54 protein-coding genes (1 of these 54 running past the window's edge) are annotated in these 55,190 nt (G+C 69.6%); 29 read left to right on the top strand and 25 right to left on the bottom strand.

Going from position 1 to position 55,190, the window contains the following annotated elements; translation table 11 throughout:
• A protein-coding gene (locus EDC36_RS10365) for an Rrf2 family transcriptional regulator (RefSeq protein WP_132963186.1) crosses the window boundary here: on the bottom strand, positions 1-282 show its 5' portion. It extends 201 nt beyond the left edge of the window; only the first 282 of its 483 coding nucleotides appear in the window; the start codon lies at positions 280-282; the stop codon falls past the left edge of the window.
• Between the two features lie 107 nt (positions 283-389).
• Here EDC36_RS10365 and ytfE point away from each other — a divergent pair, with 107 nt between their 5' ends.
• Positions 390-1,061, top strand: a complete 672-nt coding sequence (gene ytfE / locus EDC36_RS10360) for an iron-sulfur cluster repair protein YtfE (RefSeq protein ID WP_132963185.1) — start codon at positions 390-392, stop codon at positions 1,059-1,061.
• A gap of 26 nt (positions 1,062-1,087) precedes the next feature.
• On the opposite strand, the gene EDC36_RS10355 is transcribed toward ytfE, so the two are convergent.
• The 7 genes from EDC36_RS10355 to EDC36_RS10325 form a co-directional block, all read right to left on the bottom strand.
• Positions 1,088-1,651, bottom strand: a complete 564-nt coding sequence (locus EDC36_RS10355; protein WP_165902856.1) for a hemerythrin domain-containing protein — start codon at positions 1,649-1,651, stop codon at positions 1,088-1,090.
• 16 nt (positions 1,652-1,667) lie between these two features.
• On the bottom strand, positions 1,668-2,051 hold the full coding sequence (locus tag EDC36_RS10350; RefSeq protein ID WP_132963240.1) for an NnrS family protein: 384 nt from the start codon (positions 2,049-2,051) through the stop codon (positions 1,668-1,670).
• Between the two features lie 88 nt (positions 2,052-2,139).
• Positions 2,140-2,682 (bottom strand): TPM domain-containing protein, encoded by a 543-nt coding sequence (locus EDC36_RS10345; protein ID WP_132963183.1) that lies wholly within the window; start codon positions 2,680-2,682, stop codon positions 2,140-2,142.
• Between the two features lie 5 nt (positions 2,683-2,687).
• Positions 2,688-3,599, bottom strand: coding sequence for a TPM domain-containing protein (locus tag EDC36_RS10340; RefSeq protein ID WP_243646562.1), 912 nt, complete (start codon positions 3,597-3,599; stop codon positions 2,688-2,690).
• A gap of 29 nt (positions 3,600-3,628) precedes the next feature.
• A complete protein-coding gene (locus EDC36_RS10335) occupies positions 3,629-4,267 on the bottom strand; it encodes a LemA family protein (protein WP_132963182.1) in 639 nt (212 codons plus the stop codon).
• A 94-nt stretch (positions 4,268-4,361) separates the two neighbouring features.
• Positions 4,362-4,634 (bottom strand): DUF2061 domain-containing protein, encoded by a 273-nt coding sequence (locus tag EDC36_RS10330; protein ID WP_132963181.1) that lies wholly within the window; start codon positions 4,632-4,634, stop codon positions 4,362-4,364.
• A gap of 108 nt (positions 4,635-4,742) precedes the next feature.
• Positions 4,743-5,630 carry a CoA transferase gene (locus EDC36_RS10325; RefSeq protein ID WP_132963180.1) on the bottom strand — a complete coding sequence of 296 codons (888 nt, stop codon included), beginning with the start codon at positions 5,628-5,630 and terminating at the stop codon, positions 4,743-4,745.
• Positions 5,631-5,758: 128 nt separating this feature from the next.
• Between EDC36_RS10325 and pyk the strand changes: the two genes are divergently transcribed.
• Entirely contained in the window at positions 5,759-7,192 is a 1,434-nt protein-coding gene (gene pyk, locus EDC36_RS10320) for a pyruvate kinase (protein ID WP_132963179.1), read from the top strand.
• A 23-nt stretch (positions 7,193-7,215) separates the two neighbouring features.
• On the opposite strand, the gene EDC36_RS10315 is transcribed toward pyk, so the two are convergent.
• A complete protein-coding gene (locus EDC36_RS10315) occupies positions 7,216-8,727 on the bottom strand; it encodes a DUF294 nucleotidyltransferase-like domain-containing protein (protein WP_165902855.1) in 1,512 nt (503 codons plus the stop codon).
• A 179-nt stretch (positions 8,728-8,906) separates the two neighbouring features.
• Between EDC36_RS10315 and EDC36_RS10310 the strand changes: the two genes are divergently transcribed.
• From EDC36_RS10310 to EDC36_RS10285, 6 genes are all read left to right on the top strand, one after another.
• The gene (locus EDC36_RS10310) at positions 8,907-9,203 is read left to right on the top strand and encodes a hypothetical protein (protein ID WP_132963177.1); all 297 of its coding nucleotides are present in this window, start codon (positions 8,907-8,909) and stop codon (positions 9,201-9,203) included.
• Positions 9,200-9,775 (top strand): tetratricopeptide repeat protein, encoded by a 576-nt coding sequence (locus tag EDC36_RS10305; protein ID WP_132963176.1) that lies wholly within the window; start codon positions 9,200-9,202, stop codon positions 9,773-9,775. Before EDC36_RS10310 ends, EDC36_RS10305 begins: the two co-directional genes overlap by 4 nt.
• Before the next feature lie 105 nt (positions 9,776-9,880).
• Positions 9,881-10,144: a DUF4212 domain-containing protein gene (locus EDC36_RS10300; protein WP_132963175.1), complete on the top strand. Its 264-nt coding sequence runs from the start codon at positions 9,881-9,883 to the stop codon at positions 10,142-10,144.
• 4 nt (positions 10,145-10,148) lie between these two features.
• Positions 10,149-12,275 carry a sodium:solute symporter family protein gene (locus tag EDC36_RS10295; RefSeq protein ID WP_132963174.1) on the top strand — a complete coding sequence of 709 codons (2,127 nt, stop codon included), beginning with the start codon at positions 10,149-10,151 and terminating at the stop codon, positions 12,273-12,275.
• Positions 12,276-12,448: 173 nt separating this feature from the next.
• Positions 12,449-13,516 carry a class II fructose-bisphosphate aldolase gene (gene fba, locus EDC36_RS10290; RefSeq protein ID WP_132963173.1) on the top strand — a complete coding sequence of 356 codons (1,068 nt, stop codon included), beginning with the start codon at positions 12,449-12,451 and terminating at the stop codon, positions 13,514-13,516.
• 371 nt (positions 13,517-13,887) lie between these two features.
• Positions 13,888-14,796 (top strand): phosphoribosylaminoimidazolesuccinocarboxamide synthase, encoded by a 909-nt coding sequence (locus EDC36_RS10285; RefSeq protein ID WP_132963172.1) that lies wholly within the window; start codon positions 13,888-13,890, stop codon positions 14,794-14,796.
• Here the strand turns inward: EDC36_RS10285 and EDC36_RS10280 are convergent.
• The 5 genes from EDC36_RS10280 to trxA form a co-directional block, all read right to left on the bottom strand.
• On the bottom strand, positions 14,763-15,866 hold the full coding sequence (locus EDC36_RS10280; RefSeq protein ID WP_132963171.1) for a sensor histidine kinase: 1,104 nt from the start codon (positions 15,864-15,866) through the stop codon (positions 14,763-14,765). The two genes, EDC36_RS10285 and EDC36_RS10280, sit on opposite strands and share 34 nt — an antisense overlap.
• Positions 15,863-16,582 carry a response regulator transcription factor gene (locus EDC36_RS10275; RefSeq protein ID WP_132963170.1) on the bottom strand — a complete coding sequence of 240 codons (720 nt, stop codon included), beginning with the start codon at positions 16,580-16,582 and terminating at the stop codon, positions 15,863-15,865. The genes EDC36_RS10280 and EDC36_RS10275 overlap by 4 nt, the downstream gene beginning before the upstream one ends.
• The gene (locus tag EDC36_RS10270) at positions 16,554-17,096 is read right to left on the bottom strand and encodes a Spy/CpxP family protein refolding chaperone (RefSeq protein ID WP_132963169.1); all 543 of its coding nucleotides are present in this window, start codon (positions 17,094-17,096) and stop codon (positions 16,554-16,556) included. The genes EDC36_RS10275 and EDC36_RS10270 overlap by 29 nt, the downstream gene beginning before the upstream one ends.
• Positions 17,097-17,251: 155 nt before the next feature.
• The gene (locus EDC36_RS10265; RefSeq protein WP_132963168.1) at positions 17,252-17,590 is read right to left on the bottom strand and encodes a 2Fe-2S iron-sulfur cluster-binding protein; all 339 of its coding nucleotides are present in this window, start codon (positions 17,588-17,590) and stop codon (positions 17,252-17,254) included.
• A gap of 15 nt (positions 17,591-17,605) precedes the next feature.
• Complete coding sequence (trxA, locus tag EDC36_RS10260) at positions 17,606-18,559, bottom strand: thioredoxin (protein ID WP_132963167.1); 954 nt, start codon at positions 18,557-18,559, stop codon at positions 17,606-17,608.
• 24 nt (positions 18,560-18,583) lie between these two features.
• Between trxA and purE the strand changes: the two genes are divergently transcribed.
• Genes purE through EDC36_RS10245 form a run of 3 tightly spaced genes read left to right on the top strand, consistent with a single transcriptional unit; the run spans position 18,584 to position 21,383 of the window.
• The gene (gene purE, locus EDC36_RS10255; protein WP_243646561.1) at positions 18,584-19,117 is read left to right on the top strand and encodes a 5-(carboxyamino)imidazole ribonucleotide mutase; all 534 of its coding nucleotides are present in this window, start codon (positions 18,584-18,586) and stop codon (positions 19,115-19,117) included.
• Positions 19,117-20,358 (top strand): 5-(carboxyamino)imidazole ribonucleotide synthase, encoded by a 1,242-nt coding sequence (locus EDC36_RS10250; RefSeq protein WP_390617017.1) that lies wholly within the window; start codon positions 19,117-19,119, stop codon positions 20,356-20,358. The genes purE and EDC36_RS10250 overlap by 1 nt, the downstream gene beginning before the upstream one ends.
• Positions 20,349-21,383 carry an L-threonylcarbamoyladenylate synthase gene (locus EDC36_RS10245; RefSeq protein WP_132963166.1) on the top strand — a complete coding sequence of 345 codons (1,035 nt, stop codon included), beginning with the start codon at positions 20,349-20,351 and terminating at the stop codon, positions 21,381-21,383. The genes EDC36_RS10250 and EDC36_RS10245 overlap by 10 nt, the downstream gene beginning before the upstream one ends.
• 51 nt (positions 21,384-21,434) lie before the next feature.
• Here EDC36_RS10245 and EDC36_RS10240 read toward each other — a convergent pair whose 3' ends face one another.
• The 5 genes from EDC36_RS10240 to EDC36_RS10220 all read right to left on the bottom strand — a co-directional run bounded on the left by EDC36_RS10240 (position 21,435) and on the right by EDC36_RS10220 (position 24,097).
• The gene (locus tag EDC36_RS10240; RefSeq protein ID WP_243646560.1) at positions 21,435-21,737 is read right to left on the bottom strand and encodes a SemiSWEET transporter; all 303 of its coding nucleotides are present in this window, start codon (positions 21,735-21,737) and stop codon (positions 21,435-21,437) included.
• Positions 21,734-21,997, bottom strand: a complete 264-nt coding sequence (minE, locus tag EDC36_RS10235) for a cell division topological specificity factor MinE (protein WP_132963165.1) — start codon at positions 21,995-21,997, stop codon at positions 21,734-21,736. The genes EDC36_RS10240 and minE overlap by 4 nt, the downstream gene beginning before the upstream one ends.
• 5 nt (positions 21,998-22,002) lie before the next feature.
• Positions 22,003-22,818, bottom strand: coding sequence for a septum site-determining protein MinD (gene minD / locus EDC36_RS10230; RefSeq protein ID WP_132963164.1), 816 nt, complete (start codon positions 22,816-22,818; stop codon positions 22,003-22,005).
• A 22-nt stretch (positions 22,819-22,840) separates the two neighbouring features.
• Complete coding sequence (gene minC / locus EDC36_RS10225) at positions 22,841-23,575, bottom strand: septum site-determining protein MinC (protein WP_132963163.1); 735 nt, start codon at positions 23,573-23,575, stop codon at positions 22,841-22,843.
• A 324-nt stretch (positions 23,576-23,899) separates the two neighbouring features.
• Positions 23,900-24,097 carry a heavy-metal-associated domain-containing protein gene (locus EDC36_RS10220; RefSeq protein ID WP_132963162.1) on the bottom strand — a complete coding sequence of 66 codons (198 nt, stop codon included), beginning with the start codon at positions 24,095-24,097 and terminating at the stop codon, positions 23,900-23,902.
• Between the two features lie 111 nt (positions 24,098-24,208).
• Between EDC36_RS10220 and EDC36_RS10215 the strand changes: the two genes are divergently transcribed.
• Positions 24,209-26,509: a heavy metal translocating P-type ATPase gene (locus tag EDC36_RS10215; protein WP_390617013.1), complete on the top strand. Its 2,301-nt coding sequence runs from the start codon at positions 24,209-24,211 to the stop codon at positions 26,507-26,509.
• Between the two features lie 102 nt (positions 26,510-26,611).
• Positions 26,612-27,196, top strand: a complete 585-nt coding sequence (locus EDC36_RS10210; RefSeq protein ID WP_132963161.1) for a hemerythrin domain-containing protein — start codon at positions 26,612-26,614, stop codon at positions 27,194-27,196.
• A 13-nt stretch (positions 27,197-27,209) separates the two neighbouring features.
• Here EDC36_RS10210 and EDC36_RS10205 read toward each other — a convergent pair whose 3' ends face one another.
• Entirely contained in the window at positions 27,210-28,574 is a 1,365-nt protein-coding gene (locus tag EDC36_RS10205; protein WP_132963160.1) for a transaminase, read from the bottom strand.
• A gap of 42 nt (positions 28,575-28,616) precedes the next feature.
• Here EDC36_RS10205 and EDC36_RS10200 point away from each other — a divergent pair, with 42 nt between their 5' ends.
• Positions 28,617-29,867 carry a YbfB/YjiJ family MFS transporter gene (locus EDC36_RS10200; protein ID WP_132963159.1) on the top strand — a complete coding sequence of 417 codons (1,251 nt, stop codon included), beginning with the start codon at positions 28,617-28,619 and terminating at the stop codon, positions 29,865-29,867.
• A gap of 96 nt (positions 29,868-29,963) precedes the next feature.
• Here the strand turns inward: EDC36_RS10200 and EDC36_RS10195 are convergent, their stop codons facing one another.
• From EDC36_RS10195 to EDC36_RS10185, 3 genes are all read right to left on the bottom strand, one after another.
• Positions 29,964-31,010: a porin gene (locus EDC36_RS10195; RefSeq protein WP_143946037.1), complete on the bottom strand. Its 1,047-nt coding sequence runs from the start codon at positions 31,008-31,010 to the stop codon at positions 29,964-29,966.
• 131 nt (positions 31,011-31,141) lie between these two features.
• Entirely contained in the window at positions 31,142-32,113 is a 972-nt protein-coding gene (locus EDC36_RS10190; RefSeq protein WP_132963157.1) for a metallophosphoesterase, read from the bottom strand.
• 77 nt (positions 32,114-32,190) lie between these two features.
• On the bottom strand, positions 32,191-34,104 hold the full coding sequence (locus tag EDC36_RS10185) for a PhoX family protein (RefSeq protein ID WP_132963156.1): 1,914 nt from the start codon (positions 34,102-34,104) through the stop codon (positions 32,191-32,193).
• Positions 34,105-34,360: 256 nt separating this feature from the next.
• Between EDC36_RS10185 and EDC36_RS10180 the strand changes: the two genes are divergently transcribed.
• Together EDC36_RS10180 and EDC36_RS10175 are read left to right on the top strand one after the other, a co-directional pair.
• Positions 34,361-35,677 (top strand): NAD(P)/FAD-dependent oxidoreductase, encoded by a 1,317-nt coding sequence (locus EDC36_RS10180; protein ID WP_132963155.1) that lies wholly within the window; start codon positions 34,361-34,363, stop codon positions 35,675-35,677.
• Positions 35,678-35,703: 26 nt separating this feature from the next.
• A complete protein-coding gene (locus EDC36_RS10175) occupies positions 35,704-36,648 on the top strand; it encodes an HAD-IIA family hydrolase (RefSeq protein WP_132963154.1) in 945 nt (314 codons plus the stop codon).
• A 12-nt stretch (positions 36,649-36,660) separates the two neighbouring features.
• Here EDC36_RS10175 and pdxR read toward each other — a convergent pair whose 3' ends face one another.
• Positions 36,661-38,142 carry a MocR-like pyridoxine biosynthesis transcription factor PdxR gene (pdxR, locus tag EDC36_RS10170; protein ID WP_132963234.1) on the bottom strand — a complete coding sequence of 494 codons (1,482 nt, stop codon included), beginning with the start codon at positions 38,140-38,142 and terminating at the stop codon, positions 36,661-36,663.
• A gap of 122 nt (positions 38,143-38,264) precedes the next feature.
• Between pdxR and EDC36_RS10165 the strand changes: the two genes are divergently transcribed.
• The 9 genes from EDC36_RS10165 (at position 38,265) to EDC36_RS10125 (ending at position 49,740) form a co-directional block, all read left to right on the top strand.
• Complete coding sequence (locus EDC36_RS10165) at positions 38,265-39,083, top strand: gamma-glutamyl-gamma-aminobutyrate hydrolase family protein (RefSeq protein WP_165902854.1); 819 nt, start codon at positions 38,265-38,267, stop codon at positions 39,081-39,083.
• Between the two features lie 111 nt (positions 39,084-39,194).
• Complete coding sequence (locus tag EDC36_RS10160) at positions 39,195-40,565, top strand: glutamine synthetase family protein (RefSeq protein ID WP_132963153.1); 1,371 nt, start codon at positions 39,195-39,197, stop codon at positions 40,563-40,565.
• A 65-nt stretch (positions 40,566-40,630) separates the two neighbouring features.
• Complete coding sequence (locus EDC36_RS10155; protein WP_132963152.1) at positions 40,631-42,031, top strand: aspartate aminotransferase family protein; 1,401 nt, start codon at positions 40,631-40,633, stop codon at positions 42,029-42,031.
• A gap of 128 nt (positions 42,032-42,159) precedes the next feature.
• On the top strand, positions 42,160-43,326 hold the full coding sequence (locus EDC36_RS10150) for an extracellular solute-binding protein (RefSeq protein WP_132963151.1): 1,167 nt from the start codon (positions 42,160-42,162) through the stop codon (positions 43,324-43,326).
• Positions 43,327-43,481: 155 nt separating this feature from the next.
• Positions 43,482-44,597: an ABC transporter ATP-binding protein gene (locus EDC36_RS10145; protein ID WP_132963150.1), complete on the top strand. Its 1,116-nt coding sequence runs from the start codon at positions 43,482-43,484 to the stop codon at positions 44,595-44,597.
• Between the two features lie 27 nt (positions 44,598-44,624).
• Positions 44,625-45,560, top strand: a complete 936-nt coding sequence (locus EDC36_RS10140; protein WP_132963149.1) for an ABC transporter permease — start codon at positions 44,625-44,627, stop codon at positions 45,558-45,560.
• 22 nt (positions 45,561-45,582) lie between these two features.
• On the top strand, positions 45,583-46,419 hold the full coding sequence (locus EDC36_RS10135; protein ID WP_132963148.1) for an ABC transporter permease: 837 nt from the start codon (positions 45,583-45,585) through the stop codon (positions 46,417-46,419).
• Between the two features lie 49 nt (positions 46,420-46,468).
• A complete protein-coding gene (locus tag EDC36_RS10130; protein ID WP_132963147.1) occupies positions 46,469-48,115 on the top strand; it encodes a protein adenylyltransferase SelO in 1,647 nt (548 codons plus the stop codon).
• Between the two features lie 143 nt (positions 48,116-48,258).
• Complete coding sequence (locus EDC36_RS10125) at positions 48,259-49,740, top strand: aldehyde dehydrogenase (protein WP_132963146.1); 1,482 nt, start codon at positions 48,259-48,261, stop codon at positions 49,738-49,740.
• A 30-nt stretch (positions 49,741-49,770) separates the two neighbouring features.
• Here EDC36_RS10125 and EDC36_RS10120 read toward each other — a convergent pair whose 3' ends face one another.
• Positions 49,771-50,919 (bottom strand): alkene reductase, encoded by a 1,149-nt coding sequence (locus EDC36_RS10120; RefSeq protein ID WP_132963145.1) that lies wholly within the window; start codon positions 50,917-50,919, stop codon positions 49,771-49,773.
• A 91-nt stretch (positions 50,920-51,010) separates the two neighbouring features.
• On the opposite strand from EDC36_RS10120, the gene EDC36_RS10115 reads away from it, so the two are divergent.
• The 4 genes from EDC36_RS10115 to EDC36_RS10100 form a co-directional block, all read left to right on the top strand.
• The gene (locus tag EDC36_RS10115; protein ID WP_132963144.1) at positions 51,011-51,913 is read left to right on the top strand and encodes a lysophospholipid acyltransferase family protein; all 903 of its coding nucleotides are present in this window, start codon (positions 51,011-51,013) and stop codon (positions 51,911-51,913) included.
• Positions 51,914-51,915: 2 nt separating this feature from the next.
• Complete coding sequence (locus tag EDC36_RS10110; RefSeq protein WP_165902853.1) at positions 51,916-52,683, top strand: Crp/Fnr family transcriptional regulator; 768 nt, start codon at positions 51,916-51,918, stop codon at positions 52,681-52,683.
• 141 nt (positions 52,684-52,824) lie between these two features.
• The gene (locus EDC36_RS10105) at positions 52,825-54,483 is read left to right on the top strand and encodes a methyl-accepting chemotaxis protein (RefSeq protein WP_132963142.1); all 1,659 of its coding nucleotides are present in this window, start codon (positions 52,825-52,827) and stop codon (positions 54,481-54,483) included.
• Between the two features lie 12 nt (positions 54,484-54,495).
• The coding region (locus EDC36_RS10100; protein ID WP_132963141.1) for a PAS domain S-box protein at positions 54,496-55,190 on the top strand (695 nt) is incomplete at its 3' end.

The raw sequence follows: 55,190 nt of genomic DNA, 5'->3' as shown, positions 1-55,190 counted from the left end.
CATGCAGGCCACCAGCTCAAAGTCGCGCTCGGCCCATCGGATGACATCGCCAACGCGAATGTCAGCCGCCGGTCGCGCCAGCCGCAGGCCGCCGCCGCGGCCGCGTTGCCCGCGCAACCAACCGCCATGGACCAAAGCCACCACGACCTTGGTCAAGTGGTGGCGGGACACCCCGTACATACGCGCCATGTCGGCGATGGTGGCGCGTCGACCCGTCGCCTCGCATGCGGCACAGTGCATCAGCACCCGCAGGCTGTAGTCGGTCCAAAGTGTCAAGCGCATAGCGGGCATTGTGCCGCACCGTCGCCACATCCTTCTTTCGGACGATGGACAAGGCGGTCCGCAAGACCACATAATATGCATTATTTGTGCATATTATGGAGGCTGCCATGCACACCACCTTTGAACGCGATCCGTTGGACGTCACCGTCGCCGCCTGGGCCACCCAGGTGCCCGGCGCCACCGAGGTGTTTCGACGCCACCGCCTCGACTTTTGCTGCGGCGGTCAGCGCAGCTTGCGCGAGGCCTGCGCCGCCCGCGACGTGGATCCCGACGCGGTGCTTGCCGAGCTGCAACAACTGCCGCGCACACCGATGCAAGCGCCCCCGAGCACGACCCCGGAATTGATCGAGCACATTCTGCGCCGCTACCACGATGTGCATCGGCAACAGCTACCCGAACTGATTCGGTTGACCGACAAGGTCGAGGCTGTTCACCGGAATCATCCCGACGTCCCGGTTGGCCTGGGCGACCTGTTGCGGCAGATGCACGAGGAACTGCTCGAACATATGAGCAAAGAAGAGAATGTGCTGTTTCCAATGTTGCGCGCAGGGGGCTCCGCGATGGCGCACATGCCGATCAGGGTGATGCGCATGGAACACGATGCCCATGGTGAGCAGCTGCAACGTCTGCGCGCCCTGACCCGCGACATGACCCCGCCGGACGAAGCCTGCGCCACGTGGCGCGCGCTGTACACCAGCCTGTCCCAGTTTGTGGACGACCTGATGCAACACATCCATCTGGAAAACAACGTGCTGTTTCCGCCCTTCGAGCGCACGTAGAGGGTCGATGTCGCCCCAGTGGCGGTTTACCGCCCTGCACCGCCCACAGCACGGCGGCGCAGCATGTCGGCGGACATCGCGGCGCGCTCATCCGCCGACATGCACCCTTCGGCGCGGGGAAACACCCGCCCCTCCTCCAACGCGATGTGGTCCTCGTAGCGCTGCGCAAATGCGTGCATCACGCGGCGTTCGTCGTCCGACCAACGCCAGTGGGGATCCCCAGCGGCCTGTTGCAGGCGCAGCAGCGCCTGTCGCAACCAGACCCAGTCGGCCGTCATCGCTTCGTGGTCGGCTTGCAGCCGTTGCACCCACGCCTGCGCGACAGGATCACCACTGTCTTTCAGTTGGGGAAAGACGTGCAACTCTTCGTCCTGGTGATGCAAAGGGGCCGCCAAATCAAAGTAACGCATCACCTGCGCGGCAGCTTGTACCGCCTGCTCGTCAGCGCCTTGGGCGTCGACATGCTCCAGCAGCCGCAACAGCAAATCCAAGGTACGCTCGACACGGTCGTGGCACGCCTGCAACCACTCGAAAGGTTGCTCGTGGTTGGCCTGGTGCTGCGCCGACCGTTGCGCTTGAACAATCCACATCGACTGATGACCTCCATCAGGTTGGCCCGCGATACCGTCCCCACACCCAACCCGGACGACCATCGGGCCGAGGCCGACCGTACCAAGACAACAAACGCACGCCCCACGGTAGCACCGCTGCCAACCACAACAGCGCAGCCCCCACCATCAGGGCCAGCGTATCTGGCCACAGCGCTGCAACGATGCGTGCCACCACCGCGCTCTGCAGCACCCAAAACCCCACCCATGTCGCGGGGTCGGCCAGCAGCTTGCGCCCGCCGTGTCCGCAGGATACCCGCGTGACCATGGCGTACATGATGGACCCGAGAAAGGCGCGTGCCAAGCCCCCACCCCCAACAGCGGTGTGGCGGGGCAAGCGTAGCGCACGGCAAACTCCCACAAAACAGCGACCAAAGCCCATTGAACTGGGGGAAATGTACGACCAATAGGGTGAAAAAAACAAAACCTTAGGAATACATCAGGGGCGACGCCATAGGGTCCCGCCAGTGCTATACCCGCACCACCGCATCGGGCAGTTCATTGGGGTTAGGCTGCCCGGACGTGGCCGGCGCCACCGCCAGCAGCCAACCGTGCACGGTGTCGACGGCGCACGTCAAAGCCGCCTCCACGGTCCCAGCACGCAAGCCTTGTTGCAGCGCTTGCACAGCGTCGTCCCATTGCGCGGGTGGCACTTGGCGTGCCAGCGTGCGGTCAGCCACGATTTCGATGACGCGCTCGGCCAGCAGCACGTAAATCAGCACGCCGGCGTTGGCTTCGGTGTCCCACACGTGAAGCCGGGCAAACCACTGCACCGCGCGACGGCGAATGCGTGCCGCCAGGTCGGCCTCGTCAGCTGGCGGCGGCCACAGCCACGCCAGCGGCAGACTGGCCTCGACACAGATGCGCACCTCGCCCAGATGCTGCGCTTCGCCGGCGGCGATGCGTTGGCGCAGGCGCTCGGCTGCGGCATCGTCCAGCCAGCGGCGGCTGGCGCGCTCATCCAGCCACAGGTGACGCGCCCAGCGCCGCAGGGTGCTCAGCAGGGTTGCCATGGAGCTCACCACCGCCCGGAGGCGCCGCCGCCCCCGAAGTTGCCACCACCGCCGGACGAGAACCCGCCTCCACCCAGGCCACCTCCGCCGCCCCGCCAGCCTCCGTGGCCCACGGACGCGCCACCACCCACGCGCACGCCGCTGATGGCCAGCACGAACGCCGCCACCACCAGCAGCCCCAGCCACCCGAGCGGCAAGCCCAACCCGGCCCCCACCACGCCGGCCACGCCAGCGGTGGCCGCCGCCCCCAACACCCGCCCCAACAGCGCACGCGCCACGGTGGCGATCACGGGTACGGCCACGGCCACGAACACCAGCGCTCCCTCGATGTCGGGGCCGTCGCCCGCGCCGGGGCGGGCCGCGGCTGCTTCGGGCAGCGGCAGCGCCTCGCCGGCCAGCGCGGCCAGGATCTGCTCGACGCCGGCCTGCAGCCCGCCGTAGAAGTCGCCCTGGCGGAAGTGCGGCACGATGGCGCGCTCGATGATGCGGCTGGCCAGCAGGTCCGGCAGCGCGCCCTCCACCGCCTTGGTGGTGGCGATGCGCACGCGGCGGTCGTGTTTGGCCACCACCAGCAGCACCCCATCGCCAACGCCGCGGCGGCCCAGTTTCCAGGCGTCGCCAACGCGCTGGGTGTAGTCGGTGATGTCCTCCGGCGCTGTGGTGGGCACCATCAGCACCACCACTTGGCTGCCGTGCTGGCGCTCAAAAGCCGCCAGACGCTCTTCCAGGGCCGCACGCTGCGGTGGCGTCAGCGTTGCGGTCAAGTCCATCACCCGGGCGCTCAGCGGTGGCACAGGCTGCAACGGCTGGGCCGCCACCAGACCCGCCAGCAGCGTCCAGGCGCACGCCACCGCGGCGACCAGCCACCGCGCCAGCGCGGTCGGCCGTGCTTGGGGGCAGCGGGCACGCACCATCATGTTGGGGTTGCAGCCACGGGCGGCCTTGCTCAGCGCCCGGGCGTGCCGAAGTCCACCTTGGGCGGCTGCGCCAGCTCCGCGGCGTTGCCGGGGGCAAAACCCGCCTTGGGCTGGTAGCCCAACACCATCGCCGTCAGGTTGGTGGGAAAGCTGCGCACCAGCGTGTTGTAGCGCTGCACGGCCTGGATGTAGCGGTTGCGTGCCACCGCGATGCGGTTTTCGGTGCCCTCAAGCTGCACGCGCAGGTCGGCAAACGCCTGGTTGGCCTTCAGGTTGGGGTACTGCTCCGCCACCACCAGCAGGCGCGCCAGGGCGCCGCCCAGCTCCCCCTGCGCGGCCTGGAAGCGCTGCAGCGCCTGCGGGTCCTGCAGCATCTCGGGCGTGACCTGGATCGCGGTGGCGCGGGCGCGCGCCTCGATGACGCGCGTCAGCGTCTCGCGCTCGAAGTTGGCCTCACCCTGCACCGTGGCCACCAGGTTGGGCACCAGGTCGGCGCGGCGCTGATACTGGTTGAGCACCTCGGCCCACGCGGCGTTGACCTCTTCGTCCAGACGCTGAAACTCGTTGTAGCCGCAGCCGGCCAGCGGGGCCGCCGCAGGCACGGCGAGGGCCCAAGCCAGCCAGCGGCGGCGGCTCGGTCCACGCAAGGCATCGACAGGGGCGGACATGATGCGCGTCCTCCAAACGGTGGTTTGAGGAACCTATCATGCCACGGCGCCGCTGCCGCCGGCCGCTCCAGCGGCACGGCTTGGATAGGGCGCGTCAGCCGGGCATCGGCGCCGGGATCGGGGTTTGGTTCGGTGTCGCGGTCACGGCTGGCCTACGCTGCTGCCAGCGCGCCCACGCACGCTCGTGGAAAAAGTACGCCACGGCCTGCACGCTGGGCTCCAGCAGGCTCAGCGTCAGCGCGGCCACCCAGCTGCCGGTGACCGCGTAGGCCACGGCCATGGCCACCGTGATGTGCATGACGTAGTAGGTGGCGGTCTTGAGCAGCGCCAGCCGGTGGGTGTGGGCAATGCGACGCAAGCGGGCCATGGTGTTCTCCTGGGTGGTTCGGACATCGACCATGGCGTTATGGTGGGGCAAGACCAAATAAAAATCAATCGTACTTTGCTATTTGATAGATAGCCATAGCGTGCGTCCTCAGCCTGCGTCCAGCGTCACCCACGGCAGGTCGTGGGCGCGGCCCAGCGCGTCGAGCTCAGCACGGGTGCGGCCGGCAAACCACACGGTCAAGCGGTCGGCCACCTCGGGGCGCAGGGCGTCGGCCGGGCTCAGTGGCCCCAGGCCGGCCACGTCGCCCAGGCGGCGGGCAAAGTGTGGCTCCAGCGCCGCCACCGCCACGCGGCCATCGGCGCAACGGTACACCCGGTAGCCGGCGTGTGCCCCGCCCAGCAGCCCGCCGGGCGCCGTCAGCCCCCAGGCCCGCGGGCGGGCCAGCCAGGCGGCCGCGTCGGCCAGGCCCACGTCGTGCACCACGCCCCGGCCTCGCGCGTCGCGCTGGCGCAACGCGGCCAACACGGCTTCGCTGGCCAGCAAAGCGCCGGCCATGTCGGCCAACAGGCTGGGCGGCAGCGCCAGCCCGTCGATCAGACCTGCCTCGGCCTGGTAGGTGAGGTCGTGTCCAGCGTCCTCGGCGCGCGCGCCCGCCCCGCCCACGATGCGCACCACGCACAGGCGCGGGTGACGCTGGGCCAGGCTGGACGGGTCCAGGCCCAGGCGCGCCAGCGCCGAGGGGCGAAACGAGGTCAGCAGCACGTCCGTGCGCGCCAGCCGTTGTGCCAGGCGCCGTTGCCCCGCCGTGGTTTTGAGGTCCAGCGCCACCGTGCGCACGCCCCGCTGCAACTCGGCGTAGGCCGCGGCGCAGTAGCCTTGCATGGGGTCGCCGCCGGGCGGCTCCACCTTGGTGCAGCGCGCGCCCAGTTGGCGCAGCCGTTGCAGCGCCGCGGGGCCCGGCAGGTTGAGCGCCAGACTCAGAATGCGCACCCCCTCGAGGGGACGTGGCGCGCGGGGTGGGCGGGTGTGGACCATGGCCGCATCATAGGCCCCCCGACCGCGGGCCAGCGTGCAAGGCTGTGACTACAATCGGCTGTCGTAATTTGGTTACAAACCAGGGGTAAGCTCCCATCACCCCCTCACCGTCGAGGAGACCCGCCACCATGCCGCTGCGCGCCACCAAGATCGTCGCCACGCTGGGCCCTGCCAGCGACTCGCCCGAGCTGTTGGAGGCCATGATCCGCGCCGGCGTGGACGTGGTGCGGCTGAATTTTTCGCACGGCAGCGCCGACGATCACCGCCGCCGCGCCGAGGCGGTGCGCGCCGCGGCCGAGCGGGTGGGCAAAGAGGTGGCGGTGATGGCCGACCTGCAGGGGCCCAAGATTCGCATCGGCAAGTTCGCGCACGGCAAGGTCACGCTGTTGGAGGGGGCCGCGTTCACGCTGGACGCGGCGCGCACCGAGCCGGGCGACGAAACGGCGGTGGGGCTGGACTACAAGGAGCTGCCGCGCGACGTCGTGCCGGGCGACATCCTGCTGCTCAACGACGGGCTGATCGAGCTGCAGGTGGAGCGCGTGGAGGGTGCAGCCGTGCACACCCGGGTGGTGGTGGGCGGCGAGCTGTCCAACCACAAGGGCATCAACAAGCGTGGCGGCGGGTTGACGGCGCCGGCGCTCACACCGAAGGACATGGCCGACATCGCCACCGCGATGGCGCTGCGTGTCGACTACGTGGCGGTGAGTTTTCCGAAAAACGCCGACGACATGCGGCTGGCGCGCCGGCTGTGCGACGAGGCGGCGCACGACGACCATCGCCCGGGCCTGATCGCCAAAATCGAGCGCGCCGAGGCGATCCCGGAGCTGGAGGCGATTTTGCAGGCCAGCGACGGCATCATGGTGGCGCGCGGCGACCTGGCGGTCGAGGTGGGCAACGCCGCGGTGCCGGCGCTGCAAAAGCGCATGATCCGGCTGGCGCGCGAGCACGACCGGTTGGTCATCACCGCCACGCAGATGATGGAGAGCATGATCCACGCGCCGGTGCCCACGCGCGCCGAGGTCAGCGACGTGGCCAATGCGGTGCTGGACGGCACCGACGCCGTGATGCTCAGCGCCGAGACCGCCGCTGGCAAATACCCGCTGCAAACGGTGCAGGAAATGGCGCGCATCTGCGTGGCCGCGGAGCAGGCTTACCAGGATGCGCTGGACCACGATTTCATCGGCAAAACGTTTGCGCGCATCGACCAGTCGATCGCGCTGGGGGCGCTGTTCATCGCGTCCCACCTGCAGGCGCGCGCCATCGTGGCGCTGACCGAGTCGGGCTCCACGCCGCTGTGGATGAGCCGTCACACGGTCGATATCCCGATTTACGCCATCACGCCGCGGCTGAGCACCGCGCGCAAGCTGGCGCTGTACCGCAACGTGCATGCGCTGCGCAGTGCAGGGGGCAGCGCCGACCGCGACACCGCGCTGGAGCAGGCGGTGCAGCAGCTCAAGGCCCGCGGCCGCTTGCAGGCCGGCGACCGCTACGTGATCACGGCCGGCCAGCCCATGGGCACGCCGGGCGGCACCAACATGCTCAAGGTCGGCACGGTGGCGTGAAGCCCGCCGCCGAGCCGCCGTGTTCAGCGCAGGTAGTCCAGTTGCAGCCGCTGCTGCAAGCCGCGGATGGCGGCCAGCGCGGCTTTGAGCATGCGCAGCTCCAGCGCATTGAGTCGCCGGACATCCAGGCGGTTGGGATGCCCAGGCGTGTCGGCGCGCAGCTGCTGCACCAGCCGCAGGGTTTGCAGGTAGTCGAACGCCGCCACCCAGCCGTCGACCTCCGCCTCGGGCACACGCCGCGCACGCCCGGCCGCGCGCAGCCGCTCGGGCGTGCCGGTGGCGGCCACGCCGTGGGCCAACGCCAGCACACGGGCGGCCTCCACCAGCAGGGCCGTGCCTTGCAGCTTGAGATCGATCCAGCGCCCCCCGCCCTCGTGGCGGGTGCGCACACCGCCCCACCACGTCAACGGCACCCGGTGCTCCAGGTGCGCCGCCGCCAACTGGCGGATGAACCTCGGCGACGCCTGGGTGCGGGCCAGCACATCGGCGCGCAGCGCCTCGGCCCAATCTTCGCGCCCCGCCAACGCGCGCAAATCGAAAAAGACGCTGGCGCGCAGCAGCTCTTGCGGGCCGCCGCTGTCGATCCAGCGGGCAAAGCGCTGCCGCCACTCCTCCAGGGTCAGGCAACAGGCCGCCTGGCCGGCCATGATGCCGCCCTTGCACAACGGGTAACCGCAGGCGTCCAGCCACTCGTTGACGCGCCGCGCCCAGCCCAGCCAACGCTGCCGGACATGCTCGGGATCGCCGCCGTCGGGCACGGCAAAGATCAGCGCGTTGTCCTGGTCGGTGGCCAGCGTTTGTTCCCCCCGGCCCTCGGAGCCCAGCGCCAGCCACGCCATCTCGCGTGGATCCAGACCGTGCTCGGCCAGCGTGCGCTCGATCATGCGCTGCGTGAGCTGGTCGTTGAGCCGCACGATCAGCGCCGTCAACGAGCGCGCCTGCACCCCCTGCGCCATCAAGTGACGCGCGTACTGGCGAATCTGCGCCGCCGCGTGCTGAAAATCGGGCAAGGACTGCGCCGCCGCGATGGTGTGCCCAACGTGCCGCACCGACAGGTGGTGCAGCGCGAACACATCGCGCTCCGACACGACGCTGACCACGCGCCCGCCTTGCAGCACCGGCACGTGGCGGATGCGGTGGCGCGACATCAGCACCGCGGCGTCGTGCACCGTGTCGCTGGTGGTGAGGGCGTGCACGGGTTGCGTCATCACCGTCGCCAGCGGCTGCTGCGGGTCGCTGCCGGGCAGCGCAACGCGCTCCAGCACGTCGTGCCGCGTGAAAATGCCCTGCAGCTCGCCCTGCGACCCCAGCACCAGCACCGAACCGACGCGCTGCTCGCTCATCACGCGCAGCGCCTGCCGCACGGGGGCGTCGGCAGGCAGCGCCACCGGCGTGCGCAGCGGCAGCTCCCCCAGCGGCAATTCCAGCGGCGGCCCCCAAGCCCCCTGCGCCGCCCACTCGGCCTGCACCAGGCGCTGGGCCGCCTGCCATTCCTCCCGGGGCGGTGCGTGCACGGCGCTGCGTGCCTCCTTCATGTCGATGCTCCATGGATGTTGGGCACGCCCATACTGTAAGAAAACCGGCCCACCCACCAACACCCCCCGGGCCATGTCAGCACCCTAGGATTTACCCCTACCCACCCCATCATGTAAGTGTGTTGTAAGGCTTGCCGCGTGACCATTGCCGTCATCGAACGTCCGCTGCCCTCGATCCTATGCTGCTGTGGCTCAACATCGCGCAGTTGATCCTGTACATCGGCCTGCTGGCGCTGGCCGGGCAAGGGGCGTTGCACGTGCTGGCCGGCGCGGGGCGGCAGCGCAACCTGTTTTACCAACTGTTCCAGATGGTCAACCGCCCGTGGATCGCGCTGGGGCGCTGGCTGGCGCCGCGCGCGTTGGCGCCACGCACGCACCCGTTCGTGGCGTTTTGCCTGATGGCGGCGCTGTACCTGGCGGTGACCTTGGCCAAGATCGAGCACTGCCTGGCCATCGGCGTGGAGGCGTGCCGATGAGGCGCTGGTGGCACTCGGCCGACGTGCTGCGCTGGCGTGTGCGCGCGCTGCTGTGGTGGAGCCGGCGCGCGCAGGCGCTGGCGCTGCTGCAACGCGCGCGGGCCTTGCACCCAGGCGACGCGCATCTGCTGGCGACGCTGGCGCACCTGCTGGCCGAAGCCGGCCGGCTGGCCGAAGCCGCGCCGCTGCTGGACGAACTGGTGGCGCTGCAGCCCGACGCCGCCGCGCACTGGTTCAACCGCGGCTACGTGCTGGAACAACTCGGGCACGCCCAGGCCGCCGAGGCGAGTTTTCGGCGCGCCGTGGCCTTGGATCCACGGCTGGACCGCGCCTGGTATGGGCTGGGGCTGACCCTGATCGCGCAGGGGCGGCTGGACGAAGCCCTGCAGGCGCTGCAGCGCAACACGGAATTGCAACCCATGAGTCCGTACGCCTGGTACCAGATGGCGCGGATTCATGCCGACCGCGCTGAAACCGAGCAGGCCCGCCGCATCATCCGGCACCTGCAAGGTTTCGAGCCCAAGGTGGCCGCCCAGCTCGTGCGCGAGACCGGGCTGCAGCCGATGGGCTAGGCGCGGACACCGTGGTTGCAGGGCGGGGGCGCTCCCTGCGGCGCGCCCCTGGGTTGGGTGGCTGGGCCATGCCCGGCTCTGGCATAGACGGTGTGAGGAGACATCATGCAACCGCTGTCCGAAGCGCATCAGCGCTACTGGCAGAAGAACCTACGCATCACCGGCGTGCTGCTGGCGATTTGGTTCTTCGTCACGTTCGTCATCGGGTATTTCGCCCGCGACCTCAGCTTCAACTTCTTTGGCTGGCCATTCAGCTTCTGGGTCGGCGCCCAGGGGGCGCTGGTGGTCTATGTGCTCATCATCTGGTACTACGCCCGCACGATGAACCGGCTGGACCAGGAATTCGGCGTGGCCGAGGAGGAGGAGTGACACCATGGCTGGCATGACCCCTGAACCGGCCGGCGGCGTGTTCTCCGCCGGCAGCAACAAGGCTTTCAAGCAGCAGCTCAACAAGGTGTACGGTTGGTACACCGGGGGCTTCCTCGTGTTCGTGGTGGCGCTGGCCATCTTGGAGCAGCTGGGCCTGCCCAAGAACTGGATCGGCTACATCTTCTTGCTGGCCACGGTGCTGCTGTACGCCGGCATCGGCATCATGAGCCGCACCAACGACGCGGCCGAGTACTACGTGGCCGGGCGGCGCGTGCCGGCCATCTACAACGGCATGGCCACCGGCGCGGACTGGATGAGCGCGGCCTCCTTCATCGGTATGGCGGGCACGCTGTACCTGACCGGCTACGGTGGCCTGGCCTTCATCATGGGCTGGACCGGCGGCTACTGCCTGGTGGCGCTGTTCCTGGCGCCGTACCTGCGCAAGTTCGGGCAGTTCACGATCCCTGATTTCCTCGGGGCGCGCTACGACGGCAACACCGCCCGCTTCATCGGCATCATCATCGCCATTTTCGTGTCGTTCGTGTACGTGGTGGCGCAGATCTATGGCGTGGGCCTGATCACCACGCGCCTGACCGGCGTGGACTTCTCGATCGGTATCTTCCTTGGGCTGGCCGGCATTCTGGTGTGCTCGTTCCTCGGGGGCATGCGCGCGGTGACCTGGACCCAGGTGGCGCAGTACATCATCCTCATCATCGCCTACATGATCCCGGTGGTGTGGCTGTCGGTCAAACAGACCGGGGTGCCGCTGCCGCAACTGGTGTATGGGCAGCAGCTGGTCAAAGTGACCGAAGCGGAAAAGCGCCTGATCGACGATCCGAAAGAGAAAGAAGTCATCGAGACCTTCAAGGCCCAAGCCAAGGCGCTGGAAGACAAGCTCAAGGACGTGCCCGCGGCGCTGGCGGCTGAGCGCGCCGCCGCGCAGCAAAAGCTCGATGAGCTGCGCGCGGCCAACGCCCCGGCCGACCAGATCGCCGCCGCCGAAAAAGCGCTGGCGGCTGTGCCCAAGGATGAAGCCGCCGCCAAGGACGCCTGGACCAAGGCCAAAGCCGCGGCGGAGGCGCGTGCCAAGCCGCTGGCCGGCATGCCACGCCACGCCCAGGCCTTCGCCGGCGACCCCAACGGCGATGAAAAAGCGCAAAAAACCTTCTACGAGTCGCGGCGCAACTTCCTGGCGCTGGTGTTTTGCCTGATGCTGGGCACGGCGGCGCTGCCGCACATCCTGATGCGCTACTACACCACCCCCAGCGTCAAGGAGGCGCGCGAGTCGGTCGGCTGGTCGTTGTTCTTCATCTTCCTGCTGTACTTCACCGCACCGGCGCTGGCGGTGCTGGTTAAGTACGAGGTGTTCACGGTGCTGGTGGGCACGCCGTTTGACAAGCTGCCAGCTTGGATCGCCAACTGGAGCAAGGTCGACCCCGCGCTGCTGTCGGTGACCGACGTCAACAAGGACGGCATCTTCCAGTTGGGCGAGATGCGTATCGGTGGTGACATCATCGTGCTGGCCACGCCCGAGATCGCCGGTCTGCCCTATGTCATCTCGGGCATGGTGGCCGCGGGTGGTTTGGCGGCGGCGCTGTCGACCGCCGACGGGCTGCTGCTGACGATCGCCAACGCGCTGTCGCACGACCTGTACTACAAGATGATCGACCCCAACGCGACCACCGCGCGGCGCGTGATGATCTCCAAGGTGCTGCTGTTGGTGGTGGCGCTGTTGGCGGCGTACGTGGCGTCGCAAAAACCCGCCGACATCCTGTTCCTGGTCTCGGCCGCGTTCTCGCTGGCGGCGGCGGGCTTCTTCCCGGCGTTGGTGCTGGGCATCTTTTGGAAGCGCGCCACCAAGTGGGGGGCCATCCTGGGCATGATCGCGGGCTTTGGGGTGACGTTTTACTACATGGCCACGACCCAGCCCTGGCTGCGCAGCGTGTTTGGCGTCACCAGCCCGGTGGCCGACAACATGTGGTGGGGCATTCAGCCGATTTCGGCGGGCGTCTTTGGCGTGCCGGTGGGCTTTGCGGTGATCATCATCGTCAGCCTGCTGACGCCAGCGCCCAAGCGCGAGATCCAGGAGTTGGTCGAGCACGTGCGCTACCCCAACCTGGTGCGCGTCTGATGCGCTAACATCGTTGCACAGCGGGCCGGTGGGCCTGGCCCGCTGCCCTTGCGGCCACCGTCCTGGCACCAGGCGGTGGCCATTTTCTTGGGCGCGCCGTCCTACAATGCCGCGCGGTGTAACCACCATGTAACCACGCTTGATCCCCGCAGGCACCAAGGAGGACCCCGACCATGGCACTCGTGTCGATGCGCGAACTGCTGGACCATGCCGCCGAGCACGGCTACGGCATACCGGCCTTCAACGTCAACAACCTGGAACAGGTGCAGGCCGTGATGGCCGCCGCCGACGAAGTCGGTGCGCCCGTGATCCTGCAAGCCAGCGCTGGCGCGCGCAAGTACGCCGGCGAATCGTTCATCAAGTACCTTGTGCAAGCCGCCGTCGAGGCTTACCCGCACATCCCGGTGTGCATGCACCAGGACCACGGCCAAAGCCCCGCCGTGTGCGAAGGCGCCATCCGGCTCGGTTTTTCGTCGGTGATGATGGACGGCAGCTTGCTGGAAGACGGCAAAACCCCGGCACCCTACGACTACAACGTGGACGTCACGCGCCGCGTGGTTGCGATGGCGCACCGCGTGGGGGTGTCGGTGGAAGGCGAGCTGGGCTGCCTGGGCTCGCTGGAAACCGGCATGGCCGGCGAGGAAGACGGCCACGGTGCGGCGGGCAAGCTGGACCACTCGGCGCTGTTGACCGACCCCGAGCAGGCGGCCGAGTTCGTGCGCGCCACGCAGGTGGACGCGCTGGCCATCGCGATCGGCACCAGCCACGGCGCGTACAAGTTCACCCGTCCCCCCACGGGCGACGTGCTGGCCATCGGCCGCGTCAAAGAGATCCACGCGCGCCTGCCCAACACCCACCTGGTCATGCACGGCAGCTCCAGCGTGCCGCAGGAGCTGCTGGCCGTCATCAACCAGTACGGCGGCAAGATGAAAGAGACCTACGGCGTGCCGGTCAAGGAAATCCAAGAAGCCATCCGCCACGGCGTGCGCAAGGTCAACATCGACACCGACATTAGGCTGGCCATGACGGGCGCGGTGCGCAAGTTCTTGCACGAAAACCCCGACAAGTTCGATGCGCGCGAGTGGCTCAAGCCCGCCCGCGAAGCCGCCAAACAGGTGTGCAAACAGCGCTACCTGGAGTTCGGCTGCGAGGGCATGGGCGCCAAGGTCAAGGGCCGCGCGCTGGCCATCATGGCCTACCGCTACGAAGTGGGCGAGCTGGCGCAGGTCGTGCAGGGATAACCCCAATACCGCCCTGCGCAGTGCCGCTACGACGGGGTGGATGGCGCGGTGGCGTTTCGCTGGAAAGTCGACGATGGCCGCCGAGGCGACTACGGCTACGTGTTCGCCCCTGGTCGGGGCTTGGTGCGTGTGATCGTGTACCGGCGCGCCGGCGTAGGCCACCGTGACACCCTCCTCCATCGTGAAGTGGCCCGCGGTGGCGTCGCGCAAGCGGCGCACCAGGGTCGCTGCGGTGCGCTCGAACGTCTCGGCCGACTCGGAGGGCAAAGGCGCCAACACCACGAATTCGTCGCCACCGTAGCGGGCGCGGCAACGCGAGCAACCCCACATACGCGGCCAAGCCTGCATCGGCTGCGCTACCATCGCCCCCCATGACCACGGCTGTGCACACCACCCACCTCAAGTCCTTGCCGCTGCTGGCGCGCGGCAAGGTGCGCGACAACTACGCCGTCGGCGACGACCGCATCCTGATGGTGGCCACCGACCGCATCAGCGCGTTCGACGTCGTGATGAACGAGCCCATCCCCGGCAAGGGTGAGCTGCTGACGACGCTGAGCCTGTTTTGGTTCGACCGCCTGGGGCCCAAGGGCGCCAACCTGTGCCCGATCCATCTGACCGGCGACGACCCCGAGAGCGTCGTGGCCCCGCCGGAGCGCCCCCTGGTGCGGGGACGATCGATGCTGGTCAAACGCTTGCGGCCGATTCCGGTGGAAGCGGTGGTGCGCGGCTACCTGGCCGGCAGCGGCTGGAAGGAGTACCAGCAGTCGGGCGCGGTGTGCGGCGTGGCGCTGCCAGCGGGTTTGCGCAACGCTTCCAAGCTGCCCGCCCCCATCTTCACGCCGGCGGCCAAGGCGGCGGTGGGCGAGCACGACGAGAACATCACGTTCGACGAAATGGTCGCGCGCGTGGGCGGCGAGCTGGCCGAGCGCATCCGTGATGTCTCGATCCGGCTGTACCAGGCAGCCAGCGACTACGCGGCCACGCGCGGCATCCTGATCGCCGACACCAAGTTCGAGTTTGGCCTGGACGAGCACGGCACGCTGACGCTGATGGACGAGGTGCTCACGCCCGACTCCTCGCGCTACTGGCCCGCCGAGTCGTACGCCGAAGGGGCCAACCCGCCCAGCTTCGACAAGCAGTACCTGCGCGATTGGCTGGAAACGGCGCAGGTCGATGGCCGGCCGTGGAACAAGCAACCGCCGCCGCCCACCCTGCCCCCGCAGGTGATCGAGCAAACCGCGGCACGTTACCGCGAAGCGTTAGCGCGGCTGATGGGTTGAGGCGGCGGGTCGTCGGCAGGCAGCGACAGCACAAAGCAACTGCCACCACCGCGGTGTTCTTCGCAGTGCACGTGGCCGCCGTGCAGTTGGGCGATTTGGCGCACCAGCGCCAGCCCCAGACCGACGCCGCCGCGCGCCTCGGCATGACCGGGCAGGCGGAAAAAGGGCTCGAAGATGCGCTCGCGCGCGTCGGCTGGCACGCCCGGGCCGCGGTCGCACACCCACACCTGGGCTTGACCCGCGACGCCGCGCTGCACACGCACCTGGGGCGGCTGCTCCGGCGCGTAGCGGCGCGCGTTGTCCAGCAGGTTGCGCACCGCGCGGCGCAGCAACCGCTCATCACCTTGCACGGTCACGGGGGCGCCACTGACCTCGGCGTCGAACCAGGCCGCCTCCTCGGCCACCAGCGCCAGCAACTCCTGCGGCTGGCGCGCCAGGTTGGGTGTCGTTTCCAGCCGGGCCGCCAGCAGCACCTCGTCCACCAGCGCGTCCAGCTCCGCCAGGCTGCGTTGGATTTCGGCGCGGTGCCGTGCCCGCGTCTCGGCCTCTTCGGTCGCATCGAGCAGCTCCAGCGCCAGCTTGAGCCGCGCCAGCGGCGAGCGCAGCTCGTGCGAGGCGTTGGCCAGCAGGCGCTGCTGCGCGCGCACCAGCGCTTCGATGCGCGCCGCGGCGGCGTTGAAGCTGGCCGCCAGCGCGGCCACCTCGTCGTGGCCCTGCACCGCCACACGCCGCTGCAGGGCGCCGTCGCCAAACGCTTGCACGCCCGTGCGCAGCAATTCCAAGCGACGGGTCAGCGAACGCACCAGCGGGTACGAGGCCAGCCCCACCAGCGCCAGCAACGCCGCCAAGGAAGCCGCCACCCACCACAGGCGTTGCCCGAGGGGGGCATCCGCCTCGGCAAACGGCGCCAACGCAGGGTCGACCCAGCCGCCGGTCAAGTCCAGCCAGGCGGCTTGTTCTTGCTCGCTTTGGGCCTGCGCGTGGTACTGAAACACACCCACCGCCAGCGCCGCAAACGCCAGCAGCACGCTCAGCACCACGGCGTAGATGCGCAGGTACAGCCGCCTCATGCCGCGCTTTCGTCGGCGCGGGGCCGTGCCAGCATGTAGCCGGTGCCGCGCACGGTGAGGATGCGCCGCGGTCGCTTCGGGTCGTCTTCCAGGGCGGCGCGGATGCGCGAGATGTGCACGTCGATCGAGCGGTCGAATGCATCCTGGGGATGCCCCTTGAGCGCGTCCATGATCTGGTCGCGCGTCAGCACCCGCCCGGCGTGTCGGGCCAACACGGCCAGCAGTTGGAACTGGTACGCGGTCAGCTCGCGCGGCTGGCCATGCAGCCGCACCTCGTGCGCGCCCAGGTCAAGCTCCAGCGCCCCCACGCGCAGCACCTGCGCCGGCGTGCCGGACCCGGCTTGGGCACGGCGCAACAGGGCACGCAAGCGCGCCAGCAGTTCGCGCGCTTCGAACGGTTTAGTCAGGTAGTCGTCGGCGCCCAACTCCAACCCGAGGATGCGGTCGGCCGGCTCGCCACGCGCGGTCAGCATCAGCAACGGCAGCGCCGCGGTGGCTGGGTCGGCGCGCAGCTCGCGGCACCACTGCAGCCCATCGCCGTCGGGCAGCATCAGGTCCAGGATCAACGCCTGCGGCGCCGGCGGCTGCCGCAGGCGCTGGCGGGCCGCCGTCAGCGTGCCCGCGGTCTCCACGGCGTAGCCCGCCTGGCCGAGGTAGTCGGCCAGCATGGCGCTCAGACGCAGGTCGTCATCGACGAGGAGGATGCGCGTGCTCATCCCGGTGATGGTGAGGGCGGGGACCGTCGCCGCGGCGCTGCATGCGCTCGGCCCAGCGCTGGCGCTGCTCGGGCGTGAGCACCTTGGCGGTGTCGATCATGAAGCGCTGCATGCGCGCCGTCAACTTGTCGTGGTGGGCCAGCTCGCGCTGGCGCAACGCCTCCAGCGCGGCCTCGTCGAGCTGCGGCGCCGCCATCAGGCGATGGCGCTCTTCGCGCAGCGTGCGGCCTTCGTCGCGCAGGGCACGCAAATCCTGGCTGGCCGCCTGCGCCAAGGCACGCAGCTGATCGCGCTGCGCCGGCTGCAGGCTCAGCTCGCGCGCCATGTGCTCGACCATGCGCTCGGCGCGCGCGTCGTCGGGGGCCATGGCCGCCGCCATCGGCCCCGGGCCATGCGGCATGCCGCGCGGCGGCATGCCCTGGGCCCACACGGGCGCCAGGCCCGCGCTCAGGGCCAGCACCAGCATCGTCTTGCGCCACGGCCAGCGGCGGTTGGGGGTTATCGGCATCGTCATCGTCACACTCCTTGCTCGTCCTGATGGCGGGTGGCGACCATCGCCACCCCCCACATCGCCATCGTGCACGGGGGCTGTCAACCGGGTGTGACGCCGAGGTAAAGAAATGTCAACGCGACCGGCCGCCGGGGTCAGCCGCTTGCCACGAAGCGGGTTCAGTACTGCCGCTCGGGCAGCTCCACCCACAGGCCGTCAAGGTCGGGTGTCAGGCGGATTTGGCAGCTCAGCCGGCTGTTGGGGCGACGCTCGACCGCGGTGTAGTCCAGCATCGTGTCTTCGTCGCCCCGTGCCGGGCCGACCTTGGCCTGCCACTCGGGCGGGATGAACACGTGGCAGGTGGCGCACGTTAGGTTGCCACCGCAGTCGGCCGCAATGCCATCGATGCCCGCGTCCACCGCGGCTTTCATCAGGCTGCGGCCATCGGGCTCGACCTCGACTTCGCGGTCTTCGACGGGGCCGTGCGGCCCGGGCTGAACGAAGCGAACGGTGATCATGCGGGGCCTTGGGCGTCAGTTGAGGGCCATGCTGAGCTTGCGCCGGTAGCGCGACACCAGCTCCGCCTGCGGGTCTTGCGCCGCGGCGGTGTGCCCGGCGATTTCGAGCCCCGCGCCCGACTTGGGCGCGCCGGCAGCGGCCTCGCGCGCGGGCGGGGTGAGCAGTTCCAGCAACGCCACATAGGTCTTGCGCGGCGCTTCGTCAGCCCACTTTTTGTCGCGCATGATGATCTCGGCCAGCTCGTCCATGGCTGCCGTCCACTCGCCGCGCGCGATCAGCACGCGCGCCTTGGCAAAGCGGGTTTCGAAGTCGCGCCGGTTGGCGGCGATCAGCTCATCGAACTTGTCCAGCGGCCACTGGCCGCGCGGGTCGTGCCGGGCGAACTCCAACGCCGCGATCCAGTGCTGCAGCGCCTCGAAGCGCAACGGCAGCGGCAACTTGCCCAACGCCGGCGCCAGCGCCGCCGAGGCCTCCTCAAGCTGCCCCAGCTCCACCAGCAGCCGCACCAGGTCGTAGCGGGCGTCGTCGTTGTCCGGGTCGCGCGCCAGCGCCTCGCGCAGCCGCCGCACGGCGGCGTCGGTGTCGCCACTGGCGGCCGCTTGCAGCGCTTCGTTCACCTCGGCGCGCGCTTCGAGTTCGTCTTCGCTGGGGATGTGGCGATCCAAAAAGGCCTTGATCTGCCCCTCAGGCAGCGCGCCCATGAAGCCGTCGACCGGCTGCCCCCCGACGAACAGGATGCAGGTGGGGATGCTGCGGATCTGGAAGTAGCCGGCCAGCTGCTGCTCTTCCTCGGTGTTGACCTTGACGAGCTTGAAGCGGCCGCCGTAGGCTTGCTCGACCTTCTCGAGGATGGGCCCGAGCACCTTGCACGGGCCACACCACGGCGCCCAAAAGTCCACCAGCACAGGCGTGGCAAGCGAGGCTTCGAGCACCTCGGTCTGGAAGTTGGCAAGTGTGACGTCGATCATCGCGGCAGCGTCCGATTCTCTAGAATGACGGGATTTTCCCCCGGGGTCGCCATGTCCAGCAGCAACGTCCAGGTCGGTGTCGTCATGGGGTCCAGCAGCGACTGGGACACCATGCAACACGCAGTCGCCATTTTCCAACAGTTCGGCGTCGCGCACGAGGCGCGCGTGGTGTCGGCCCACCGTATGCCCGACGACATGTTCGAGTACGCGGCCCGTGCCGAAGCGCGCGGCCTCAAGGCCATCGTCGCAGGCGCCGGCGGTGCGGCGCACCTGCCTGGCATGTTGGCGGCCAAGACCACCGTGCCGGTGCTGGGGGTGCCGGTACCCAGCCGGCACCTCCACGGGGTGGATTCGCTGCACTCGATCGTGCAAATGCCCAAGGGCGTGCCGGTGGCCACCTTCGCCATCGGGGCGGCGGGCGCGGCCAACGCGGCGCTGTTCGCGGTGGCGATGCTGGCCAACGACGACCCCGAGCTGCGCGCGCGGTTGCACGCCTTCCGTGCCGAGCAAACCGCCGCCGCACGCGCCATGACCCTGCCACCCGTGACGACGGCCTGATGGGGCCGACCGTCAACCCCCAGCCCACCATGAAGCCCACGACGCTTTTGCCCGGCCCGCAACCCACGGCAGCACGCCCCACCACCCTCGGGGTGTTGGGCGGAGGGCAGCTCGGGCGCATGTTCGTGCACGCCGCGCAGGCCATGGGCTACGCGGTGGCGGTGCTGGACCCGGACCCGGCCAGCCCCGCCGGGCGCGTGGCCGATGTGCACATCGCCACCGCCTACGACGACGAGCAGGGCCTGGCGCAGCTGATGCAGCGCTGCGAGGCCATCACCACCGAATTCGAAAACGTTCCCGCCGCCGTGCTGGGCACCTTGGCCGCCCAGCGCCCCGTGGCGCCGCAAGCCCAGGCGGTGGCGGTGGCGCAGGACCGCAGCGCCGAAAAGGCCCATTTCGCCGCCTGCGCCGCGCGCACTGGGGTGGGCCCGGCCCCGCACGCCATCATCCGCAGCCCCGCCGACCTGCAACGCCTGGACGATGCGCTGCTGCCCGGCATCCTCAAAACCGCGCGGCTGGGCTACGACGGCAAGGGGCAAGTGCGTGTGCAGCACCGTGACGAGCTGGCCGCAGCCTGGCAGCGCCTGGGCCAGGTGCCGTGCGTGCTGGAGCGCCGGCTGCCGCTGCGCGACGAGCTGTCGGTGATCGTGGCGCGCGGCGCCGACGGCACGTTGGTGGCGTTGCCGGTGCAGCGCAACGTGCACCGCGACGGTATCCTGGCGGTGGCCGAGGTTGGCGACGGTGCGGTCGATCCCACCCTGGCCCAGCAGGCGCTCGAAGCCACCCAGGCCATCACGGCCGAGCTGCACTACGTCGGCGTGCTGTGCGTGGAGTTTTTTGTCGTCGATGACGGCAGCCCCAGCGGCGCGCTGGTGGTCAACGAAATGGCCCCGCGTCCGCACAACAGCGGCCACCACAGCATCGACGCCTGCGACGTGTCGCAGTTCGAGCTGCAGGTGCGCACGCTGGCCGGGTTGCCGCTGGTGACGCCGCGGCTGCACAGCGCCGCGGTGATGCTCAACCTGCTGGGCGACCTGTGGTGGCGCGACGGCGTCGCCGTCACGCCCGATTGGGCTCGGGTGCTGGCTTTGCCGGGTGTACACCTGCACCTGTACGGCAAGCTCGACGCACGGCCTGGGCGCAAGATGGGCCATCTGACGATCACGGCACCAACGCTGGCGCAGGCCCGTGACGTTGCTCGCACGGCGGCCACCTTGTTGGGATTGCCCCCATGGCGCTGACGCTGGACGCGCGCAGCCTGGATGCGCAGGTGCTGGCCACCGCGGTGCAGCGGCTGGCCGCGGGCACCCTCGTGGCCATGCCGACCGAGACCGTGTACGGCTTGGCCGCCCACGCCGACGACGCAGCGGCGGTGGCGCGCATCTTCGCCGCCAAGGGGCGCCCCAGCGACCATCCGCTGATCGTGCACGTGGCCGGGGACGACGACGACGCCCGCGCGCAGGCCGTGCAGCACTACGCCGCAGAGGTACCGGCGTTTGCGCAGGCGCTGATGGCGCGTTTTTGGCCTGGCCCCCTGACGTTGATCCTGCCGCGCCGCCCAGGCGTGGCCGACGCCGCGGCGGGCGGTCAAGCCTCGATCGGGTTACGCTGCCCAAGCCACCCCGTGGCGCAGGCGCTGCTGCGCGCCGCCCGCGCCGCCGGCCTGCTCGGCTTGGCCGCCCCGAGTGCCAACCGCTTTGGCCGCGTCAGCCCGACGCGCGCCGAGCACGTGCGGGCCGAACTCGGGCACCTGCACGACGACGAACTGTTGATTCTGGATGGCGGCCCTTGCCCGGTGGGCATTGAGTCCACCATCGTGGACTGCACCCGCGGCCACCCGGTGCTGCTGCGTCCCGGCATGATCGGCCGCGCTACCTTGCAGCAGGCGTGCGGCATGCCGGTGGGCGACCGCGACGCCCACGCCCCCCGTGCGGCCGGTACGCTGAGCTCGCACTACGCCCCCGAGGCCAAGGTGCGCCTGATGGACGCCCAGGCGCTGCAAACGGCGCTGGACTTGCTGGGCGCGCAGGCCCAGGGCATCGCGGTGTACCACCGCAGCCCGCTGCGCTGCATCAGCCCCCATGTGCGGCTGCAACCCATGCCGCACGACGCCGAAGCGGCTGCGCGCGAGCTGTTTGCCACCCTGCGCACGCTGGACGATGGTCACACGCGCCTGATCTGGGTCGAAACCCCGCCAGCCGACCCCGCTTGGGACGGTGTGCGCGACCGCTTGCAGCGCGCGGCGGCCGCGGTTGCCCATCCGTAGCTGGCGATACCGTGTGAACAACGGGCCCCGCAGCCACAGGCCTCGCGCGCATTAGCGTTTAGGCTGCGCCGAAACCGACGGGGGTGCCTGGCCGCCGTAGCGCAACCGCATCACCAAAATGGCCAGCGCCAGCGTCAACGTGATGACGTTGGCAACGATGATGGGCCACGAGCCAATCAGCACCCCGTACAGCAGCCACAGCGCCACACCCAGCGCGAACGCGCTGTACATGCCGACCGAAATGCCACTGACGTCGCGCGTACGCCACGTCAGCCACGCCTGCGGCACGAAGCTGACGGTGGTCAGCGTTGCCGCGGCGGCGCCCACCGCCTCGACCCACACGCTGCTGGTCACGCGCGCGCCTCGGGCAGCTCGATCTTGACCTCCAGCACCTCCAGGTTGTCGTGGCGCTCGAGGTTGACCTTGATGTCGTCCGGATGGATGGCGATGTATTTGCTGATCACCGCGACCAGGTCCCGCTGCAACGCCGGCAGGTAGTCAGGCGCGCCAGGGTTGCGGCCGGCACGCTCGTGCGCCAGGATGATCTGCAGCCGCTCCTTGGCCACCGCGGCGGTTTTTTTCTTTTCGCCCAGCAAAAACGACAGCAGCGACACGGCGCTTACCTCCCGCCAAACAGGCGTTTGAAGAAGCTGGGTTTTTCCGCCTCGACGAAGCGCAGCGGGCGCTCGTGGCCCAGGAAACGCTCGATCACGTCCTTGTAGGCTTCCGACACGTCGGTGCCGTGCAGGTGGATCGCTGGCACCCCCTGGTTGGAAGCGTTGAGCACCGCTTCGCTCTCGGGGATGACGCCGATGAGCGGGATGCGCAGGATGTCCTGAATATCCTGCAACGACAGCATCTGCCCCTCTTGCACGCGGTTGGGGTTGTAGCGCGTGATCAGCAAGTGTTCCTTGACCGGCTCGCGGCCTTCGATGGCACGGCGCGTTTTGGACGCCAGCATCCCCAAGATGCGGTCGGAGTCGCGCACCGACGACACTTCGGGGTTGGTCACCACCAGGGCTTCGTCGGCGTAGTGCATCGCCATCAGCGCGCCGGTTTCGATGCCCGCCGGCGAGTCGCACACGATGTACTCGAACCCCATCGCCAGCAAGTCGTTGAGCACGCGCTCCACGCCCTCTTGCTTGAGCGCTTCTTTGTCGCGCGTTTGGCTGGCGGCCAGCACGTACAGGCTGTCGACCTGTTTGTCGCGGATCAGCGCCTGGTGCAGGTTGGCCTCGCCCTGGATGACGTTGACAAAGTCGTACACGACCCGCCGCTCGCAGCCCATGATGAGGTCGAGGTTGCGCAAGCCCACGTCGAAGTCGATGACAACGGTCTTGTGGCCCTTGAGCGCAAGCCCGGTGGCGAACGAGGCGCTGGTCGTGGTTTTGCCCACGCCGCCTTTGCCGGAGGTGACGACGACGATCTTGGCCATGGGTAACGCTCTCGAAAAAAGTTCAGTTCAAAGGTTCGAACAACAGCTTGTCGGCGCCCGCTTCGCTGACCAACCGCACCTGCGTGGCGCGGCCGTGCACCGTGTCGGGCCAGCCATGCTCAGCGGTTTGGTACACCCCCGCGATCGACACCAGCTCGGCCTGCAGGGACAGCGTGAAAATGCGTGCCGTCGCGTCGCCGCGGGCGCCCGCCAGCGCCCGGCCACGCAAGGGCGCGTAAACGTGCACATGACCGTCGGCGATGACTTCCGCGCCGGGGTTGACCGCCGCCAACACCACCAGGTCACGCCCCCGGGCGTACACCTGCTGGCCTGAGCGCAAAGGCCGGTCAACGACCATCGCCGACGCGGGCTCTGGGGCTGGCACTGGCGTGGCGGGTGCTGAGGGGGTTGGCCGTTTGGGTTCGGTGGGTGCTGGCCCCGCGTCGCACAACCCATGGTGTTGCAGCAAGGTTGGCCACTGGCCCGACGCGTCACGGTAGCCCAGTGGCTGCAGCCCCACGTGACGCAGCGCCCGCAACAACGCGTCCACTTCCAGCGGCGTGGGGTCGGCCACCGTGGGCCAGCCACTCAGGTCCAGCACCACGGGTTCGTTTTCGAAAAAGCCAGGGCTGTCGCCGTAGCGCTGCTGAAGCTCGTGCAGCACCGCGTCGACGTAGCCGCCGCGCAAACGTGCGCTCAGCATCGCCCACGTGGTGGGGCGAATGTCGATGGCGGTGGACGATGCGCTGCTGTTCATGGTGCGACGTGACAGGCGCGCATCTTAGCAGCGTCGTTGCGAGGTATTGAGGGCAGGCTGGTCGTCGCTGATGTTGGAGTTGTCCACGTTCACCAGGGTATTAGTCTCTTGGCGGTGGTGGTAGCAGATAGAAGGCTGCACCAAGATGTGGACAAGCCAAAATTCTATTTATAAAACATATATTTGTTGAACGTAAGGGTCTGTGGTCAGGGGCTCGGTAGCGGTGTGTGCGAGTGGGGGTATCGTGCTTGAAAGCCGTGTGGATGTGGACAACGTCGCGCTTGTGCTGGCGTTGTCCACGGTTTTATCCACAGGTCGTTGTCGTTATTCCACGATGGTGTAGCCCTCGGCGCGGATGGCTTGCGCCAGCGCCGCGCGTGGTTGGTCCGAGGCCACGCGCACGCGCTGCTGGGCCAGGTCAACCTCGACGCGGGCCTGGGTGTCGAGCGCGCGCACGGCACGCTCGATGGCCTTGACACAGTGCTGGCACGACATGCCTTGGACGCTGAACTCGTGTTGCATGGCAAAACTCCTTTCACTCAGAATGAGGGGTTGACGGACCGCGACGCTGTCAGGGCCGCCGTCCTGTCGGCATGATAGGGACAGGCGCCCTTGCAGTACGATGGTTGGGCCATGAGTGACGATCACGATCAGGAGGTGGGTGCTGCAGCGCTGGACGCGGCGGCGCCGCTCCAGCAATGCGACCTGGGTATCGGCGGTATGACATGCGCGTCGTGCGTGGCGCGTGTCGAGCGGGCGCTGAGCCGGGTGCCGGGGGTGGTGCAGGCCCAGGTCAACCTGGCCACCGAACAAGCGCGCGTGACGGTGCGCGCGGGGGATGATCCCGCGGTGCTGTTGGCGCGCCTGCAGCGGGCGGTGCGCGACGCCGGCTACGAGCCCCGCGCGGTGCAGGCCGATGACGCGGATGAGCAGCGTGCCCAGCGCGAGCTGCGCCAGGAAGGCTGGTGGGTGGCGCTGGGGTTGCTGCTGGCCGCACCGCTGGTGTTGCCGATGGTGGCGCTGGTCTGGGGCCAGCACCTGATGTTGCCGGCCTGGTGGCAGTTTGCGCTGGCCACGCCGGTGCAGTTGGGACTGGGTTGGCGGTTTTACCGTGCCGGCTGGCAGGCGCTGCGCCATGGCAGCGGCAACATGGAGTTGTTGGTGGCGCTGGGCACCAGCGCCGCTTGGGGCATGAGCACCTGGTTGTGGTGGCGGGCGCCCGCTGGCCACGAGCCGCATCTGTACTACGAAGCCGCGGCGGTGGTGATCGCGCTGGTGCGGCTGGGCAAATGGTTGGAGCTTCGTGCGCGCCGACGCACCACCCAGGCGATTCGCGCGCTGCAGGCGTTGCGCCCTGACGTGGCGCACCTGTTGCCCGACGGCGTGCGGCGCGACGAGATGCAGGATATTCCCGTGGCCGAGCTGCTGCCCGGCGACCGGGTGCTGGTGCGCGCGGGCGAGCGCATTCCTGCGGACGGCGTCATCGAAGCCGGGCAGACCCAGGTGGACGAGTCGATGCTGACGGGTGAGCCCCTGCCGCTGGCCCGTGGCGTGGGCGACCGTGTGCTGGGCGGCAGTGTCAACGGCGAAGGGACTGTGGAGGTGCGCGTGACCGCCACGGGGGCGGCGTCGACGCTGCAACGCATCATCGCGTTGGTGCAAGACGCGCAGGCAGGCAAGCCGCCCGTGCAGCGGCTGGTCGATCAGGTGGCCGCGGTGTTCGTGCCGGTCGTGGTGGTCATCGCGCTGCTGACGGCGCTGGGTTGGTGGTGGTGGGCTGGCGCGGCCGTGGAACAAGCCGTGTTGCATGCGGTGGCGGTGCTGGTGATCGCGTGCCCGTGCGCGCTGGGGTTGGCCACGCCCACCGCGATCATGGCCGGCACTGGGGCCGCGGCGCGGCACGGCATCCTGGTCAAGGACGCGCAGGCGCTGGAGCTGGCGCCCCACGTGCGGGTGGTGGCGTTTGACAAGACAGGCACGTTGACCGTGGGCCACCCAAGGCTGGTGGCGGTGCACCCGGCGCCTGGGGTGGACGAAGCTGCGGCGTTGCGCACGGCAGCGGCGCTGCAGCAGGGCAGCAGCCACCCGTTGGCACAGGCGGTGTTGGCGGCGGTGGATGCGGCCAAGCTGGCCCCCGCGGTGGATGTGCAAACCGTCCCTGGGCGGGGGGTGCGCGGCTGGGTGGAGGGCGTGCCGCTGGCGTTGGGCAGCTTGGCCTGGTTGGCGGAACTGGAGCCAGCGCTGGCCAACGAGGCGGCCTGGCCCCCGGGGTGGGCCCAGGCGCGGCGCGCCCAGCAAGCGGCGGGGGCGACGGTGTCGGTGCTGGCGTGGCAACACGAAGGCCGCTGGCGCCTGTTGGCCCTGCTGGCGTTCGCCGACGAGCCCAAACCTGGCGCGATCGAAGCGTTGCAAGCGCTGCGCTCGCGCGGGTTGGCGTTGGCGATGGTGTCGGGTGACCAGCGCCCCGCGGCCGAGGCGATGGCGCGCCGCCTGGGCCTGCGGCCCGAAGCGGGTGAAGTGCACGCCGAGGTTTTGCCCGGTGACAAGGCGGCGCTGGTGGCCACGTTGCGCCAGCGCCATGGCCCGGTGGCGATGGTCGGCGACGGTGTCAACGACGCCCCGGCGCTGGCCGCGGCCGATGTCGGGCTGGCCATGGGCAATGGCACCGACGTCGCGATGCACGCGGCGGGCATCACCCTGCTGCGTGGCGACCCGCGGCTGGTGGTGGCGGCGCTGGACATTGCCACGCGCACGGTGCGCAAGATCCGGCAAAACCTCTTTTGGGCGTTTGTTTACAACGCCGCGGGCATTCCGCTGGCGGCGCTGGGGATGCTGGACCCGGTGTGGGCCGGTGCCGCGATGGCCGCCAGCTCGGTCAGCGTGGTCAGCAACGCGTTGCTGCTGACACGCTGGCGGCCCGAACACGGCCGTTGACCTGGGTCAAACCGCCAGGGCGGGCTTGCCGGCAAGCTGCAAGGTCTGCCGCGCCCGCGGACCTTCGGTCGGGGCGCGCCGTGTCCGAGGAGCTGAGTCCCCATGTCCACCCCCGCGTCCTTGCGCATCATTCGTGACGAGCACGCCGCGCTGGCGGCGATGTTGCAGTCGCTGCTGTGGTTGATCCGCCGTGGCCCCGAGGCGTCCGATCGGCAGCGGTTTTTCGACACGGTGCGGGCGATGTTGTTTTACATCGACGAGTTCCCGGAGCGGCTACACCACCCAAAGGAGTCGGACCTGTTGTTTCCGTGCGTGGCCAAGCGCGACGCCGAGCTGTTGCCCGTGATCGCCCGCCTGGAGCAGGATCACATGCGAGGTGAGCAGCAGGTGCGCGAGCTGCAACACCTGCTGCTGGCGTGGGAGTGGTTGGGCGAGGAGCGCCGCGAGGCCTTTGTGCAGGCCTGCGAGCGCTACCTGAACTTTTACCTCGAGCACATGCGGCTGGAGGAGCAACAGATTCTGCCCGCGGCGCAGCGCCTGCTGACGCCGGAAGATTGGCAGGCGCTGGACGAGGCTTTCGCCGCCAACCGCGACCCACTGACGGGCCACGCGCCCGCTCCGGCCTACGAGCGGTTGTTCCAGCGCATCCTGGAGGTGGCGCCGGCGCCCATTGGGCTTGGGGCGTAAGGGCGCACGCTTGTCACAGCAGCGCGTCGAGCCAGTCGTCGAACGCCTGCAACAGCCGCTGTACGTGGGACGTGCCGGTGGCGGGTGAGCACAGCATCATGCCGTGAAACGGCGTCAGCACCACGCCGCGGTTCAACAGCGTCAGGTGCAGGCTTTCTTCCAACGCGGGCTGCAGGTGGCGGCGCACGTCATCCGCGTTGCGGGGCGTCGCGGGGGTGAATTGCAGCTCCATGCGTGCGCCCAGCCGCGTCAGGGTCCACGGCAGCGTGCGTGCTTGCAGGCGCTGGCGCAGGCCGTGCTCCAAAGCATCCGCCGATGCCTGCATGGCCGCGTAGGTGGCTGGGGTGTGCAGGTGGTGCAGCGCCGCGTGCAGCGCGGCCAGCGCCAGCGCGTTGGCGGTGAGCGTGGTGCCGATGCCGGAGTGGCCTGGTGGCGCGGTGTCCTTGGCGTGCTGCATGCGCGCCGCCACCTCGTCGGTGCAGCCGTACACGGCGCACGGCACGCCGCCGGCCACCGCTTTGCCGGCCACCCACAGGTCGGGCGTCAGCCCGTGCGTGCGGGCCCACCCCCCGACGCCGGTGGACAGGGTGTGCGTCTCGTCCAGCACCAGCAGGGTGCCGTGGCGCTGGCACAGCGCCTGCGCGGTGTCCCAGAACCCCGGCTGTGGGGGCACCAGGCCAAAGTTGGTCAACGCCGGCTCCGCCAGCACCGCCGCCACCTGACCGTCGGCCAGCGCGTCGTGCAGCGCCTCCAGATCGTTGAACGGCACCACGCGCGTGTAGGCATGGTGCGCGTGCACCTGGCCGAGCACCGACGGGCGGCGCACGCTGCCTGCGCCAGCGGGGTCACGGTCCACCAGCGTGTCGTCGACGGCGCCGTGGTAACAGCCATCAAACACAACCAGGTAGGGGCGTGCGGTGATCGCGCGCGCCCAGCGGATGACAAAGCGGTTGGCGTCGCTGGCGGTCATAGCCAACTGCCAGCGGGGTAGGCCAAAACGTTCGGCCAACCATTGGCCCACCTGCGCGCTGCGTTCGTCGGGCAGCATGCAGGTCAGCCCCCGACAGGCCTGCTCCGCCACAGCCGCGGCCACGGGTTCGGGCGAATGGCCGAACATCGCGCCAGTGTCGCCCAGGCAAAAATCGGCGTAGCCGTGACCGTCCACGCAGGTCAGATCGGCGCCGCGGGCGTGTTGGACGAACAGCGACGCTGGGGTGGGCCAGTCTCGCATCCAGTGCAGCGGCACGCCAAACACGTAGTGCTGTTGGGCTTGCGCCGACAGCGCGACGCTGCGAGGGTGGTGGCGCCCAAAGTGCGCGCGCTCACGCTGCAGCAGCGCTTGCAGGCGTGCGGGGTCGATGGCGACGGTGTCGTGCATGGCACAGCAGCTTACGGCGCCAGCCGCTACGATGGCAGGGCCATGTCGACCACACCCCAGGGATCCGCTTGCCCCGCGCCGCCGCTGCATCGTGGCGTGCTGCTGGCCGCCGGCTTGGCGTTGGCGGCGGCGGTGTCGCTGGGCATCACGCGCTTTGCCTACGGCTTGCTGCTGCCGCCGATGCGGGCTGATCTGGGTTGGAGCTACCTGCTGGCCGGGGCCATGAACACCGCCAACGCGGTGGGCTACCTTGTTGGGGCGTTGACGGTGCCGTGGTTGATGCGCCGCCTGGGCGTGGGCGCGGTGCTGCTGGGCGGTGCGGTGTTGGCGGCGCTGCTGATGGCGGCGGTGGGCTGGATGACCGCCGATACCGTGTTGTTGGTGCAGCGTTGGGCCGCGGGGGTGTGCAGCGCCTGGGTGTTTGTGGCCGGTGGTTTGCTGGCGGCACGGCTTGGGCCGGTGTGGCCGCGCCACGGCGGGCTGCTGCTGGGGGTGTACTACGGTGGGGTGGGGCTGGGCATTGCGCTGTCGGCGCTGACGGTGCCGATGTGGCTGGCCTGGGCCGGGCCGCGCGCGCACGCCTGGGCGTGGGCCTGGTGGGGTTTGGCGGCGCTGTGCGCGCTGGCGTGCGTGGGGTTGGTGCTGGTCTGGCGGCGTTGGCGTGCCCTGGAGGTGGACGCTGCCGGCGGCACAGCAGGGCCGACCCCGGCACCCACCACGGGGCCAGCGCTGGGCGTCTTGGCGCTGCTGCGGGCGCTGGCGCCGGCGCTGCTGGGCTACACGATGTTTGGCGTTGGCTACATCGGCTACATGACGTTTGTCATCGCGCTGCTGCGCGAGCGCGGCGTCGACGGTGGCGCGATCACGCTGTTTTACACCCTGCTGGGGGTGGCGGTGATGCTGTCGTCCCGCCTGTGGGCGGGGCTGTTGGACCGTCACCGCGATGGCCAGCCGCTGGCACGCCTCAACGCGCTGTTGGGGCTGGCCACGCTGCTGCCCGCGCTGGGCCATGCCTGGCCGTTGGTGCTGGCTTCTGGGGTGTTGTTTGGCGCGGTGTTTTTGTCCGTGGTGGCATCGACCACCGCGCTGGTGCGCCACAACCTGCCGCCGGCGCAGTGGGCGCGTGGCATCAGCCTGTTCACCATCGTGTTTGCGCTGGGGCAGATCGTCGGCCCCACGGTGGTGGGTTGGATCGGCGACGGCCCCGGGGGGCTGGAGCGGGGGTTGGTGTTCTCGGCGGGGGCGCTGTGGCTGGGGGCGCTGGCCGCGTGGCGCCAGCGTGCCCTGTCCTGAGAAAAAAAGCGGGCTTTCCGCAGAAAGCCCGTCCCAAGGAGCGTTTTTGGAGAGATCGGGCGGCCCGTCACCGCCCGTGTGCGGACAGGGCCGCGATCAGAAGTCGTGGCGCATGCCGAAGGCGACCAGGCGCTCGTCCTTGGTCTTGGCCCCGACGTTGTTCTTGACCACGACGTCGCGGTAGCCGGCGTACAGGCGCGTGCGCTTGGACAGGGCATAGGTGGCGCCGAGGGCGAAGCCGCTGGCCTTGCCGTTCTTGGCGCCGCCGGCCGAGTCCTTGGTCTTGCTGTAGGCATAGCCGCCGGAGAAGGCCCAGGCCCCGACCGGCACGGTCACGCCCAGTGCGTATTCGCTGTCGTCGCCGTTGGCGGCGCTGCCCTTGCGCTGGTTGTATGCGCCCGACACCGAGAAGCTGCCGAAGTCATACATCGCGGCCAGCGCGGTGTACTTGTCGGATTTGTCCTTCTCGTTTTGGTGGGCCAGAGCGACTTCGAATTCCTTTTGCTTGTAGCCGGCCTTGAAGGCGTACTTGTCCTGGGAGACGCCGGCCTTCTCGTCCAGCGAGACGTCGATGCCCGCGTAGAAGCCGCCCATGTTGGGGCTGTAGTAGCTGATCTTGTTGTCGAAGCGCGAGGCATAGTCGCCGCCCGACTTGAACACGCCGTTGCTGGAAGCGGTGAAGGCCGAGTCGAACACATCGCGGCTCTGGCCCAGGCCGCGCACGTCGTCGTACACCGTGGTGCTGCGGCCGAGCTTGACCTCGCCGAAGCCACCCATCAGCGACAGGCTGGATTCGCCTTTGAAGTATGGGTCTTGCGACGCGCCGGTGTCGGCGTTGAAGCGGTTTTCCAGCTTGAAGGCCGCCTTCAGGCCGCCGCCCAGATCCTCGGTGCCGCGCAGGCCCCAGCGCGAGGTGGTCAGACCGCCGTCGCCGCCCTGGAACATCTGGGTGGTGGAGGTGTTCTTGACCTTGTCCTTGAGGTTGCCCACCGACAGGTCCACGCGACCGTACAGCGTGACGTTGGATTGGGCCAGGGCGGCCCCGGTGGTCATCAGGGCGGCCAGGGCGATCAGGGATTTTTTCATCGTCGGATTTCCTAGGGTTGAACCAGAAAGCGGCAGCCCCGGATGGGGGGGCTGCAACTGGGGATGGGCGGCCCGGAGGGCCGAACCACAGGGGCTATTGCACCGGCCCCTGATGACGGTGATGTGAAGTCAATTCGTGATGACCCGAATGTTGTTCATAAACAACGTCATCGGGCTTCACACGCGCCTCAAGGCTGGGCGTCAAAGACCTGGATGGTCCACGGCTGCGACGACGCCGGATCGACGCTCACCTCCACCGCGCGCACGTCGGCCGCGCCCGGCACCTGCAGGCGTGTCAGGTTCAGCACCGGCTTTTTCTGGTGCTTGAAGGGGTTGTCGAAGGCCAGCACATGGCTGTCGCCGTGGATCAGCAGGACCGGACGGCCCCACTGCGCCGCCAGCGGCACCAGCGTGTCGCCGATGCTGGCGGCAAAGCCCGAGTGGCGCGGGAACGTCTCCACCGGCTGCTGGTTGTCGAACGGGTCGGCCTGCATGGCCACCACCATGGCGCGCGCGTTGCGCTGCTGCGCCAGCTCGAAGGCAGCGCGCAGCCAGGCGACGTTGGCGCGGTCGCGCTCGAAAAATTCCGCCACGGCCTTGGGGTCGCGCGTCTCGAAGTTGTTGTTGCTGCCGACGATGTGCACGGCGACGAACAGCACGTCGCCGGCCCACCAGCGCTGGTTTTCCACATAGGGCGCGAAGGCGGGCATGACGGTGGACTGGTTTTCCACCGCGATGGGCTGCTGGCCGAGCGATCGGCCGGGGGTGTAGAAGCGCTGGCGCAGCGTGGCCAGGCGCTCCAGCGGGTCGTAGCCGCCGTTGTTGGCGCGGTGGCAGTCGGTCCACTCGTTGTCGCCCGGGGTATAGACCACGGCACCGCGGTAGCGGCCAAAGTGCTCCAGCTGGGCGGAAAACTCCTCGTTGCTGCACAGCGTGGAGCCGGCCTTGAAGTCGCCGACGTGGACGGTGAAGGCCGGCTGCAGCGCGTTGACGCGCTCGATCAGCGCGCGGTAGGGCGGATAGCTCTTGTCAGGGGGGCCATAGGGCATGTCGCCCAGCGCGACGAAGCGCACGGTCTGGGCCGCGACGGTGCCGGCCAGCAGCACGGCCGTGGCGGCGACGGCGCCGCGCCACGCCCGGGGCAAAAGGGGAAAACGCATGGGATTGGGCTCCTCAACAAAACCGGCCCCGAGGGGCCAGCAGATCGGGGCGAACGGACCGGGTGTCCGCCCGGTGGTCACAGGCCGATGACGCCGCCGTCGTTCTTGGTGATGACGACGGTGGCCGAGCGCGGACGGCCACCGTCCGGCCAGCGCGAGATCTTGGTCGGCGCGTCCGGGTCGCTGCGTTCGCTGGGGCTTTCGCCCGGGTGCTGGATGTTGATGAACATCGTGCGCAGGTCCGGCGTCATCGCGATGCCGGTGACCTCGCAGCCGCGCGGGCCGACCAGGAAGCGGCGGATCTCGCCCTTGGTCGGGTCGCAGGCCAGCATCTGGTTGTTGGGCAGGTTGGCATAGTCGCCCTTGCCCAGCGTCGAGGTGGACACATCGGTCTGGATCCACAGCACGCCGCGCGGGTCGATCCACAACCCATCCGGACTGCCGAAGATGTCGCCACGCACGTTGCCCTTGGCGTCGGCACGCGCCAGCGAGGGGTCGCCGGCCAGCACGAAGTGGTTCCAGGTGAAGCGGCGCGCGTCCAGGTCGCCGCTTTCTTTCCAGCGGATGATGTGGCCCATGGTGTTGTTGGCGCGCGGGTTGGCAGCATCGACACCGGGGTGACCGTCGCGGCCGCGGTTGCTGTTGTTGGTCAGGGTGCAGTAGACCTCTTTGCTGATGGGGTCTACCGCGGTCCACTCGGGGCGGTCCATCTTGGTGGCGCCCAGCGCGTCGCTGGCCTGGCGGGCCTTGATGAGCACCTCACCCTGGTCGGCAAAGCCATTGGCGGCCGTCAGCGGCCCTTGGCCGTGCACCAGGGGCAGCCACTCGCCACTGCCGTCGGCGTTGAACTTGGCCACGTACAGCGTGCCGTGGTCCAACAGATCGCGGTTGGCGGCAAAGCCACCGGGCTTGACGCGGTCGCGGCTGACGAACTTGTAGATGTACTCGAAGCGGGCGTCCTCACCCATGTAGACCACGACGCGGCCGTCGTCGGTCAGCGCCACCGTCGCGCCCTCGTGCACGGCGCGGCCCAGCGCGGTGCGCTTGATGGGGGTCATCGTGGGGTCCATCGGGTCGATTTCGACCACCCAGCCGAAGCGGTTCGGTTCATTCGGATGCTTGGTGGCGTCGAAGCGCTCGTCGAATTCGTGCCAGCGGTAGCCGGCGCCGCCTTTTTTGAGGCCCCAGCGCTTGCCGTGCGCATCGGGCTGGTCCGAACCGTGGAAGTAGCCGATGAAGTTTTCCTCGCAGGTCAGGTAGGTGCCCCAGGGGGTGTGGCCGTGCGCGCAGTTGTTGAGGGTGCCCAGCACCCGCGTGCCTTGGGGGTCGGCGGCGGTGCGCATCAGGGGATGACCCGCGGCAGGCCCACTGATGTGCATGGGGGTGTAGGCGGTGATGCGGCGCGCATACTTGGACGGCAGCACCTGGCGCCAGCCTTGCGGCGTGGCTTCGACTTCGATGATGGACACGCCATGGGCGGCTTGGGCCTTGCGCACCTTGTCGGCGCTCCAGGTCTTCATGCCGTCCGGGTGCAGCAGCCCATCGTCGGTGTATTCGTGGTTGATGGCCAGCAAGCCGCGGCGGCTGCCATCCAACGGGTAGTACGCCAGCCCGTCGTGGTGCATGCCGGCTTGCGCTTCCTGTTCCGCGGCGGTGTTGGAGGCGTCGGCCTTGAACGCCGGCATGCGCCCAGCGATGCCCACCGGGTCGCCCCAGCGGTTGAGCACGCGCGCGGTGTAGCCCGGGGGTACGATGACCTCGTCGACATTGCGCATGGGCACGCTGGCAAAGCCAATGGTGCGGCCCAGCGCGCCTGCGGGCGACGGACCGGTGCTGGCACAGCCCGCCAGCAGGCCACCGCCCAGCAGGCTGGCGGCCGCGCTGGCCAGTGTGCCGCGCACGAAGATGCGGCGCGCAGGGTCCGAGACCTCGTGGATGCTTGGGTTGAGGCTGCGGTTCGAGTCTTCCATCAAGTCGAAATCTTTGGCCATGGTCGTGTGCAGTGCAGGGTTGAACGGCTGGGGTGGTGGGATGACCACAGGTGCCCAACGACGGCTCGTGTCGCCGGTGGCTGGCATTGTTGAAAGGCCCGATGACGGTTTGATGAAACACCGCTGGCCCGCAGCAGGCAATGGCGCCACACGCCGGGACGGCAGCGGCCCCCTGTGGTCGGGTGGCAATGGTTCCGTGGGCCGCGGCAGCGTGGCGCTATCGTTGCAGGCGTGTTGCGTCCCATGAACCCATGACATGCCAGCCCGACTGCTGCACTCCGACACCCAGCTCAACACCGCCAGCTATTACGAGGCCAGCGTGCAGCGCTCGGCGCCCCAGCCGCCGCTGCGCGGCGCCGCGCGCGCCGACGTCGTGGTGGTGGGGGGCGGCTACGCCGGCCTGAGCACCGCGCTGGAGCTGGCCGAACGGGGCCGCCGCGTCGTGCTGCTGGAGGCCGACCGGGTGGGCGGTGGTGCCAGCGGACGCAACGGGGGGCAAGCCATCGTCGGCTACGCCTGTGGCATGGCGACTTTGGAGCGTCAATTGGGGCGCGATGACGCGCGGCGTGCCTGGCAATGGTCGCTGGAGGCGGTGGAGCTGATCGAGCAGCGTGTGCAGCGCTACGGCATTGCATGCGAGTGGCGGCGCGGTTACCTGTATGTGGCCGATCGGCCGCGCAAAGCCCAGGCGCTGCGCGCCGAGATGGATGCGCTGGCGCGCGACTACGGGTTTGCCACCCAGTGGGCGCAAGGGGAAGATGTGCAGCGCTGGCTGGCCAGCCCACGCTACGTGGCGGCGGCGTACGAAGCCATCTCGGGGCACCTGCACCCCCTCAAGTACGCCCTCGGGCTGGCGCGCGCGGCCCAGCAGGCGGGGGTGGTGGTGCACGAAGGCAGCCCCGTGCGGCGCTTGGTGCAGGACGCGCACGGCGTGCGCGCGCTCACCGACGGCGGTGAGGTGCGCGCCGACTGGGCCGTGGTGGCGGGCAACTGCACGCTGCCGGAACACGGCCCTGGCGTGCTGCCCAGCATCCACGCGCGCATCATGCCTGTGGGGACCTACATCGTCGCCACCGAGCCTCTGGACCCCGAGCGTGCGCAGGCGCTGATTCCCAGCGGTGCGGCGGTGTGCGACAACAACGTCGTGCTGGACTACTTTCGCCTCAGCGCCGACCACCGGCTGTTGTTCGGCGGCCGGGTCAGCTACACCACGATGACGCCGCCGCGGCTGCGTGCCACGATGCAGCGCCGCATGCTGGCGGTGTTTCCCCAACTTGCCGGGGTGCGCCTCACCCACCTGTGGGGTGGGTTTGTTGACATCACGATGAACCGCGCGCCGGATTTTGGCCGCATCGGCCAGCGCGTGTACTACCTGCAGGGGTTCAGCGGCCACGGCGTGGCGCTGACCGGTTGGGCCGGTCGCTGCGTGGCCGAAGCCATCGTCGGCCATAGCGAGCGCTTCGACGTGCTGGCGCGGCTGCGCCACCGACCGTTTCCGGGGGGCCCGTGGCTGCGCACCCCGTTGTTGGCGCTGGGCATGGCGTGGCACAGGTTGCGCGACGTGCTCGGCTGAGTGGCGCCGGCGGCGACAATGTGGGCATGCTGTCCACCGCCAATGCCACCGTTGACGGCCCCGCTTGGGCGCTGCTGCAAGCCTACGAGGCCGAGCGCGCCGTCTGGCCCACCGTGCCGCCCGTGCGCCACGCCCCCCGTGAAGTGACCTGCCTGGCCGATGTGCTGCCCCACTACCAGGCGTTGTTGTTCGATGCTTTTGGGGTGCTCAACGTCGGCGACCGTGCCATCCCGGGCGCGCCGCAAGCGCTGGCGGCGCTGCGGCGCGACGGGGTGCCGTTTCGCATCGTCAGCAACGCCGCCAGCGTGCCCAAAGCGGGGTTGGTGGCGCGCTACCGGGCGCTGGGTTTTGCGCTGGATCCGCAGGACTTCGTCACCAGCCGTGACGCCACGGCGGCGGCGTTGGCGCAGGCGCCCGGTCACTGGCGCTGGGCGGTGGTGGCGCCCGAAGGGGCCGATTGGTCGGACCTGCCCCTGCCGCAGGCACGGCGCTGCGACGGGGCGTTGCGTGACGGCGACGATGCGGTGTTGTTTTTGGCCGCGCAGGGCTGGAACGAGCATGCCCAGGCGCGGCTGGAGGCCAGTTTGCGCGCCCAGCCGCGACCGGTGTGGGTGGCCAACCCCGACCTCATCTCGCCGTGGGAAGGGGGGTGGGTGCGCGAGCCGGGGGGCTGGTGCGCCGGACTGACCGCACGCACCGGGGCGCCCGTGCGGCGCATCGGCAAGCCGTTTGGCGAGCTGTTTGCGTTGGCGCTGGCCAGCTTGCCGCAGCCATGGGCCCCCGCGCGGGTGCTGATGCTGGGCGACACGCTGCACACCGATGTGCTGGGCGCGCTGGCCGCAGGCCTGCACGCGGCGCTGGTCACCGGTGCCGGCGCCAGCACCGGGTTGGACGTGGCGCGCGCGGTCCAGGCCACCGGCCTGGCGCCGCACTGGGTGATGCCCTACATTGGCCGGCCGCCACGGCCCTGACGCGCGGGCCGCTCAACCCAGCGCCTGGCGCACCACCGCCACCACCCGCGCCGCGCACGGGGCGATCAGCGCCGGCTGGGCGTAGCCGTAGCCGATGACGAGGCCGCGCAGGTCGCGCCGCTGCAGGCAGTACGCCGACAGCGGCCGCACGGTGATGCCCTCGCGCGCCAGTTGCGTCGCCATGGCGCCGTCGTCCGCCTGGGCGGGCAGGCGCAGGCAAAGGTGCAGCCCTTGCGCGGCGCCATCGATGCGCACCCCGGGCAGCGCCAGCAACGGCTGCAGCGCGGCCAGCAGTTGCTGGCGCCGCTGGGCGTAGGTCTGGCGCGCTCGGCGCAAGGCGGCGGCGAAGTGGCCCAGCTCGATGAACTCGGCCAGCGCCGCCTGCAGGGGCAACTGACCCGGACGGTTGAGGTCGTAGTGCGCTTGGCGAAAGTCCTCCACCAACGCGCGCGGCGCCACCAGGTAGCCCAGCTTGATGCCCGGGTACAGCACCTTGGAAAACGTGCCCAGGTAGCACACCCGGCCGTCGTCGTCCAGCCCGGCCAGCGAGGCAATGGGCGCACCATCGAAGCGAAACTCGCTGTCGTAGTCGTCCTCCAGCACCCACGCGTCCAGGCGCGCGGCCAGCGCCAGCAGGGCCCGGCGCCGCGCCAGCGACAGCACCGCCCCGGTGGGGTATTGGTGCGACGGCGTCACGTAAATCAGCCGCGGCGCGCCCGCGCTGCCCTCCTGAGGCGGTGTCCAGCCCTGCTCATCCACCGGCAGCGGCTGCAGCTCCAGCCCGCAGGCTTGCAGCGCCTTGACGGCGCCCCAGTAGGCCGGGTCTTCGATCCAGACGCGCTCGCCAACGTCGGCCAGCAGCCGCGCGCACAGCTCCAACGACTGCTGCGTGCCGCTGGTGATGATGACTTGCTCGGGCTCCAGGCGCACGCTGCGCGACACGCGCAGGTAGTCGGCCACCGCGCGGCGCAGCGGCCCGTACCCGCCCGAGGTGGTGTAGTCCAGCATGTCCGGCCGCGCCTGGCGCCAGTGTTTGTTGTGCAGGCGCTGCCACACCGCCACCGGAAACGCGCTGAAGTCCGCCGCACCCGGCGTGAACGGCTGGATCTCCAGATGCTGCGCGTTGTGGCGGCGCGCCAGTGTTTGGCCGCGCGCCGACAAGCCGGGCAAGCGGGCTGCGCTCGGCGCCCGCCGCGGCCGCGGCGCCGTGCCCTGGGGCCACCAGTCGGCCACGTAGGTGCCGCTGCCCACGCGGCTGCTCAGGTAGCCTTCGGCGGTCAGTTGCTCCAGCGCCGCCACCACGGTGTTGCGCGACAGGCGCAGGTCCGCCGCCAGCTCGCGGCTGGACGGCAAGCGCTCGCCCGGCCCCAGCCGCCCGTCCAGCAGCGTGCGGCGCAGCGCCTCGTACAAACGGCGGTTGAGCGGCAGCCCGCTGTGCGGGCCGGCCGGCCCATCGTCACGGGCCAGTTCCGCCAGCAGGTGTTCGGCCAGCAAAGAGGTGCTCAGGGTCATGGGGCGAGTCTCGCGGCGCGCTGCGGTGGCCTCCAGTGGCACCGTCGCATGCCATCAAATGGCACCCATTGTGCATCCAATCGACGCGCACAATGGGTCGCATCATGCACGTCGAGTCCGCGCCGCCTTGGGTTTGGATGCCTGCCGACCACCGGCTGATGGGCGAAACCTTGCACGCGCAGCCCTACCTGGTGTTGGGCGACAAGTACGCCCGCGCGGTCAAGGTGGGCGCGCAGGCCCAGCCGGTGATGTTCCCGCTGGCCAGCGCCGACGAGGTGCCCGCGCTGCTGGCGCAGGTGGACGGCGTCGTGCTGACGGGCTCGCCGTCCAACGTGCACCCGCGCCACTTTGGCGAACCGGTGGCCGACCCCAGCCTGCCGCTGGACGAGGCGCGCGACGAAGTCACGCTGGCCGTGGTGCGCGCAGCGCTGGCCGCTGGCGTGCCGTTGCTGGGCATCTGCCGCGGTTTTCAGGAAATCAACGTGGCGCTGGGGGGCAGCCTGCACCAAGCGGTGCACGCGTTGCCCGGCCACCTGGACCACCGCGAGCCCAAGCACCTGCCGCTGGAGCAGCAGTATGCGCCGCGCCACGCGGTGACGCTGCAGCCTGGCAGCCTGCTGCAGGCGTTGGCGGGCGGGGCCATGACGGCGCAGGTCAATTCGCTGCACGGCCAGGGGATCAAGCGGCTCGGCCAGGGCCTGCGCGCCGTGGCGCACGCCCCCGACGGGCTGATCGAAGCGGTGGAGTTTGAGCACGCGCGCGCCTTCGCGCTGGCGGTGCAATGGCACCCGGAGTGGCGCTGCTGGGATGACCCGCTGTCCAGCGCCATCTTCGCCGCGTTTGGGCGCGCGGTGCGCCAGCGCCGCCAGCAGCGTCTGGCCGACGCCCGTGCCTACGCCGCCGCTCCCGAAACCCCTGCCTGATCGCCGTTGCCCGGATGCGGCAGCCACACCACGCCCAGCGCTGCCAGAATGTCCGGGTCGGGCGACGCACCCCCCACCGCGTCGCCACCCCTCAGGGCCACGGAGACCACCATGAGCAGTGCCAAACAACTCAAAACCTTCAACGATCTGGAGCAATGGCTCAACGAGCGCCGCGTCACCGAGGTCGAGTGCCTGGTGCCCGACCTGACCGGCGTGGCACGCGGCAAGATCCTGCCGCGCGAAAAGTTCACCGAAGACCGCGGCATGCGCCTGCCCGCGTCGGTGGTGGCGATGAGCGTGACCGGCGAGCAGCCCAGCAGCGGGCCGTACTACGACGTCATCGACCCCACCGAGCGCGACATGCAGCTGCGGCCCGACCCGGCCACCGCGCGCATCGTGCCCTGGGTGGCCGACCCCACCGCGCAGGTCATCCACGACTGCTTCGACCACAGCGGCAAGCTCATCCCCTACGCCCCGCGCAGTGTGCTGCGCCACGTCTGCAGCCTGTACGACGCCATGGGCCTGCAGCCGGTGGTGGCGCCGGAGCTGGAGTTCTACCTGACCGCGCGCAACACCGACCCCAACACCTTGCTTCACCCACCGGTGGGCCGCAGCGGGCGGGCCGAGACCTCGCGCCAGGCCTACAGCATCGACGCGGTCAACGAATTCGACCCGCTGTTCGAGGAGATCTACGACTGCTGCGACAAGATGGAGCTCAACGTCGACACGTTGATCCACGAAGTGGGCGCGGGGCAGATGGAGATCAACTTTTTCCACGCCCACCCGCTGGAGCTGGCCGACGAGGTGTTTTTGTTCAAGCGCACCGTGCGCGAGGTGGCCCTGCGCCACGACATGTACGCCACCTTCATGGCCAAACCCATCGCTGGCGAGCCCGGCAGCGCGATGCACATCCACCAAAGCCTGGTGGACAAAGCCAGCGGCCGCAACGTCTTCAGCAACGAAGACGGCAGCCCCTCGGAGATGTTCTACCACTACATCGGCGGGTTGCAGCGCTACATCCCGGCCGCGATGGCGCTGGTGGCGCCCTACGTCAACAGCTACCGGCGGCTGGCGCGCCACACGGCGGCGCCGATCAACATCGAGTGGGGGCACGACAACCGCACGGTGGGCATCCGCTCGCCGATCGCGCCGCCGCAGGCCCGCCGGCTGGAAAACCGCGTCATCGGCGCCGACGCCAACCCCTACATCGCGATGGCCATGACGCTGGCCTGCGGCTACCTGGGGCTGGTCAACAAAATCAAGCCCAAGCCCGAAATGCGCGGCGACGCCTACCTGTCGCCTTACGCGCTGCCGCGCAGCTTGGGCGAGGCGCTGGACTGGCTGCGCCGCGAGCCCGACCTGCACCACGTGCTGGGCGAGGAGTTCATCACGATCTACACCGAGATCAAAGAGCTCGAGTTTGAGGAGTTCATGAAGGTGATTTCGCCCTGGGAGCGCGAGCACCTGTTGCTGCACGTCTGAACACGCAAGCGCTGCGCGACGCCGCGTGGCGTGCCGCCAGCCCCCTGCCCGAAAGGAGACCGCCGATGACCGCCGTGGCCGACACCCACCTGACCCGCGAGCTGCGCGCGCTCGACGCCGCGCATGTTCTGCACCCCTTCACGGACCATGCGGCGCTGGCGGCCAAGGGCGCGCGCGTCATCACGCACGCCGAGGGCATCTGGATCTGGGACGCCAACGGCCAGCGCATCCTGGACGGCATGAGCGGGCTGTGGTGCGTCAACGCCGGCTACGGCCGGCGCGAGCTGGCCGACGCCGCCTACCAGCAAATGCTGCGGCTGCCCTTTTACAACACCTTTTTTCAGACCACCACCGAGCCGCCGGTGCGCCTGGCGCAGCGCCTCACCGAGCTGGCCCCGCCCGTGGCGGGGCGGCGCTTCACGCACGTGTTTTTCACCAGCAGCGGCTCCGAGGCCAACGACACCAACGTGCGCCTGGTGCGCCGTTACTGGGACTTGATGGGCCAGCCGCAGCGCAAGGTCATCATCAGCCGGCGCAACGCTTACCACGGCTCGACGGTGGCCGCCGCCTCGCTGGGTGGCATGGCGGCCATGCACGCGCAGGGCGACCTGCCCATTCCCGGCATCGAGCACATCGAGCAGCCCTACTACTGGGACCTGCGCCAGCCCGGCGAGACGCCCGAAGCCTTTGGCGTGCGCGCGGCGCGTTGGCTGGAAGACAAAATCCTGGCCATCGGCCCCGACAAGGTCGCCGCCTTCATCGCCGAGCCGGTGCAGGGCGCCGGCGGCGTCATCATCCCGCCCGCCACCTACTGGCCCGAGGTGCAGCGCATCGTCGACCGCTACGGCATCTTGCTCATCGACGACGAGGTGATTTGCGCCTTCGGGCGCCTGGGCCACTGGTTTGCCTACGAGCGTTTCGGCATCCGGCCCGACCTGGTGACCTTTGCCAAAGGCGTCACCAGCGGCTACGTGCCGCTGGGCGGGGTGCTGGTGGGCGAGCGCGTGGCCAAGGTGTTGGTCGAGGGCGGCGAGTTCACCCACGGCTACACCTACAGCGGCCACCCGGTGGCGTGCGCGGTGGCGCTGGCCAACCTGGAGCTGATGCAGCGCGAGGCGCTGCCCGAGCGCGTGCGCAGCGACACCGGCCCGTACCTGGCCGAGCGCTTTGCCACGCTGGCTGACCACCCGCTGGTGGGCGTGACCGAGAGCTGCGGCTTTGTGGCCGGCCTCATTCTGGTGCGGGACAAGGCCACGCTGACGCCGTTTCCCGAAGACTGGGAGGTGGGCATGCTGTGCCGCCAGCACTGCTTCGACACCGGGGTGGTGATGCGCGCCGTGGGGTCGCGCATGATCATCGCGCCGCCGCTGGTGATGACGCGCGCCGACATCGACACCATGATCGGGCTGATTCGGCGTGCCTTGGATGCGACATGGGACGATTTGCGCCGCCAGGGGCGCGCGTGATCGGCCAGGGCTGCCCTACAATGGCCGACGGAGCGCAACAAGGGGCGTCGGGTGGGCATTGTCCGCACCGGCCTGCTGCTCGGGCATTTTTCTGCAAGGACGTGGTCGTCACCGACTGGAGTGTGGACATGAAAAAGCATCTGCTCGCCCTGGCCCTGGCCGCCGCCTTTGTCGCCGGCTGTGGCAAGAAAGAAGAACCCGTCGCCCAACCCGCGCCGGCCCCGGCCCCCGCGGTCGCGCAGGCCCCCGCCGGCCCGGTGCTGGACGACGAAAAAGTGCTCAACATTTACAACTGGCCGGACTACATCCCCGAAGGCATGCTCGAAGCCTTCGAAAAGGAAACCGGCATCAAGGTCAACTACGACACGTTCGAGACCAACGAAGCGCTGCACGCCAAGCTGGTGGCGGGCAACACCGGCTACGACATCGTCGTGCCCGGCAGCGTGTTTGCCAAGCCGCAAATCGAAGCCGGCCTGTTCCAGCCGCTGGACAAGGCCAAAATCCCCAACTACCAAAACCTCGATCCGGCCGTCATGAAGGTGCTGGACCGCGTCGATCCGGGCAACCAGTACCTGGTGCCGTGGGCGTGGAGCTTCACCACGGTGGGCATCAACAAGCAAAAGGTCGAAAAGGCGCTGGGCGGCATGCCGATGCCGGAAAACGCCTGGGACCTGGTGTTCGATCCCAAGTACACCGCCAAGGTCAAGAGCTGCGGCATTGCCTACCTGGATTCGCCCACCGAGATCATCCCGGTGGCGCTGCACTACATCGGCAAAGACGCCTATTCCAACAACCCCGAGGACTACAAGGCCGCGGTCGAGATGCTGAAGAAGGTGCGCAAGGACATCCGCATCTTCAGCTCGACGATGATCGACGACGTGGCCAGCGGCAAGGCCTGCGCGGTGATCGGCTGGGCGGGTGACATCAACATCGCGGCGCAGCGCGCCGCCGAGGCCGGCTCCAAGGACGAAATCGTCGCGCTGCTGCCCTCCACCGGCGCGCTGGCGTTTTTCGACACGATGGCGATCCTCAAAGACGCCAAGCACCCCAACAACGCGCACGCCTTCATCAACTTCTACCTGAAGGCGGAAAACGCTGCGGCCATGGCCAACGAAATGGGCTACAACGCCGGCAACACCCAGGGCAAGGACCAGATCAAGCCCGAGGTGGCCAACAACCCGTCGATCTTCCCGCCGGCGGACTACATGCCCAAGCTGATCCAGCCCAGCAGCTACACCAACGAGGCGCGTGAAGCGATGGCCTCGGCCTACAACGCCTTCAAGCGCGGCAAATAAACGTCGCCAGCGCAGGCGGTGACCGAGCCGCGGGCACTCATGGCGCAACGGGCTGTTCTTCCGGCGGTGGGGCAGCCCGTTGCGTTTTCGTACACCGGTCAGCGGGCGTGCGGTCGGCTGGGCCGCCGCCCTACCTTTGGGGATTGAGAGGGGTCATGGCGCAAGCTCCGCAAGTTCCGCTCGATGCCGAGCATTACCTGGTCACCGACAAGCTGGTCAAAACGTTTGACCAGACGGTGGCGGTGGACGAGGTGTCGTTGTCGGTGCGCAAGGGCGAAATCTTCGCCCTGCTGGGCAGCTCCGGCTGCGGCAAGTCCACCTTGCTGCGCATGCTGGCGGGGTTCGAGACCCCGACCTCGGGCCGCATCCTGCTGGGCGGGCAAGACGTGGTGGGCCTGCCGCCGTACGAGCGGCCGGTCAACATGATGTTTCAGAGCTACGCGCTGTTTCCGCACCTCAACGTGTGGGACAACGTCGCCTTTGGCCTCAAGCGCGAAGGGCTGCCCAAGGCGGAAATCGCCAAGCGCGTGGACGACATGCTGGCGCTGGTGCAACTGAGCGCCTACGCGCAGCGCAAGCCGCACCAACTGTCGGGCGGGCAGCAGCAGCGCGTGGCGCTGGCGCGCAGCCTGGCCAAGCGGCCCAAGCTGCTGTTGCTGGACGAACCGCTGGGTGCGCTGGACAAAAAGCTGCGCGAACAAACGCAGTTCGAACTGGTCAACATCATCGAACAGGTGGGCGTGACCTGCGTGATGGTCACGCACGACCAGGAAGAGGCCATGACGATGGCCAGCCGCATCGCGGTGATGAGCAAGGGGCGCGTGCTGCAGGTGGGCACGCCGCAGGAAATGTACGAATTCCCGGCCAACCGTTTCGTGGCCGACTTCATCGGCAGCGTCAACCTGTTCGACGGCACCCTGGCCATCGACGAGCCGGACCACTGCGCCATCGACACGCCCATAGGCCGCATCCACGTCGGCCACGGCACCACCGGCGCCTTGGGCATGCCCGTGGCGGTGGCGGTGCGCCCGGAAAAAATCGACATCGCCAAGCAGCGCCCCGACGGCGTGGCGTGCAACCTGTTCCAGGGCCGCGTCAAGGAAATCGCTTACTTCGGCTCGTACAACGCCTACATCGTCGTCACGCCGCAGGGGCACAAGGTGCGCATCACCGAAGCCAACACCTCGCGCCACGACCTGTCCGACATCACCTGGGACGACGAGGTGTGGTTCTGGTGGAGCGACACCGCCGGTGTCGTGCTGCGCGACTGACCCCCCGCCGATCCTTGGGTTGCCACGATGTCCACCCCTGCTGGCCCTTCGCCCCTGCTGCCGATGCCCGGACGGCGCTTTGTGATCGCCGTGCCGTTCGCCTGGCTGACGCTGTTTTTCCTGCTGCCGTTCCTGATCCTGCTGTACATCAGCTTCGTGGACATGGGCGACGGCATCGACCCGTTTCGCCCGCTGTGGGACGCCACCACCGGCGTGCTGCACCTCAAGTACGAAAACTACTGGTCGATCTTCAAAGCCGAATGGGACGGCCCGCTGTTTCGCACGCTGTACGTCGAGGCCTACGTGCGCTCGCTGCTGTACGCGTCGGTCACCGCCACACTGTGCCTGCTGATCGGCTACCCGTTTGCGTACTTCATCGCGCGCAGCCCCGCCGCGGTGCGCCCGGCGCTGTTGCTGATGGTGATGCTGCCGTTTTGGACCTCGTTTTTGCTGCGCGTGTACGCCTGGAAGGGCATCTTGGCCGACGCCGGTGTTGTCAACCGGCTGCTGATGGCCCTGGGCCTGACCAGCGAGCCGCTGCCGCTGCTGTACACCAACGTGTCGATGCTGGTGGGCATGACCTACGTGTACCTGCCGTTCATGGTGCTGCCGCTGTACGCCACGCTGGTCAAGCTGGACTGGCGGCTGCTGGAGGCGGCTTACGACCTGGGCGCCACGCCCTGGCGCGCGTTTTGGCTGGTGACGGTGCCGTTGTCCAAGGCCGGGATCATCGCCGGGTTCATGCTGGTGTTCATCCCGTCGGTGGGTGAGTTTGTCATCCCCTCGCTGCTGGGCGGCCCCGAAAACCTGATGATCGGCCGCGTCGTGTGGGACGAAATGTTCACCGCCAACAACTGGCCACGCGCGGCCGCGCTGGCGGTGGTGATGATCGGGCTGATCGTCGTGCCGCTGTCGCTGTACTACCGCTACAGCGGTGAACGCGCGGCGGCCGGCGCGCACTGACCCCAACCGAAAGGGTCGCACGATGGGCAACGTTTTCGCTCGGCACCTTGGCAAAGGCTGGCTGGCGCTGGTGTTTGCGTTTTTGTACGCGCCGCTGCTGTTCATGATCGTGTTTTCGTTCAACAGCACGCGCCAAGACGCCGTCTTCACCGGTTTTTCGCTGCGCTGGTACCAGGCGCTGCTGGACGACAGCAAAATCGTCAACGGCTTTTTTGTCTCGCTCAAGGTGGCGCTGACCACCGGCGTGCTGTCGGCGGTGCTGGGCACGCTGGCCGCGTTCGTGCTGGTGCGCTACCGGCGCTTTTGGGGCCGCACGCTCTTTTCCGGCATGGTCAACGCGCCGCTGGTGATGCCCGAGGTCATCATCGGCCTGTCGCTGCTGCTGTTGATGGTGGGTGCGCAAAACGTGTTTGGCTGGCCGCAGCGCGGTATGCTGACCATCACGCTGGGCCACACGCTGATGGGCATGGCCTACGCGATGGTGGTGGTGCAGTCGCGCCTGCTGGAAATGGACCGGCGCATCGAGGAAGCGGCGATGGACCTGGGTGCGCGCCCGCACCAGGTGTTTTTCCTGGTGACGCTGCCCAACATCGCGCAGGCGGTGCTGGCGGCGTTTTTGCTGTCGTTCACGCTGTCGTTCGACGACGTGGTGATCTCCGAATTCCTCTCTGGCCCCGGCGTCAACACGCTGCCCCAGGTCATCTTCGGCTACGCGCGCCGCGGCATCAACCCCACCATCTACGCCGCGGCGACGATCCTGATCGTCGTCGTTACCACCGTTATCGTCAGCTACGCCGTGTGGGTGGCGCGCGCCACCCGGCGGCGCGAGCGCGAAATGGCCGCAGCCCTCAAGGGGTGAAGCGCGCGCGGGTGCGGCGCCGCGGGCGCGGCTGCGCTACGCTGGCGGCATGGATGCGCGCGTCACCCCAGCGGCCTTGGTCGCACCACCCCACGGCCGGGCGCCGTGGCGGCCCACGTTGCAGGCGCGTTGGGCCGACACCTTGCCCGAACTGGCGGTGCCTTGCCAGGCGCAGCGCTGGCCGGCCCCGCGCCTGGCCTGGCTGCACGACGCCGTGGCCGACGCGCTGGGCTGGCCGAGCGAGGCTTTGCAGGGGCCGCAGGGGGTGGCGCTGCTGGCCGGGGCCGCGCTGCCGCCGGGGGCACGGCCGGTGGCGTTGGTGTACGCCGGGCACCAGTTCGGCCGCTGGGCCGGACGCTTGGGCGACGGCCGCGCCCTGCTGTTGGGCGAGGTGGCGTGCCCCAACGGGGCGCTGGTGGACGTCGGGCTCAAGGGCAGCGGGGCCACGCCGCTGGCGCGCGGAGGCGACGGTCGTGCGGCGCTGGGGCCGATGCTGCGCGAAGCCTTGGTCAGCGAAGCCATGCACGCGCTGGGCATCCCCACCACGCGCACGTTGGCGGTGCTGACCACCGGGGATACCGTGTGGCGCGACGGCCCGCAGCCCGGCGCTTGGCTGGTGCGCGTGGCCGCCAGCCACCTGCGCGTGGGCACGTTTCAGTGGGTGGCAGCGCTGGACGACCTGGGCTTGCTGCAGCGCTTGTGGCGCTTTGCCGCGCAGCGGCACGACCCGGCGCTGCTCGAGGGGCTCAACCCCGACGCGTGCGACCCTGACCGGGTGCAAGCGTGGCTGCGCGCGGTGGTGCAGCGCCAGGCGCGCCTGGTGGCGCTGTGGATGGGGGTGGGCTTCATCCACGGCGTCATGAACACCGACAACATGGCCATCAGCGGCGAAACGATCGACTACGGCCCCTGCGCGTTCATGGAGGGCTACGACCCGGCGACCGTGCACAGCTCGATCGACCTGGGCGGGCGTTACGCCTGGGGCAACCAGCCGCGCATCGCGCAGTGGAACCTGGCGCGGCTGGCCGAAACACTGCTGCCGCTGCTGCACCCCGACCACGACACCGCCGTGGCGCTGGCCACCGACGCGGTGCGCGCCTTTGGCCCTGCTTACCAACGCGCGTGGCGTGCCGTGATGCGGGCCAAGCTGGGGTTGGCGGCGCCGTACCCGGGCGGTGCGGCCAGCCCGGTGGCGTGGCCTCCCACCGTCCCGGCGCAGGACGACGCCTGGGCCGAAGACGACGACGCGCTGATCACCGACTGGTTGAACGCCTTGGCGGCTGAGCGCGTGGACTGGACGCTGGCGCACCGCCGGTTGGCCGACGCGGTGGCGGACGCCGCCCAGGCCGGTCTGGGTGCGCTGCCCGAGCACGCCCCCGCGCCGCTGCACGCCTTGTGGTCGGAGGCGGCCCCGCTGCAGCGCTGGTGGGGGCGCTGGCGCGCCCGCTGCGCGCGCGACGGTGTCGGTGCCCCGGCGCGCGCCGCTGCCATGCGCCGCGCCAACCCGGGGTACATCCCGCGCAACCAGCGCGTGGAAGAGGTGCTGCACGCTGCGCTGGCGGGCGACCTTGCACCCGCGCGCGCCTTTGCGGCCGTGCTGCGGCACCCCTTCGACGAGCAACCCGGCGCCGCGCGCTGGGCCACCCCCGCGCCGCCCGAGTGGGCGCAGCGCTACGTGACCTTTTGCGGCACCTGAGGGTGCATCGGGGCCGGCCTGGCTTTCCAAGCGGCTCCGTGCTGGCGCGCGCCAGTGGTCCGTGCGGGGCGGCCGCAGGCGCGCTAGCATGAGGTCATCGTTGGCTGCGGCCACGCTCCCACCGTTTGTTGGAGGTTGACACGATGCCACACCCCACCCCCACGCCCTGCTTGGATGGCCGCGCCTTCATCGACGGGCAGCGGGTGTGGGCGCGCGACGGCCAAACGTACACCAAGCATTCGCCGGTGGATGGCGCGGTGCTGGGCGACGTGGTGCGCGGCCAGGCGGCCGACATCGACGCCGCGGTGGCCGCCGCGCGCGCGGCGTTCGAAGACGGGCGCTGGCGCGCGCAGCCACCGGCGGCGCGCAAGCGCGTGCTGCAGCGCTGGGCGGAGCTGATCGTGCAGCACGGCGATGAGCTGGCCTTGACCGAAACGCTGGACATGGGCAAGCCGGTACGCTGGTCGCGCAGCGTCGACGTCAACAGCACCGCCAACTGCATCCGCTGGTACGGCGAGGCCATCGACAAGGTGTACGACGAAATCGCCCCCACGCCGCGCACCGCGCTGGCGCTGGTGACGCGCGAGCCCATCGGGGTGGTTGGTGTCATCGTGCCGTGGAACTACCCGATGATCATGGCCGCGTGGAAGCTGGGCCCCGCGCTGGCGGTGGGCAATTCGGTGGTGCTCAAGCCCAGCGAAAAGTCCCCCTACACGGCGCTGCGCCTGGCCGAGCTGGCGCTGCAGGCCGGCCTGCCGCCGGGGGTGCTCAACGTGGTGCCGGGCTACGGTCCGGAAGCCGGGGCGGCGCTGGCGTTGCACATGGATGTGGACGCCATTGCCTTCACCGGCAGCACGCGCGTGGGCAAGCAAATCCACGTGATGGCCGGGCAAAGCAACCTCAAGCGCGCCTGGACGGAGCTGGGCGGCAAGTCGCCCAACATCGTTTTTGCGGACTGCCCCGACCTCGACCGCGCCGCCCAGGCCGCGGTGGGCAGCGTCATGTTCAACCAAGGGCAAAGCTGCAACGCGCCGTCGCGCCTGTTCGTGGAGGCGTCGATCAAGGACGCGCTGCTGGAGCGCATGCTGGCGTTGCTGCCGCGTTACCAGCCGGCCGACCCGCGCCAGCCCGACACCGTGATGGGGGCCATCGTCGACCGCGCCCAGCTCGACACCATCGCGCGCTACATCGAGATCGGCCAAGCCGAAGGCGCGCGCCTGCTGGCGGGCGGGCAGGTGGTGCAGCCCGTGCCGGGGGGCTGCTACGTGCAGCCCACGGTGTTCGACAGCGTGCACAACGGCATGACGATCGCGCGCGAGGAAATTTTTGGCCCGGTGGTGGCGGTGCTGGCCTTCACCGACGCGGCCGACGCCATCGCCCAAGCCAACGACAGCATCTACGGCCTGCAGGCGGCGGTGTGGACGCGCGACCTGGACAAAGCCCACGGCGTGGCGCGCGCGCTGCGGGCCGGCACCGTGCACGTCAACCAGTACGACGAGGACGACATCACGGTGCCGTTTGGCGGTTTTCGGCAAAGCGGCGTGGGGCGCGACAAGTCGCTGCACGCGCTGGACAAGTACACCGAGCTCAAAACCACCTGGATCCGCCTGGACGCGCGCTGGTGACGCCCCGCGCGTGCCCCCGCGTGGGGCGGCTCAGGGTGCGCGGGGGTAGTCGGTGTAGCCCGTCGGCCCACCGCCGTAGAACGTGCGGCGGTCTGGCTCGGCCAGCGGCAGCCCCTCGCGCAGGCGGCGGGTCAAGTCCGGGTTGCTGATGAACGGGCGCCCAAACGCCACCAGGTCGGCGCCTTGCGCCAGCGCCTGCTCGGCCAGCGCACGGTCGTAGCCGTTGTTGACCATCCAGGCCCCGCGGCCGCCGGCGTCGCGGTACGCCCGGCGCAGCGCGGCGTAATCAAACGGCTGCGCGCCCTGCTGGAAATCGCGCGCTCCGCCGGTTTGCCCCTCGATGATGTGCAGGTACGCCAAGCCCATGGGGGCCAGTTGGCGCACCACATATTCAAACAGCGGCTGCGGCTCGTCGTCCCAGGCGTCGTTGGCGGGGGTCACCGGCGACAGCCGCAGGCCCACCCGATCCGGTCCGATGGCCTCGGCCACCGCCTGTATCACCTCCAACAACAGCCGGGCGCGGTGCTCGATCGGGCCGCCGTAGGCGTCGGTGCGGTGGTTGCTGCCGCGGCGCAAAAACTGGTCGAGCAAATAGCCGTTGGCCGCGTGCACCTCGACGCCATCGAAACCCGCGTCCAGGGCGTTGCGCGCCGCTTGCGCGTAGGCCTGCACGATGCCGGGCAGCTCGTCCAGGCGCAGCGCACGCGGCTGCGACACCTCCACGAAGCGCCCCACCCGCTGGCCGTCCACGGTCTCGATCAGGTAGGTTTTGGCCTGGGCGCGCACGGCCGAGGGCGCCACCGGCGCTTGGCCACCGGGCTGCAGCGCGGTGTGCGAAATGCGCCCCACGTGCCACAGTTGCGCCACGATCAGGCCGCCGGCGGCATGCACCGCGTCCGTCACGGCGCGCCAGGCCTGCACCTGCTCGGGCGCGTGCAGCCCCGGCGTGTCGGCGTAACCATGGCCTTGCGGGCACACCGGGGTGGCTTCCGAAATGATCAGCGCCGCGCCGTCGCGCGGGTCGGCGCGCTGGGCGTAGTAGGTGGCCATCAGCGCGTTGGGCAGCTGGCCGGGCGCACGGTTGCGCGTCAACGGCGCCATCACGACGCGGTGCGGCAGCGTCCACGCGCCCACGCGCAACGGTTGAAAAAGCAGGCTGGTGGAGGCGGTGCTGGTCATGGCCCCATCGTAGCCTGGCCGCCCGCAGCGGCGCTGTCGCCCGTGCGTCGCGCCGGTGGGTGGGGGCGCTGCCGCTATCATGCGGGCGGCCATGACATCTGCTGTCCCCACTCCCCCCAACCCCGGCCCGTGGTGGCTGCGGGCGCTGGCGCGCTTGCCGCTGCCGCTGCTGCGCGGCGCGGGTGCACTGCTGGGCGCGGCCCTGTACCTGGGCGCGCCCAAGCGCCGGGCGGTGGTGCGGCGCAACCTGGCGCTGTGCTTCGCCAGCGCGTCCGCGGCGCAGCGGCGGCGCTGGACGTGGCGGGTGTTCGTCCACTTTGGGCAGGCGTTTGTGGACCGCGTGTGGCTGTGGCACGCCCCGGCGGCGCTGGTGGCGCGCCGCGTGCGGCTGCAGGGCGACCTGGACGCCTTGCAACGCCCAGGACCGGTGCTGGTGTTTGCGCCGCACTTCGCGGGGTTGGATGCGGCCTGGACGCGCCTGACCCAAGCGCTGGCGCGGCCGTGGGCAGGCATGTACGCCGCGCAGACCAACCCACGGCTGGATGCCTGGGTGCGCGCCGGACGCAACCGCTTTGGCAACCCTACCACCATCGCGCGCCGCGAAGGGCTGCGCGGCCTGGTGCGCGCGCTGCGTGGCGGCGCGGCGGTGTACCTACTGCCGGACATGGATTTGGGCCGCGAAGCGGCGGTGTTTGTGCCTTTTTTTGGCGTGCCCGCGGCCACCGTGACGTCGCTGCCGCGGCTGGCGGTGCTGGGCGGCGCGCCGGTGGTGCCGGTGCTGGGCCGGCTCGACGCGCACGGCTACACGGTGCAGGTGCTGCCACCGCTGGCGAACTACCCCAGCGGTGACGATGTGGCCGACGCCGCGCGCATGAACGTCGAGCTGCAGCGCTGGATCGAAGAAGATCCCACCCAGTACCATTGGCTGCACCGGCGGTTCAAGACACGCCCCCCCGGCGGCGCCCCGGTGTACGAGCAAGGGCCACGAGCATGACCATGTCGCGCCATGTCTGCAACGAATGCGCCACCCGGCAGCAGTGCGCCCTGCGGCCCTTGGTGACCGACCCGGCGTTCGAGGGCCATGCGGTGCATGAGCGACGCTTGGATGCCGGCGGGTCGTTGTTGCAACAGGGCGAGCCGGCGCGTGCTTTGCATGCCATCAAGGTGGGCGCGGTGCTGCTGCGGCGCAACCCGGGCCTGGGCGGCGCGCGGGCGGTCGGGGTGCTGGGCGCGGGCCATGTGCTGAGCTTGCGCGCCCTGTTGGCCGACGGCCCCGGCACCGACGCGGTGGCGGTGGTGCCCACCCGGGTTTGCGAGGTGCCGCTGCCCCTGGTGCGCGCGCTGCTGCCCAGCCGGCCGGCGCTGGTGGCGCACCTGGCGCGCCACCAGGTGCGTGTGACGGAAACCCTGGCCGATTGGTCGGCGGTGGCGCGGCTGCCCGATGCGCTGTCGCGTGTGGCCGCCGTGCTGGGTTTGCTGGCGCGTGAGCAAGGCACCCGCACCGTGGTGTTGCCCGCGCGCGACGACCTGGCGGAGCTGGCCGGCTGCGCCCCCGAGACAACCTCGCGCGCGCTGGCGCGCCTGCAGCGCGACGGGCTGCTGCGCCGCGAGGGTCGCCGTCATCTGGTGTGGGAGGGCCCCATTCCCAACCCAGGGAAAACCCGGGGGGGGGGGGGGGATCCTGTCCGGCGCTTGATCCCGTGGCGCCGTCATGGCCAGGGTGCGCGCCAAACCACGCCTCATCGCACCAAAAATAGCATATAAGACCTTCGTTGGGTGACATTTGGCATCCACGTGTGCAAACGCTGTTTGATCGAGGTCAAAGTCCCTTGACGCAGCGGCTGTCTTCCGAAATCCTGAAGGCGAGTCCCACGCCTTCCATTCGCCCCGCCCGGGAGACACCCGATGCGCATCAACGAACCTGTGACCCAGCGCGAGTACCCGTTCGACGGGCGCCAGACGCTGCTGTCCACCACCGACTCCAAAGGGCGCATCGTGTACGCCAATTCGGCGTTCGTGGCCATCAGCGGCTTCCAAGCGGAGGAACTGACCGGCCAGCCGCACAACATCGTGCGCCACCCCGACATGCCGCCGGAGGCGTTCGAAGACATGTGGCGCACGATCAAGGGCGGCGAGTCGTGGACGGCGTTGGTCAAAAACCGCCGCAAGGACGGCGACCACTACTGGGTGCGCGCCAACGCCACCCCGATGGTGCGCGACGGGCAGGTGGTGGGGTACCTGTCGGTGCGCACGGCGCCCACGCGCGCCGAGGTCGAAGCGGCCGACGCGCTGTACCGGCGCTTTCGCGCTGGGCAGGCGCGCGGGCTGGCCTTTCACAAGGGGTTGGTGGTGCGCACCGGCTGGCAGGCCTGGCGCAGCACCTTGCAAAAGCTGTCCACCTCCGCACGCATTCGGCTGGCCCTGTGGGGCACGGCGGCGTTGCCGGTGGCCACCGGCGCGGCCCTGGCCGCCACCTCCGGCGCGTGGCTGGCCGAGGGGCTGGTGGCTGCCGCGGCGGTGGTGGGGGCGGCGCTGGCGGACATCTTTCTGACGCGCCAAATCGCTGTGCCGCTGCACGCCATCCGCCGTCAGGCGCAGGCGGTGGCCAGCGGCTCGCCGGGCGAGAACCTGCACCTCAACCGCGTGGACGACATCGGCATGATCCTGCGCGCGGTCAACCAGTCGGGCTTGAACCTGCGCGCGCTGGTTGACGACGTGGTGCAGCAAACCCAAGGCCTGGCGGCGGTGGCCGAGCAGATCGCGCAGGGCAACGACGACCTCTCCGCCCGCACCGAAAGCAACGCCGCAAGCCTGGAGCAAACCGCCGCGTCGATGGAGGAGCTCACCGCCACCGTCAAGCACAACGCCGACAGCGCCCAGCAGGCCAGCCGGCTCGCGGCCAGCGCCAGCGAGGTGGCCAGCGCCGGCGGCGCGGTGGTGGCCGATGTCGTGCACACGATGGAGCGCATCACGGCCAGCTCCCAGCGCATCGAGCAAATCGTCGCCGTCATCGACAGCATCGCGTTTCAGACCAACATCCTGGCGCTCAACGCCGCGGTGGAAGCGGCCCGTGCGGGCGAAGCGGGGCGCGGCTTTGCCGTGGTGGCCGGCGAGGTGCGCAGCCTCGCCCAGCGCAGCGCCGACGCAGCCAAGGAAATCAAGACCTTGATCGCCAGCAGCGTGGCCGAGGTGCGCGGTGGCGCCGAGCTGGTGTCGCAGGCTGGCGCGCGCATGCACGACATCGTCGAGCAGGTGCGCCAGGTGACGCAGCTCGTCAACGAGATCTCGGCCGCCAGCGCCGAGCAGGCCAGCGGCGTGGCCCAGGTGGGCGAGGCGGTGGCGCAGCTGGATCAAAACACCCAGAGCAACGCCGCCTTGGTGGAGCAAATGAGCGCAGCCGCGCGCACGCTGCACCAGCAGTCCGAGCGGCTGGCCGAAGCGGTCGAGGTGTGGCGCAGCGGGGCGCGCTCGACGGCGACCGCTGTCTCGTCCCGTTGGGACGCCACCGCCGCCAACAGCCGAGCGCGCCTGACCCAGGCGCAGGCCCGGCGCCGTGCGGCCTGAACGGGGCGGGCGATGACGTTGGAGCCGCCCCATGGTGCTGGCGTCGGTGACGCGCCGTCGGCGCCGGCGCTGGCACTTGCCCGTGCCTTGCAAGATGCACTGGCCGACGGTGACGCCCCCGGCGGGCAGGGTATCGAGCGGACCATGCTGGCCGCCGCGCCCGACGCGGTGCTGTTGGTCGATGCGCAGGGCACCATCGTGCTGGCCAACGCCGCGGCGGGCGTGCTGACGGGCTACGCGCCGCAAGCGTTGGTCGATCAACCGCTGGATATCTTGCCGCCGCAGGGGCTGCAGGGCCGCCACCGGCAGTGGGTGGCGCAGTATTTTCAGCGACCATACACCCGCCCGATGGGCCGGGTGACCAACCTGCGGCTGCGCCACCGCGCCGGCCACGAGGTGCCGGTGGACATCGCCTTGGGGGCCTGCACGGTGGCCGGCGCACCGTGTGCCGTGGTGTTCATGCGCGACGTCAGCGAGGCCCGGCGCCTGACCGACGCGTTGCGCCATCAGGCCACGCACGACGCGCTGACCGGCTTGTACAACCGGGCCCAACTGCACGAGCTGCTGCAACTGACGCTGCGCCAAGCCCTGCGCTGCGGGCGCTGCGGCGCGGGGCGGTATCAAGCACCAAGTGCAACGGTGGAATCACTGAAGGGAGTGGCTGGTTTGGGTGACCTTCTCCAGCATGGCCTGGTAGACGGCGATCG

It is taken from the genome of Tepidimonas ignava, assembly GCF_004342625.1.
GTDB classification, from domain to species: Bacteria; Pseudomonadota; Gammaproteobacteria; order Burkholderiales; family Burkholderiaceae_C; genus Tepidimonas; species Tepidimonas ignava.
This window is presented reverse-complemented; position numbering and strand designations above follow the sequence as displayed.

Bases quoted from the DNA above. Each gene is read 5' to 3' on its own strand.
- ytfE (WP_132963185.1), top strand. From the start codon at position 390: ATGCACACCACCTTTGAACGCGATCCGTTGGACGTCACCGTCGCCGCC.
- EDC36_RS10355 (WP_165902856.1), bottom strand. From the start codon at position 1,651: ATGTGGATTGTTCAAGCGCAACGGTCGGCGCAGCACCAGGCCAACCAC.
- EDC36_RS10350 (WP_132963240.1), bottom strand. From the start codon at position 2,051: ATGGGCTTTGGTCGCTGTTTTGTGGGAGTTTGCCGTGCGCTACGCTTG.
- EDC36_RS10345 (WP_132963183.1), bottom strand. From the start codon at position 2,682: ATGGCAACCCTGCTGAGCACCCTGCGGCGCTGGGCGCGTCACCTGTGG.
- EDC36_RS10340 (WP_243646562.1), bottom strand. From the start codon at position 3,599: ATGATGGTGCGTGCCCGCTGCCCCCAAGCACGGCCGACCGCGCTGGCG.
- EDC36_RS10335 (WP_132963182.1), bottom strand. From the start codon at position 4,267: ATGTCCGCCCCTGTCGATGCCTTGCGTGGACCGAGCCGCCGCCGCTGG.
- EDC36_RS10330 (WP_132963181.1), bottom strand. From the start codon at position 4,634: ATGGCCCGCTTGCGTCGCATTGCCCACACCCACCGGCTGGCGCTGCTC.
- EDC36_RS10325 (WP_132963180.1), bottom strand. From the start codon at position 5,630: ATGGTCCACACCCGCCCACCCCGCGCGCCACGTCCCCTCGAGGGGGTG.
- pyk (WP_132963179.1), top strand. From the start codon at position 5,759: ATGCCGCTGCGCGCCACCAAGATCGTCGCCACGCTGGGCCCTGCCAGC.
- EDC36_RS10315 (WP_165902855.1), bottom strand. From the start codon at position 8,727: ATGAAGGAGGCACGCAGCGCCGTGCACGCACCGCCCCGGGAGGAATGG.
- EDC36_RS10310 (WP_132963177.1), top strand. From the start codon at position 8,907: ATGCTGCTGTGGCTCAACATCGCGCAGTTGATCCTGTACATCGGCCTG.
- EDC36_RS10305 (WP_132963176.1), top strand. From the start codon at position 9,200: ATGAGGCGCTGGTGGCACTCGGCCGACGTGCTGCGCTGGCGTGTGCGC.
- EDC36_RS10300 (WP_132963175.1), top strand. From the start codon at position 9,881: ATGCAACCGCTGTCCGAAGCGCATCAGCGCTACTGGCAGAAGAACCTA.
- EDC36_RS10295 (WP_132963174.1), top strand. From the start codon at position 10,149: ATGGCTGGCATGACCCCTGAACCGGCCGGCGGCGTGTTCTCCGCCGGC.
- fba (WP_132963173.1), top strand. From the start codon at position 12,449: ATGGCACTCGTGTCGATGCGCGAACTGCTGGACCATGCCGCCGAGCAC.
- EDC36_RS10285 (WP_132963172.1), top strand. From the start codon at position 13,888: ATGACCACGGCTGTGCACACCACCCACCTCAAGTCCTTGCCGCTGCTG.
- EDC36_RS10280 (WP_132963171.1), bottom strand. From the start codon at position 15,866: ATGAGGCGGCTGTACCTGCGCATCTACGCCGTGGTGCTGAGCGTGCTG.
- EDC36_RS10275 (WP_132963170.1), bottom strand. From the start codon at position 16,582: ATGAGCACGCGCATCCTCCTCGTCGATGACGACCTGCGTCTGAGCGCC.
- EDC36_RS10270 (WP_132963169.1), bottom strand. From the start codon at position 17,096: ATGACGATGCCGATAACCCCCAACCGCCGCTGGCCGTGGCGCAAGACG.
- EDC36_RS10265 (WP_132963168.1), bottom strand. From the start codon at position 17,590: ATGATCACCGTTCGCTTCGTTCAGCCCGGGCCGCACGGCCCCGTCGAA.
- trxA (WP_132963167.1), bottom strand. From the start codon at position 18,559: ATGATCGACGTCACACTTGCCAACTTCCAGACCGAGGTGCTCGAAGCC.
- purE (WP_243646561.1), top strand. From the start codon at position 18,584: ATGACGGGATTTTCCCCCGGGGTCGCCATGTCCAGCAGCAACGTCCAG.
- EDC36_RS10250 (WP_390617017.1), top strand. From the start codon at position 19,117: ATGGGGCCGACCGTCAACCCCCAGCCCACCATGAAGCCCACGACGCTT.
- EDC36_RS10245 (WP_132963166.1), top strand. From the start codon at position 20,349: ATGGCGCTGACGCTGGACGCGCGCAGCCTGGATGCGCAGGTGCTGGCC.
- minD (WP_132963164.1), bottom strand. From the start codon at position 22,818: ATGGCCAAGATCGTCGTCGTCACCTCCGGCAAAGGCGGCGTGGGCAAA.
- minC (WP_132963163.1), bottom strand. From the start codon at position 23,575: ATGAACAGCAGCGCATCGTCCACCGCCATCGACATTCGCCCCACCACG.
- EDC36_RS10220 (WP_132963162.1), bottom strand. From the start codon at position 24,097: ATGCAACACGAGTTCAGCGTCCAAGGCATGTCGTGCCAGCACTGTGTC.
- EDC36_RS10215 (WP_390617013.1), top strand. From the start codon at position 24,209: ATGAGTGACGATCACGATCAGGAGGTGGGTGCTGCAGCGCTGGACGCG.
- EDC36_RS10210 (WP_132963161.1), top strand. From the start codon at position 26,612: ATGTCCACCCCCGCGTCCTTGCGCATCATTCGTGACGAGCACGCCGCG.
- EDC36_RS10205 (WP_132963160.1), bottom strand. From the start codon at position 28,574: ATGCACGACACCGTCGCCATCGACCCCGCACGCCTGCAAGCGCTGCTG.
- EDC36_RS10200 (WP_132963159.1), top strand. From the start codon at position 28,617: ATGTCGACCACACCCCAGGGATCCGCTTGCCCCGCGCCGCCGCTGCAT.
- EDC36_RS10190 (WP_132963157.1), bottom strand. From the start codon at position 32,113: ATGCGTTTTCCCCTTTTGCCCCGGGCGTGGCGCGGCGCCGTCGCCGCC.
- EDC36_RS10185 (WP_132963156.1), bottom strand. From the start codon at position 34,104: ATGGCCAAAGATTTCGACTTGATGGAAGACTCGAACCGCAGCCTCAAC.
- EDC36_RS10180 (WP_132963155.1), top strand. From the start codon at position 34,361: ATGCCAGCCCGACTGCTGCACTCCGACACCCAGCTCAACACCGCCAGC.
- EDC36_RS10175 (WP_132963154.1), top strand. From the start codon at position 35,704: ATGCTGTCCACCGCCAATGCCACCGTTGACGGCCCCGCTTGGGCGCTG.
- EDC36_RS10165 (WP_165902854.1), top strand. From the start codon at position 38,265: ATGCACGTCGAGTCCGCGCCGCCTTGGGTTTGGATGCCTGCCGACCAC.
- EDC36_RS10160 (WP_132963153.1), top strand. From the start codon at position 39,195: ATGAGCAGTGCCAAACAACTCAAAACCTTCAACGATCTGGAGCAATGG.
- EDC36_RS10155 (WP_132963152.1), top strand. From the start codon at position 40,631: ATGACCGCCGTGGCCGACACCCACCTGACCCGCGAGCTGCGCGCGCTC.
- EDC36_RS10150 (WP_132963151.1), top strand. From the start codon at position 42,160: ATGAAAAAGCATCTGCTCGCCCTGGCCCTGGCCGCCGCCTTTGTCGCC.
- EDC36_RS10145 (WP_132963150.1), top strand. From the start codon at position 43,482: ATGGCGCAAGCTCCGCAAGTTCCGCTCGATGCCGAGCATTACCTGGTC.
- EDC36_RS10140 (WP_132963149.1), top strand. From the start codon at position 44,625: ATGTCCACCCCTGCTGGCCCTTCGCCCCTGCTGCCGATGCCCGGACGG.
- EDC36_RS10135 (WP_132963148.1), top strand. From the start codon at position 45,583: ATGGGCAACGTTTTCGCTCGGCACCTTGGCAAAGGCTGGCTGGCGCTG.
- EDC36_RS10130 (WP_132963147.1), top strand. From the start codon at position 46,469: ATGGATGCGCGCGTCACCCCAGCGGCCTTGGTCGCACCACCCCACGGC.
- EDC36_RS10125 (WP_132963146.1), top strand. From the start codon at position 48,259: ATGCCACACCCCACCCCCACGCCCTGCTTGGATGGCCGCGCCTTCATC.
- EDC36_RS10120 (WP_132963145.1), bottom strand. From the start codon at position 50,919: ATGACCAGCACCGCCTCCACCAGCCTGCTTTTTCAACCGTTGCGCGTG.
- EDC36_RS10115 (WP_132963144.1), top strand. From the start codon at position 51,011: ATGACATCTGCTGTCCCCACTCCCCCCAACCCCGGCCCGTGGTGGCTG.
- EDC36_RS10110 (WP_165902853.1), top strand. From the start codon at position 51,916: ATGTCGCGCCATGTCTGCAACGAATGCGCCACCCGGCAGCAGTGCGCC.
- EDC36_RS10105 (WP_132963142.1), top strand. From the start codon at position 52,825: ATGCGCATCAACGAACCTGTGACCCAGCGCGAGTACCCGTTCGACGGG.